This window comes from Sphingomonas sp. 77B (assembly GCF_056497825.1).
In genome coordinates, this window is the sequence record NZ_JBWMBY010000001.1 from 3,351,522 (window position 1) to 3,407,155 (window position 55,634).

Here is a 55,634-nt window from a genome sequence, read left to right on the forward strand (position 1 = left end):
GCCAGGGGGCGAGCATCCTGAGCCAGGTCGTGCCTGATGGCCTAGCGATGCTGCCCGTCACCTTCCGGCGGCGGTTGCAGGTGACCCATCAGGCGCGGATCGAGGATATCGACGCGGTGCGCGCGAAGTACGCCGAGCATGAGATTCCAGCCGAACTCGCCACCTATCTCCCCGACCTGCCCGAACAGCTGGCCTGGGCGCATCTGGTGATCGCGCGCGCCGGGGCCTCGACGCTGGCGGAGCTGACGGTCGCGGGCCGTCCCGCGATCCTGGTGCCGCTGCCTAGTGCGACCGACGATCACCAGACGGCGAACGCGCGCGAGATGACGAAGGCGGGCGGCGCGCGGACCATCGCGCAGGGCGACTTCACGCCGGTCGAACTCGCCAAGCAGATGCAGAAGCTGGGCCTCGATCCGGCGGCGCTGGAGAATGCGGCGGGGCGGGCGCGGAACTGCGGACGGCCGGAGGCGGCGAGCGATCTGGCCGATCTGGTCGAGAGCCTCGATTCCCCTCGCATGGTATTGCCGGTCGGCAAGGCACAAAGGAAAACCAATTTGGCGGGAGCAGGCGCATGAAGGGCGTCGCCACGGATATCGGCACGATCCACTTCGTCGGCATCGGCGGCATCGGCATGTCGGGCATTGCCGAGGTGATGAAGAATCTCGGCTACCGTGTGCAGGGCTCCGACGTGGCCGAGGGCTATGTTGTGCAGGGCCTGCGGGACAAGGGCATTCCGGTCGCGATCGGCCACGCCGCCGACAATCTGGGCGATGCGGCGGTCGTCGTTACCTCGACCGCGATCACCCGGTCGAACCCCGAGGTCGAATCCGCACTCGAACGCCGCATCCCGGTGGTGCGCCGGGCGGAAATGCTGGCCGAGCTGATGCGGCTGAAGTCCACCGTCGCGGTGGCGGGCACGCATGGCAAGACGACGACGACCTCGATGGTCGCGGCGCTGCTGGATGCGGGCGGGGTCGACCCGACCGTCATCAATGGCGGCATCATCAACAGCTACGGCTCGAACGCGCGCCTTGGCGCCTCCGACTGGATGGTCGTGGAGGCTGACGAGAGCGACGGCAGCTTCCTGCGCCTCGACGGTACGATTGCGGTCGTGACCAATATCGACCCCGAGCATCTCGACCATTATGGCTCGTTCGACCGGGTGAAGGACGCGTTCGTCGAATTCGTCGAGAATGTGCCTTTCTACGGCGCGGCGCTGCTCTGCCTCGACCACCCCGAGGTGCAGAACATCCTGCCGCGCGTGCGTGACCGGCGCGTCGTGACCTATGGCTTCTCGGCGCAGGCGGACGTGCGCGGCGTCAACGTCACGCCGATCCCCGGCGGCAATCGTTTCGAGGCGATCATCCGACACCGCGACGGCTCCAGCCGCTCGATCGAGGGGATCGAGCTGCCCATGCCCGGCCGCCACAATGTCCAGAATGCGCTGGCCGCGATCGGCGTCGCGCTGGAGCTGGGTATCGACGACGCGACCATCCAGCAGGGCTTCGGCCAGTTCGGCGGGGTCAAGCGGCGTTTCACCAAGGTCGGCGAGATCGCGGTGGACGGCGGCACGGCGACCGTCATCGATGATTATGGCCATCACCCGGTCGAAATCCGCGCGGTGCTGGCCGCCGCGCGTGAAGGCGCACGCGGTCGCGTGATCGCGGTGGTGCAGCCGCATCGCTTCACCCGGCTCGGCAATTTGATGGAGGAGTTCCAGACCGCCTTCAACGATGCCGATCGCGTGCTGGTGACGCCGGTCTATGCGGCGGGCGAGCAGCCCATCGAGGGCGTCGACGCCTCCGCGCTGGTCGAGGGGCTGAAGCGGCGCGGGCATCGTTCGACTGCGACGGTGGCGGATGCTGATGCACTGGCCGAGGACTTGGCGGGCTCGATCCGCGCGGATGACATGATCGTCTGCCTGGGGGCGGGCGACATCACCAAATGGGCGGCGGGCCTGGCGGACGCCATCGAGGCGCGCCGATGAACCTGCCCGACACCGCTGGCCGACTGACCCCGGCAGCGCCGCTGGCGCCGCTCGTGTGGTTCAAGGCGGGCGGACCGGCCGAATATCTGCTCGAGCCCAAGGACGTCGATGACCTGTCGGCGTTCCTGAAGGCGCTCGGGGGCGAGGTACCGGTCATGGCGCTGGGCCTCGGCTCCAATCTGATCGTGCGCGACGGCGGCGTGCCGGGTGTCGTGATCCGTCTGGGCAAGCCGTTCAGCTATGCGCGGGCAGGGGAGGGGCACCGCATCACCTGCGGTGGCGGCACCTCGGGCATCCTCGTCTCCTCCAACGCGCGCGATGCAGGCATCGGCGGGCTGGAGTTCCTGCGCTCGATCCCCGGCACGGTCGGCGGGTTCGTCCGGATGAATGGCGGGGCCTATGGACGCGAGGTGGCGGACGTGCTGGTCTCCGCCACGGTCGTCCGCCGCGACGGGACGGTCGAGACGCTGGGCGTCGCGGACCTCGAATATACCTATCGTCACTCCAACCTGACCGACGGTACGGTGGTGGTCGAGGCGACGTTCCGCGGCCACGCCGCCGAACCGGCCGACATCCAGGCCGAGATGGACCGCATCGCCGCCGCGCGCGAGGCGTCGCAGCCGCTGCGCTCCAAGACCGGCGGCTCGACCTTCAAGAACCCGGAAGGCCACAAAGCCTGGGCGCTGGTCGATGCGGCGGGCTGTCGCGGGCTGACGCTGGGCGACGCGCAGGTGTCGGACAAGCATTGCAATTTCCTCCTGAACCTCGGCAACGCGACGGCGGCGGAGATCGAGGCGCTGGGCGAGGATGTCCGGGACAAGGTCAAGGCCCAATCGGGTGTGACCCTGGAATGGGAAATCCAGCGCGTCGGGGTGGCGAAATGAGTGTCGCCTTCCCATTCCTCCCCATCTTCGATGGGGAGGGGGACCGCCGCGAAGCGGTGGTGGAGGGGCGAGGGGCTTGCCCCTCCACCACGCTCTGCGAGCGCGGTCCCCCTCCCCAGGCAAGCTTGGGGAGGATTGAAGAAGATTCCACGCCAACAACAAGGATCGCGTGATGCATATCGTCGTACTGATGGGCGGCTGGTCGGCGGAGCGGCCGGTGTCGCTGATGTCGGGCGCGGGCGTTGCCGATGCGCTGGAGCGGAACGGCCACCGCGTGACCCGGATCGACATGGACCGCGATCTGGCCGCGAAACTGGTCGAGGCCCAGCCCGATCTCGTCTTCAACGCGCTGCACGGCTCGCCCGGCGAGGACGGCACGGTGCAGGGGATGCTCGACCTGATGGGCATTCCGTACACCCATTCGGGCCTTGCGACCTCGGTCATCGCGATCGACAAGGTGCTGACCAAGCAGGCGCTGGTCCCGCACGGCATCCCCATGCCCGGCGGCCGGATCGTGAAGTCGGAGGAGCTGTTCGCCGCCGATCCCCTGCCGCGTCCCTATGTGCTGAAGCCGGTCAATGAGGGCTCGTCGGTCGGTGTGGCGATCGTCACCGACACCAGCAACCATGGCCAGCCCATCGCGCGCGACGCCGCCGGTCCCTGGGCCGAGTTCGAGGAATTGCTGGCCGAGCCCTATATCCGGGGCCGCGAGCTGACCACTGCCGTGCTGGGCGGCCGGGCGCTGGGCGTGACCGAGTTGAAGCCCAAGAACGGCTGGTATGATTTCGACGCGAAATACACCGACGGCCTGACCGAGCATGTCTGCCCCGCGCAGATTCCCGACGACATTGCCGAGGCGTGCAAGGCGCTGGCGCTGGAGGCGCACCGGATCCTGGGCTGTCGCGGGGCTTCGCGCTCCGACTTCCGCTGGGACGACGAGCGCGGCGTCGACGGGCTGTTCCTGCTGGAGGTCAACACCCAGCCGGGCATGACCCCGCTCAGCCTGGTGCCCGAACAGGGTCGCCATGTCGGCATGGATTATGACGCCGTGGTCCAGGCGATCGTCGACGAGGCGCTGCAATGGTATAAGGATCAGGCGGGATGAGCCGCACGATCAAGCGCGGCCCGCCGCCGCGCCGTCCGGCCCCGCGTCGCCGACAGCCGGTCAAGCGCGTCACGTTGGCGCAGCGCCTGCTGGCCAAGGTGCCGGTCAGCGAGGAAACGATCAAGAAGGCCGTCACCTGGACGATCCTGGGCGGCGCGGGCGCGGCGGTGTTGGCGGTCGCGACCTATGTCGGCGTGCCGGGCATGATCGGCACCGCGATCGCCGAAGAGGCGGGCCATGCCGGTTTCCGCGTCCAGCAGATCGAGGTCACGGGCCTGAAGCGCATGGACCGGATGACCGTCTATGCCGTCGCGCTCGACCAGCAGAGCCGGGCGATGCCGCTCGTCAATCTGGAGGATGTCCGCGCCAAGCTGCTCCGCTATGGCTGGATCAAGGACGCGCATGTCTCGCGCCGCCTGCCCGATACGTTGCTGGTCGATATCGACGAGCGCAGCCCGGCGGCGGTGTGGCAGGACAATGGCCAGCTGACCCTGATCGACGCGAGCGGCGTGCTGCTGGAGCCGGTGCGCCCCGAGGCGATGCCCGACCTGCCGCTCATCATCGGGCCGGGCGCGAATTTGCAGGAGCCCGCCTATCAGGCGCTGCTGTCCGCCGCCCCCGCCCTGAAGCCGCGCGTGAAGGCGGCGACGTGGATCGGCAATCGGCGCTGGGACATCACCTTCGACAGCGGCGAGACGCTGGCCTTGCCCGAGGACGGGGCGGGCGCGGCGCTGATGAAGTTCGCGGCGATGGACGGCTCGCGGCCGCTGCTCGGGCGCGGCTGGCTGCGCTTCGACATGCGCGACCCCACGAAGCTGGTTGCGCGCAAGCCCGGATTGAATCAGAATCACGCGCTGGCCGAACCGGCGCAGGCCGGGGAAGCCACCGGGCCGGAGGGCAACGCCACAGAGGCGTCCGGCACCGGGGAATCACAGGGGTAGCAGGACCATGGCAAAGATTGCACCCGAGGGGCTGATTACCGCGCTCGACATCGGATCGTCCAAGGTGTCGGCGCTGATCGCGCGCAAGGGCGATGGCGGCGAGTTGATCGTGCTGGGCACCGGCCAGCGCGAGAGCCGGGGCGTCAAGCGCGGCTATATCGCCGATATGGGCGCGACCGAGGCGGCGGTGCGCGAGGCGGTTGAGCAGGCCGAGCGGATCGCAGGGCTGAATATCGAGAATGTCTGGGTCGGCTTTTCGGCCGGGGGCCTGGTGTCCGATGTCGCCGAGGTCGAGTTCGAGCTGGGCGGCCATCAGGTCGAACAGGGCGATATCGACGCATTGCTGGCGGCGGGGCGCAACTCGATCGACCCGCAGGGGCGGATGGTGCTCCACGCCCAGCCCGCGCTCTACACGCTCGACGGGCTGACCGGCGTGAAGAAGCCGCTCGGGCTGCACGCCGACCGGCTGGGTGTGCACATCCATGTCGTTGCCGCCGACGGATCGCCGGTGCGCAACCTCGATCTTTGCGTCCGCTCGGCGCATCTGGAGGTGAAGTCGATCATCGCCGCGCCGGTGGCGACCGGGCTGGCCTGCCTATCCGACGAAGAGCGCGAACTGGGCGTCGCGCTGGTCGAGATGGGGGCGGGGATCACCAATGTCTCGCTGTTCGCGGGCGGCATGCTGGTGGGGCTCTGCTCGCTGCCGATGGGCGCGGCCGATATCACCGACGACGTCGCGTCGGCCTTCGGTACGCGGCGGCAGATGGCCGAGCGGATGAAGTGTTTCCACGGCTCGGCCAATGCCAGCCCGCGCGACAATCACGACATGCTCCAGGTGACGCCGATCTCTGCGGAGGATGGCGGCGACACGATGCAGATCACCAAGGCGCAACTGATCGGCGTGATCCGCCAGCGGCTGGAGCATCAGATGGGCGAGATCCGCAAGGCGCTCCAGCATCTGAAGTTCGAGGGGCCGGTGGGGCGCCAGGTCGTGCTGACCGGCGGCGGCGCGGAGTTGAAGGGCATTGCCGATTATGCGCAGCAGGCGCTGGGCCGCTCGGTTCGGATCGGCCGACCGCGCGGGCTGACCGGCCTGCCCGATGCGCATGGCGGACCCGCTTTCGCGACGCTCGCGGGCCTGGCTTTCTATGCCGCGACCGACCCGATCGACCTGCGCAGCATCCCGGCGGTGAACCAGGCGGTGCACCGGCCCAGCGGCATGGGGCTGTTCCGGCGGCTGATTCAGGCGGCGAAGGCAAATTATTAAGCAAAACTGCGCGACACTGGGCAGTTTTGGGTTGGCACCGGGCCGGTCGCTGGTGCACTAACAGTTATTCAGGGGCCCGGTCTTAGCGTATCGACCGGGAACGGCGGAGTAGAATTGGGATGAGCATCGAATTCATCGCACCCGAGGTCGACGAGCTGACGCCGCGTATCGCGGTCATCGGCGTCGGCGGTGCCGGCGGCAACGCGATCGCGAACATGATGCGCGCCGAGGTGCAGGGCGTGGATTTCCTCGTCGCCAATACCGATGCGCAGGCGCTGAAGCAGTCGATCGCCCCGCGGCGTATCCAGTTGGGTGCCAAGATCACCCAAGGCCTGGGTGCGGGCAGCCGTCCCGAGATCGGCCGTGCGGCGGCCGAAGAGACGATCGACGACCTGTCGAAGCTGCTCGAGGGCAGCCACATGTGCTTCATCGCGGCGGGCATGGGCGGCGGCACCGGCACGGGTGCGGCGCCGGTCATCGCCAAGGCGGCGCGCGACATGGGCATCCTGACGGTCGGCGTCGTGACCAAGCCCTTCGCCTTTGAAGGCAATCGTCGCGCCAAGTCGGCCGATGGCGGCATCGAAGAGCTTCAGAAGTACGTCGATACCCTCATCGTCATCCCGAACCAGAACCTGTTCCTGATCGCCAACGCCAACACGACCTTCAAGGAAGCGTTCGCGATGGCGGACGAGGTGTTGCAGCAGGGCGTGCGCGGCATCACCGACCTGATGGTCATGCCGGGTCTCATCAACCTCGACTTCGCCGACGTCCGCTCGGTGATGCAGGAGATGGGCAAGGCGATGATGGGCACCGGCGAAGCCACCGGCGACAATCGCGCGATCGAGGCGGCGCAGAAGGCGATCGCCAACCCGCTGCTCGACGGCGTGTCGATGCAGGGCGCCAAGGGCGTCATCATCTCGATCACGGGCGGCGACGACATGCGCCTGCTCGAGGTGGACGAGGCGGCGAATCACATCCGCGAGCTGGTCGATCCGGAAGCGAACATCATCTGGGGTTCGGCCTTCAATCCCGAGCTGGAAGGCCGCATCCGCGTGTCGGTCGTCGCGACCGGCATCGACGCCGACGTCAAGGTCGCACCGTCGCCTTCCGAGGCGAACCGCAGCGGCTTCAGCATGGGCGGCATGGCCCGCAAGTCGGACGAGACGTCCAGCTATCGCCCCAGCGAGCCCAGCGCGCCTGCGCCGCAGGCCAGCGCCACTCCGGCGGCCCCCGCCGAGCAGCCGAGTGCGGCTCCGGCCCCTGCGCCCGCGCCGGTCGCGGCCCCCGTCGCGTCGAGCAGCGCGGCGTCGGTTGTCAAGCCTGCGCCCGTTCCGGCTCCCGCGCCGGCGGCCGATGACGAACTGGTGCTGGGTGCGGACACGATCATGCCCGCTCCGGCAACGCCGTCGCACCCCGCCGCCGTCGAGCCCGCGCCCGGCAGCGACGAAGCCCGTCGCCGCTGGCTGGCTCCCGGCAGCGAAGCCGGGGAAGTCCCTGCGCAGCCCGCACCGCGCGTGAAGCTGGGCGGCACGCTGTTCGAGCGTATGTCGAACGCGGCGCGTGGTGCGCAGCGTGACGAGAATGCGCAAGGCGGGGCGGACTCGTCGCTCGACATTCCGCGCTTCCTGCATCGGCAGAACAACCAGTAACTTTCTGCCCGGTGTGCCGGGCAGAGCATCGGAAAGAAGGCCCGGGCGAGGGATCGCGCGGGCCTTTTTTTGTTTGGGCGGCGGCGGCTGATGTTTTTGCGCGTGGCAGGCCCTCCCCCCAACCCCCTCCCGCCTGCGGGAGGGGGAGCGCGCGTTGCGAGGGCAAGGGCTTAAAAACTCCCCTCCCGCAGGCGGGAGGGGCTGGGGGAGGGCACAGCCACAAGGTGCTCAGCTCGGAGATATCTCGCTAGGTCCGCCAACCTCCCCCCTATTGGTCGACCGTGCGGAGCGATCGGGCGCGTGAGGCTCGCCTTAGCCATTGCCGCCGCCCACGAAACACGCTTTATGGGCCATGGTCCCATGACGTTCGCAATTTTTCCCCGCGCTTCGCTCGCGCTCGCGTTGGCCCTCGCCGCCGCGCCCGTGCCCGTTCTCGCACAGGAAGTGGTTCAGCCGCTTCCCGGCACCACCGATGCCGACAAGCTGGGGGACGTGATGCGCCGCGTCGCGCAAAATCCCCGCAATGTCGATGCGCTGGTCGAGGCGGCGGATCTGTCCATCCATCTCGACGACCTGTCGGGTGCCGCCTCGCTGTTGGCGCGCGCCGAAAAGGTCGATCCGCGCGATCCGCGGATCAAGGCGGGCATGGGGGCGATCCTGGTCCGATCGGAACGGCCGGGCGAGGCGCTGCGCTACTTCACCCAGGCCGAAGCCGCAGGCCTGCCGCCCGCGCGCTTCGCGGGCGACCGTGGCCTCGCTTATGACCTGGTCGGCGATCAGGCGCGGGCGCAACGCGATTACCGGCTGGCGCTGGCCAATGCGCCCACCGACGAGATCATACGCCGCTACGCCCTGTCGCTCGGTATTTCCGGGAAGCGGGATCAGGCGCTCGAACAGCTCGATCCGCTGCTGCGCAAGACCGACCGCGCCGCCTGGCGGGCGCGCGCCTTCATCCTGGCGATGGGCGGCGACCTGCCCGAGGCGACGCGGATCGCCTCGACCATGATGCCGCCGCAGCTGGCGCAGGGGCTCCAACCCTTTTTCCAACGGCTGCCGAGCCTGCCCGCCGTCGACCGCGCCTTTGCCGTCCATTTCGGCGAGACCCGCCCGACTCCCGAACGGCTGGCCGATGCGAAGCTGGCCCCGAACCTGCCGCCGTTGACCCCAGAGGCGCCGGTGGCGCTCGCCTCGTCCCCCGTGACCACGCCTGCGCCGCTGGCGACGCGTGAAGTTCGGCGGCGCGGCGGTCGCAATTCGCGTGGGGCAGCAAGTGCGGTGAATACCGCGCCGGTCACTTCCGCACCGACGCAAATGGCGTCGACGATGACCCCGCGCGTCGCCGCCGCCGCAGCGCCGACGGTCCAGCCTTTGCCCCAAACGCAGACGCCCTCCCAGACCCAGCCGCAGCCGGGCTTCACGAGCGCCTTGCCGACGGCATCGGCAGCCCGGGCGCCGGTCGAAATGGCATCGAACACCACACGGCCAGCGATCCAGCCGCTGCCCGCCGCGCCGACGACGACTCCGGCGACATCGGCTCCGACGACGCCCGTCACGACCGCCACCGCGATGGTCCAGCCACTGCCTGCCGCTGCTCCGGCGGCCCCGCCGCTCCAGATGGTGCAGACCGTTCCAGCGCCCGACCCCGTGCCCGTCAAGCCTGCACCCGTCGCCACCGCGATGGTCCAGCCGCTGCCGAGCAAGGCCGAGGATGAGACGCCGTCGAACCGCCCGACGCGGGTCGCCACACGCCGCACGCCGCCGACGCCCGCTCGCTCGGCACGCGAGGATTCGGTGCTGGCGCGGATCGTCGCCAATCTCTCGATCCCGGCCTCCGAACTGGGCGTCGAAGGCCCCGAGCGGCCCGCCGCCATTGCCGCCGCAACGCCGGTGAGCAGCGGTGCGCAACGTGTCGTCGCCGAGGCGCGGAGCAAGGCGGAACGCGACAAGCAAGCGCGCGAAAAGGCCGCCGAGACGGAGGATGTCGCCCCCCGCGCGCCCACCGCCGCCGAGCGCAAGGCCGCCGCCGCCAAAGCCGCGGCCGAGAACAAGGCGCTGGCCGCCAAAAAGGCCGAGGCCGAGAAGAAGGCGCTTGCCGCCAAGGAAGAGGCCGAGGAAAAGAAGCGCGCCCGTGCCAACCCCGAGCGGATCTGGGTCCAGGTTTCAGGCGGGGCGAATGAGGACGATCTGCCCAAGGCCTGGGCCGCGACAAAGGCCAAGGCGCCCGAGTTGTTCGCCGCGCGCAAGGGGTATAAGACGCCGAACCGCGCGACCAACCGCGTCCTGACCGGCCCGTTCAAGACCGATGCGGAGGCGCGCGCCTTCGTCAACCAGCTCGCCAAGAAGGGCGTATCGGCCTTTCCCGTGACGAGCGATGCAGGGCAGGCGGTGACGCGGCTCGACGCCAAGTGAGCCGCTACGCCCCCTGGGCTTCCGATCCCGAACACAGCCGCGGCCGCCGACATGACGAGGCCTCGGGGCTGGCGCGGGGACCGCGCGACGCGTTCCAGCGCGACCGCGACCGGATCATCCATTCGATCAGCTTCCGGCGGCTGCGCCACAAGACGCAGGTCTTCATGGCGCCCGACGGCGACCATTTCCGCGTCCGCCTGACCCACAGCCTGGAGGTCGCGCAGATTGGCCGCACGATCGCACGCACGCTGGGGCTGAACGAGGACCTGACCGAGGCTTTGTGCCTGGCGCACGATATCGGTCATCCGCCCTTCGGCCATGCGGGCGAGGATGCGCTGAAGGCCGCGCTCGCCGATCATGGTGGGTTCGATCATAACGGCCATACGCTGCGCACCCTGACCGAGATCGAGCGACCCTATCCCCGTTGGGAGGGCCTGAACCTCAGCTGGGAGACGCTGGAGGGGCTGGCCAAGCATAATGGCCCGGTGCGCCATCCCGGCTGGGCCTTGCAGGAGGCGGATGCGGGTTTTCCGCTCGACCTGGACAGCCATGCCTCGCTGGAGGCGCAGGTCGCGGCGCTGGCGGACGATATCGCGTACGACAATCACGATATCGACGACGGCCTACGCGCCGGGCTGCTGACGCTCGACCAGTTGCTGGCAGTGCCGCTGGTGGCGCGGGGCTGGGATGCGGCACGGGCGCAGTTTCCCGATGTCACACCCAAAAGGCTGGCGAGCGAACTGATCCGCTCGCAGATCGGGGTGATGGTCAACGACCTGGTCGCCGAAACCCGAACCCGCATCGCCGAAAGCGGGGTAGGGGACGTGGCCGACGTTCGCGCGGCGGGCCGGGCGCTGGTCGGCTTTTCCGATGCGATGCGGATCGAGGAGCGCGACCTGAAGCGTTTCATGTACGCCAATCTCTACCACCATCCGCTCCAGCTGGCGGCGGCCGATGCGGCGCACGGCATCGTGAAGGGCCTGTTCGCGGCCTATCATGCCGATCCGGCGCAGCTGCCCGAGGAATGGCGCGAGCGGTTGCCGGGGGAAGAGCCCGCACGCAGCCGGCATATCGCGGACTTTATCGCCGGGATGACGGATCGTTATGCGGTTCGGTGTTACCGCGAGGTGGTGGGCGACATCGACCTACCGGAGGGGTTCTGACGGCGCCGTTTTGGAAGCTTGTCAATCCGTTGGACAGTCTGGAAGGGCGATGGTCGGAGTTCGCGGGAAATCGCGGCGTGCCATGAACAGGGGCAATTCACTCATGTCGTTCGAGCCCTTTGGCTATCGCATCGATCTATCGTCCCCCTATTCCCTGACGGAGACGCAAGCCCGCCTTCGCGCTGGCCTGAAGCCGTTGCTCGAACCACGGAGCGGCGCGCGGGGTTGGGTGCTCGGGCCGTTGTTTTGCCTTTGGTTCACTGCACTTAGTCGATCGGGCCCGATGGTGTTCGGCATCATCTCCCAACAAGGCGGTCAGACGCGGTTGAGTGGCCGGGCTGGTTCCGATCTGAATGGAATCGCTTTCATGACCCTATGGGCGTGCATGGCCATCGCCGCTCTGCTTGGCGTGATTCGCAAGGAAAACACCGGCTTTGATGATCCGTTGTTGCTTGCTGTCATCCTATTTGGCGGCCTACCGCTTCTATGGTGGACGGCGCATCGCGACCGCCGTCAGGCGGAGCCCATTGTTTGCTATATGCGCGATGCCGTCGCTCTATCGGGCGCATCTTTGCGCGCGCAATCTCGTGCGGTGACGGTCGTGCCGGGCCTTGCCGTGTCAGTAGGCGGTCAAAAGCTCATCGATCCCGTGACGCCCGATCTGCTACACGATCTGCTGATCGGCGTCGGGCCTACAAGCGCGCTCAAGGTCGAGACGGTGACCAGTGCCTATCTGCATGTCACTTTTGGGGGTGGCGACTATGCCATCGCGAAAGCCGAAGCGCATCAGGGCCCACCATTATATGCTGTCCATAAGAGTACAGAAGCGGCTCGACGGGCCATATCGCGCGACGTGTTCACGTTCGAAGAGGCGCGCGAGATCGTGATGTCCTATGCATCGTCGGCACCCGACCCAGCTTTCCTGGAATGGAGCGCGGTCAAACCGCGCTGGTGAGCGGACTTTCCGGAAAACCGACGAAAAAGGCCTGCCCTCCTCTGGAGGACAGGCCTTTTTCTTGGAAACGACGAAGGGATCAGCGAGCGCTGGTCTCGACGCCCGCGCCCATTGCGCCGCGGGCTTCGTCGGTGGTGAAGGCGACCTGGGTGTTGCCGGTCGTGCCGGTGACGCGGTGGCCCTTCACGACGAAGCGGAACGGCTCGCCACCCGGATAGCGATGGCCCTGGATCACCGACTGGCCGTTCGCGTCCGAACGGGTGTAGACATAGGTGCTGCCCTCATGGACGAAGCGCTGCTCGCCCTCGGCGGCAATCGCACCGATGGTGGGGACGGCGGCGGCGACGGAGGCGGCCAGGATCAGAATGGTCTTGCGCATGATCGAAACTCCCGCATTTGCGTTGAGCCGGATCAGGTCCTCTCGCGCTTTGTCAGCGCTTCTACTTTCGCCTTCGAAAATATTGCGATGCAGTATGGGCGGCAACTGCAAAGGCATTCCGCCTGATTGCATCCGGCGCAATCGTTCCATGGGCCGGTAAGCCATGATTTGAAGCGGGCATCCGATTTCGCTAGAGCGCAACGCTTTGCTACCCCGATCGGACGATGTGATGACCCTCTACACCCGCTTTGCCGCGCATATCGATGCGGCGCTGGACACGCTGGTCGCCGCCGGCACGCTGCCCGGCGGGCTGGATCGCCGCAATGTGACGGTCGAGCCGCCGCGTGATGCGTCGCACGGCGATCTCGCCACCAACGCCGCGATGGTGCTGGCCAAGCCCGCAGGCACCAATCCGCGCGCGCTGGCCGAGGCGATCGCCGCGGAGCTGGGCAAGCTGGACGAGGTGGACAGCGTATCCGTCGCGGGGCCGGGCTTCCTCAACATGCGGCTGACCGATGCGGCATGGCGCGACGAGCTGGCCGCGATCCCGGCGGCGGGCGGAGATTATGGCCGTTCGACGCGTGGCAATGGCGTCACCGTCAATATCGAATATGTCTCGGCCAATCCGACCGGGCCGATGCACATGGGCCATTGCCGCGGCGCGGTGGTGGGCGATGCGCTTGCCACGCTGCTGGAGTTTGCGGGCCACAGGGTCATCCGCGAATATTATGTCAACGATGCTGGCGGCCAGGTCGACGTCCTCGCCCGCTCGGCGCATTTGCGCTATCGCGAGGCGCTGGGCGCGACGATCGAAATCCCCGAGGGCCTGTATCCGGGCGAATATCTGAAGCCGATCGGCGCGGAACTCGCGGCCGAATATGGCGACAAATATGTCGACGCGCCCGAGAGCGAATGGCTGGTCCTGTTCCGCACCCGCGCGGTGGCGGCGATGATGGCGATGATCCGCGAGGATCTGGCGCTGCTGGGCATCCATCACAACATCTTCTCGTCCGAGGCTGAGCTGCAGGCGGCGGGCAAGCCCGAGGCGGCCGAGGCCGAGCTGCGCTCGCGCGGACTGGTCTATGACGGCGTGCTGGAGGCTCCCAAGGGCGAGACGCCCGAGGATTGGGAGCCGGTCGAGCTGCCGCTGTTCCGCTCCAGCCAGTTCGGCGACGATCAGGACCGCCCGATCAAGAAGTCGAACGGCGCCTGGACCTATTTCGGCGCCGACCTGGCCTATCACTACCAGAAGGCGGAAGGCGCGGACCAGCTGATCGACATCTGGGGCGCCGATCATGCGGGCACCGTCAAGCGCATCGTCGCGGCGGTCGAGGCGCTGACCGGCGGCAAGACGAAGTTCGACGTGAAGCTGGTGCAGATGGTTCGCCTGCTGCGCGGCGGCGAGCCGGTGAAGATGTCGAAGCGCGCAGGCAACTTCGTGACGCTCGCCGATGTCGTGCGCGAAGTCGGCAAGGACGTGGTGCGCTTCACCATGCTGACTCGCCGTGCCGATGCGCAGATGGACTTCGACTTTGCCAAGGTGGTCGAGGCGTCGAAGGACAATCCGGTCTTCTACGTGCAGTACGCGCATGCCCGTATCGCCTCGCTCAAGCGGCGTGCGGCGGAAGCGGGGATTGAGGGCGGCACCGCCGACCTGTCGCTGCTCGACGCCGAGGATCTGGCGCTGGTCAAGCTGGCCGCGCAGTTCCCGCGCATCGTCGAGACGGCGGCGACCGCGCGCGAGCCGCATCGTGTCGCCTTCTACCTCTATGACCTCGCCGCCGCCTTCCATGCGGCGTGGAATGTCGGCAACGACCGGGTCGATCGCCGCTTCCTGATCGTGGAAGATGCCGAACTGACCCGCGCGCGTCTTTTCCTCAGCGACGGGATCGGGCAGATCATACGCAATGGTCTGGCGCTGATGGGCGTCGAAGCCGTGTCGGAGATGAAGTGATGGCGAACGAGACGGACGGTCGAGCCCTGGATCTGGACGAGACGGATCGCCTGCCCTGGCTGGAAACCGTCGAGGCCGATGAGCCGGAGGGCGTCGGTATCGGCAAGGTCGTGGCGCTGGTCATTCTGGGCCTCGCCATCCTGGCAGCGATCGGCTTCGGCTTCTACAAGTGGCAGGCGAACCGCGCGGCGGCGGACGGCGACGGCGCGGTGATCGCAGCGCCCGAGGGCGACTATAAGGTCCGTCCGGCCGATCCCGGCGGCCTGAAGGTCAAGGGCGAGGGCAACACCGCCATCGCGACCAGCGCGGGCAAGCCCGGCGGCACCGGCGCGATCGACCTGCGCGCCGTGCCCGAGGCACCGATGAACGGCACCCGCGTCGTGCAGAAGCCCGCCGAGCCCAATGGCGGCCGTAACGCGGTGGCGCAGGTGCCGGAATCGGGCGGCAAGCTCGTCGCGCCCGCACCCGTCGCGGCGGCGCGTGCCCCCGCTGCGGCCCCGACCGGCGGGGCGATGGTCCAGCTGGGCGCCTATCCCAGCGAGTCTTCGGCCAACGCCGCCTGGGACCGCTTCTCCAAGCGCTTCTCCTATGTCGCCGCACTGGGCAAGGTGGTCCAGCCGGTCGCGTCGAACGGCAAGACCCTGTATCGCCTGCGCGTCAATGCCGGTTCGGCCAACCAGGCCGCCGACATCTGCGGCCGCCTGCGCGTGGCGGGCGAGAGCTGCTTCGTCGCCAGCTGATCGACCGACCATGATCCCCGTCATTTTCGGCCTGTCCGGCCCGGTCATGACCCCCAACGAGCGGGCGTTCTTCGCTTCGGTCGAACCGGCGGGCTATATCCTGTTCAAGCGCAACATCCTCGACCGGACACAGGTCCGCGCTCTGACCGACAGCTTGCGGGAGTTGGCGGGGCGGGACGATCTGGCGATCCTGATCGATCAGGAAGGCGGCCGTGTCGCGCGCATGGGGCCGCCCGAATGGCCCGCTTTCCCGGCCGGGCCGGTCTTCGCCAAGCTGTACGAGCAGGCGCCGATGTCGGCGATACAGGCGATGCGCGCCAACGGCCAGGCGCTGGGCGTGATGCTGCGCGAGGTCGGGATCACCGTCGACTGCGCGCCGCTGCTCGACGTGGCGCAAGCCGACACGACGGAGGCGATCGCCTGCCGTGCCTATGGCACCGAACCGATGCAGGTCGCCGCATTGGGGCGTGCCATGCTGGAAGGGCTGGCGGCGGCGGGCGTGGTCGGCGTTATCAAGCACATGCCGGGCCATGGCCGGGCGCTGGTCGACTCGCATCACCTGATGCCGACCGTCACGGCCGGTGAAGCGGAACTCGAAGTCGATCTGGAACCCTTCATCACGCTGTCGGATGCCCCGATGGGCATGACCAGCCATATCCTGTTCGAGGCGTGGGACGCCGAGCGCCCCGCCACCCTGTCGCCGGCCGTGATCGAGCGGATCATCCGGGGACGGATCGGTTTCGACGGCCTGTTGATGACCGACGATATCGACATGAAGGCGCTGAGCGGCACGGCGGGCGAGAAGGCTGCGGGTGCTTTGGCGGCAGGATGCGATCTCGTTCTAGATTGCTGGGCGCGCATGGACGAGATGGTTGAGATCGCCGGACGCGTGCCCCCGATCACCGATATCGCCCGTGCCCGTCTCGACCGTGCGATGGCGAGCGTCGGATCGGGCGAGGGCGATTTCGCCGAGCTGATCGCACGCCGCGACGCGCTGCTGGCGCTCGCGTAATAGGTAATGCCCCCATTCCTCCCCAAGCAAGCTTGGGGAGGGGGACCATCGCGCCAGCGATGGTGGAGGGGCGAGACGGAGCGCCCAAGCCCCTCCACCACGCCCTGCGGGCGCGGTCCCCCTCCCCATCGAAGATGGGGAGGAATTGGAAGGAGCCGATCTCTTCTCTCCATCGGTTTGACGCCCGTTACGCGCCGTCTCGCCATCCCGCATCATCGCCGCTAAGCAACGCGGGATGACGGGGGAACAGCTGACGCTTGATCTGGACGGGTGGGAAGGGCCGCTCGATCTATTGCTGTCGCTGGCCCGCTCGCAAAAGGTCGATCTGCGGCAGATTTCGATCCTGGCCCTGGTCGAGCAATATCTGCGCTTCGTCGACAAGGCGGGGCGGATGCAGCTGGAACTGGCCGCCGATTATCTGGTGATGGCCGCCTGGCTCGCCTATCTCAAATCCTCCCTGCTGCTGCCTCGCCCGCCGGAGGAGGAACCGGACCCCGAGGAAATGGCGCTGCGCCTGCAACTCCGGCTCGAACGGCTGGCCGCGATGCGGGAATGCGGTGCGCGGCTGATGGCGCGCGACCGGCTGGGCCGCGACGTGTTCCCGCGGGGTGCGCCTGAAGGACTGGCGGTGCAGCGCAAGGCGATGTGGCAGGCCGAGCTGTACGACCTGATCTCCGCCTATGGCCGGATCAACGCGCGCACCCGCCCGGTCATGCACGTCGTCGCCGACCGGCAGGTAATGACCCTGGAGGCCGCGCTGGAGAGGGTGTCGATGCTGGTCGGCAGCCGGATCGACTGGTCGGCGATCGAGACCTTCCTTCCCGAGGGCAGCGAGCGGTTGCGGCGGTCGGCGCTGGCATCGAGCTTCCTCGCGATTCTCGAACTCGCGCGACAGGGCAAGGTCGAACTTCGCCAGGCCGCTCCCTTTGCGCCGCTGCTGATCCGTCAGCCCGCGCCATGACCGACATCGATCCGACCGTCCGTGCCGTCGAGGCGGTGCTGTTCGCCTCGCCCGATCCGATAAGCGTGGACTCGATCCGCGCGCATGTCGGCGTCGGCAGGGGCGGCGGCGACATTCGCAGCGCGTTGGAGCAACTGGAGGCGCAGTATCGCGGGCGGGGCATCACGCTGGTCCGACGCGGCGACCGCTGGCATTTCCAGACCGCGCCCGATCTCGCCCATCTGCTGCGCCGCGACCGCGAGGAAGCCCGCCGCCTGTCGCGCGCCGCGATCGAGACCCTCGCGATCATCGCCTATCACGAACCCGTCAGCCGCGCCGAGATCGAGGCGATTCGCGGCGTCGCCATCTCGAAGGGGACGCTGGACGTGTTGATGGAGGCCGGGTGGGTGCGCCCCGCCGGGCGGCGCGAGGTGCCGGGCAGGCCGCTCATCTATGCGACGACGCCCGCCTTTCTCCAGCATTTCGGGCTGACCAGCCGCCGTGACCTGCCGGGACTGGAGGATCTGCGCGCCGCCGGGCTGCTCGATCCGGTCGATCTCGCGCTGGAGCGGTTGGGCGACGAGGATATGCCCGATGGTGAAGCGCATTCGGACGGGGAAGACGGCGATTGAGCGCTTTCCTTTGCGTCATGGCCACGTCACAATGCGGGGCCACGGCTTCTGCATCCCCCGATCAGGGGCCATGTCATCGCTCGACCATTGCCGCTGGCCCATTGCCGCTGGCGATGCCAAAGCCTAGATAGATTATAAATTCCAGGAGACGTGCCATGGGCAGCTTTAGCCCGATCCATCTTGTCGTTCTCGCGATCGTCGCGATCCTTCTGCTTGGCGGCGGCCGTTTCTCCAACCTGATGGGCGACGTCGCCAAGGGCGTGAAGAACTTCAAGAAGGGCATGGCCGAGGAAGACGAGACGCCCGCCAAGCCGTCGGCCCGGATCGAGGCGCAGAAGTCGGCCGAGCCCGCCTTCGATCGCGACGGCGAGCGCGTGCGCGACGATCGCTGATCCGGCTCGTTTAGACCCAGCACCGGACTTTCATGTTCAACATCGATTCCAGCGAATTCCTGCTGGTCGCCATCGTCGCGCTGGTCGTGATCGGTCCCAAGGACCTGCCCAAGGCGATGCGTGTCGTCGGCTATTGGGTGGGCAAGGCGCGCGGCGTCACGCGCCAGTTCCGCCAGGGCTTCGACAATATGGTCCGGGAGGCCGAGCTGGAGGAAATGGAAAAGCGCTGGGCCGCCGAGAATGAGCGGATCATGCGCGAACATGCCGCCGATACGCCCCCGCATGTCGACGTCGAAGCGACCCCGGCGGCGGCGACCCCGGCGGCATTGCCCGACGACACCGCATCCGATGCACCCCATCGTGATGCGCACGCACACGACCCCCACGCACACGACCGGGGCGATGCCCATGCGGATCATAGCGATCGGCCGGTGATGGTCGAAAAGCCCGTCGTCGCACCTGCACCCGCCAGCGAGCATCCGTCGCGCGGCACCGAGGGGGCGGCATCGTGAGCGACCATGACGAGATCGACGCCAGCCGCGCGCCCCTGCTGGAGCATCTGATCGAGCTGCGGCGGCGGCTGCTCTACTGCATCATCGCCATCGGCCTGGCCTTTGGCGTGTCGATGTATTTTTCGGAATCGATCTTCGGCTTCCTCGCCAAGCCGCTGCTCCGGGCGGGGCAGGGGACGCTGGTCTATACCCAGATTTTCGAGGCGTTCTTCGTCCAGGTGAAGGTGTCGTTCTTCGCCGCGATGATGATCTCATTTCCGGTGATCGCCAACCAGCTGTGGCAGTTCGTCGCGCCGGGCCTGTACCGCAAGGAAAAGAAGGCGCTATTGCCCTTCCTGCTGGCGACGCCGGTGCTGTTCCTGATGGGGGCGGCGATGGCCTATTATATCGCCATCCCGATGGCGCTGCACTTCCTGCTCGGCTTTGACGGCATGGTCGGTGGTGTGAAGCGAGAGGCGCTGCCCGCGATCGGCAATTACCTGTCCTTCGTCATGCAGTTCCTGTTTGCCTTCGGCTTGGCCTTCCTGCTGCCGGTGCTGCTGATGCTGCTGGAACGGGCGGGGATCGTCACGCGCAAGCAGCTGATCGGTGCGCGGCGCTACGCCATCGTCGCGGCGACCGCGATCGCGGCGGTGCTGACCCCGCCCGACCTGATGTCGCAGGTGCTGCTCGCAGTGCCTCTCATCATTCTGTACGAGTTGGCGATCATCGGCATCTGGTTCACCGAGCGGGCCCGGTCGAAGCAGGCGGCGGTGGAAGAGGATGCCGACGCGGTCGCCTGATCGCGATGCGGTTTTGGATTGGGAAGGGTCTCGGTGGAAGCCGAGGCCCTTTTTTATTGGGTAAAGAAAGGGTGGGGCGTGGCCTTCGACTGCGCTCAGGCTGAACGGCGGTTGGGGTTTAACCCTTGCCCCCAGCTGTGTTCAGCCTGAGCAAGGTCGAACGTGACGGGTAGATTTGTCGCTGCCCGTGGTTATCAGGTCTGCCATGGATGGAAATGTGCAACAGGCTAGTCCCTAAGACTTAGCCTGCTCATCGCGGCCCACTGAACAAAATATATCCCGCCAAAAGCTATTGAAAGCGCACCGATGAATGCGGCGGAACCCAATCCGGTAAAGCCTCGCAGGCCAGCGCAATAAAAACCATGAACTATAGTTTGTGCGATAACCAGGCCGCTAAAAACCCATCGGAAAACATTCCAGAATGCGGGAAGCGCGGCTCTCTGCATAGCATAGAGAAGCACCCCAAACGCGCTGATGACGCTTGCTATGAAGGCTGCAATGTCTAGCCAAGATTGCGACGACCAATCGGCACTGAAGCCAAAGACCGCCAAGCTTGCAACCAACCCCGCAGCGAAGATTGCCCACAACCATCGGGGGGAAAAGCTGGTGCTATCGCGCATCCAGCATTGGATGCCATAAAATCTGTGAAGATAGCAACTTTGCGAAAGCAGATCGTCCGCTTGACGGTCGGAAGAGCTACCCCCCCTGTCTGATGCGACGGTGGTATGAAGATGTTGCGGAAGGGAGCCCGTCCCCCCCGAGGGTCTGGAGCCCGATAGGGAGCAAGGGTCCCTTCCGCGTTGGTCACAACCCTGAACAGTTGCTTGGGACTGCTGATCCCGCACGACATGGACAGGAGCCTATACCATGCCACAAGCCGTTATCGGCTGCGACCTTTCGCGTGCCGTCATCGACATCTGCGAGCTGCCATCGGGCCGGATCGGGCGGATCGCCAATACACCGGATGCCATCGCCGTCTGGCTCGACACGCTCGACCACGACATCCGCCTTGTCTTCGAGGCGACCAGTGGTTGCGACGGTGACCTGATCGCCGCGCTGGCGACACGCGGCCATCCCTTCTCGCGCGTCAATCCGCGTCAGGCCCGCGAGTTCGCCAGAGCCACCGGCACGCTGGCCAAGACTGACCGCGTCGATGCCCGCGTGCTCGCGCAGATGGGCGCAGCGCTGAACCTGCCCGCTACCATCCCGCTCAGCCCTGCCCGTTCACGCCTGGCCGATTTCCTGCGTCGCCGCAGACAGTTGGTCGACATGCGCAAAGCCGAAAAGCTGCATCGCCACAGCGCAGGCCAACCCGAAATCGCACAAGCCATCGAAGCCATGATCGACCTGCTCAGCCAGCAGATCGCCCAGCTCGACCGCCAGATCGCAGGCTTCATCGCCCAGGATCGGGCCCTGTCCGAACAGGCCCAGCTGCTGACGGCTGTTCCCGGCATCGGGCCCACCGTCCTGGCAACCCTGCTCGGTGAACTTCCCGAACTCGGCACGCTGTGCCGTCGAAAGATCGCCTCGCTCGCCGGCCTCGCTCCCCACGCCCGCGAAAGTGGCACATGGCGCGGCGCCAGGCGCATTTGGGGCGGGCGGCGCAAGGTCCGCGAAGCCCTCTACATCGCCGCCCTCAATGCCTCACGGCGCATCCCCGTCCTCACCGCTATGCGCGACAGGATGCGAGCCAAAGGCAAGGCGCCAAAGACCATCCTTATCGCCGTCGCACGCCAACTCCTCGTCATCCTCAACGCCATGATCCGAAAGCGACAGCCTATCGCTCTCTCATGAGCATCACAGTTGCCCCCGCCAAACACGGAAAAGGGCCCCGACGGAAACCCGTCGGAGCCCTTTCGCAATCGTCAGCCGGGTGAAGGCTTACTTGGCGTCGTTCGCCGTCTTGGCGACCGTGTTGCCCGCCGAGCTCACGTCGCGGCCGACGCCCTCGACGGTGTTGCACGCGCTGACCAGCAGCGCACCGGCGACGATCGCCAGACCCATGAGCTTACGCATTCTCTGTCTCCTCGATGAAATCCGTTGCCGATCAATGCGTCACGCCTGCAATCGTTCCGCGTCTGTCACGGACGATGTGGCTGAGGGGAATCGTGGAGAGGAATGGCCCCAAAAAAGATTAAGGCCTGGAAGCGTCACCGGGGGGGGGAGGGTGGACGCTTCCAGGCCTATGGCTTGGACAGCGAGAGCGGGGGGGCATAAGTTCGCTATCCGAAGAGCAGAACACACTGCCAAGGCAGGGGTTCCCGTCTTTTTCGCCGTCGCGAATCTTTTTTGGATTCAGTCGCGTCCGACGATCGGGATGGCGATCTCATAGGCACCGACCAGCGGATCATGGTGCAGCGGCGCACGAAGCTGTCGCGCCAGCCCCTCCATCACCCGGCCATAGCGCTTGCCGATCAGGTGGCGCAGTTCGTCGGTCTCGACCAGCGCGCGGGTGACGACCCGGACGACCGCACGGCCTTCCTGTTCGGCGGGCTTGATCGCGACACGGATCTGCGCCGTGGGATCGCAGTTCATCGCCAGCTCGATCGTCTCGGTGACCAGGAAGGCAACGGCGACCGCCACGTCCTGGTTGACCAGCAGCGGCGCGACGTCGAGCGAGATACCGATGCCCGACACGCTCTCCGGCGCGGTGGCGCGGATATTGGCGGCCAGCTCGCCGATCATCGTGCGCAGGTTCAGACCGCGATTTTCCTCCAGTTCGGCGAAGTGATGCCGATGGACGACCGCCAGCGCGTCGACCCGCCGCTGGATCGAGGAATAGGCGGCCATCGCCTCCGGCCCCGTCGCCCCGCGCGCATGGAAGTTGATAAGGCTGGAGATCACCTGCAGGTTGTTCTTGACCCGGTGGTGGACCTCGCGGGTCAGCTTGGTCTGGCGCACCAGTCCCTCGGCCAGCCCCGCCTCGTGCGTGGCGACGGTCTGGGTGATCGCCTCGAACGTGTCGGCCAGATCGCGAATTTCCTGGGCGGGGGCAGCCTCGACCCCGGAAATATCCAGCACCTCGCCCGGCTGGTAGGTCGCGACGATGGTCCGCAACCGACGCAAGGGGCGGATCAGCAGCCGATCAACGATGAACCAGCCCAGCACCACGGCGGCCAGCCACATCAGCAGCGGCAGCGCGAGCGCGACGATCAGCGACGAGGTGATCGGCGCGCTGGGTGTGGAGGTGCGCAGGACCAGTCCGGCGATACCCAATTCGGTGCGCATCGACTTCATGCGATCCAGCGCGCCCCGATGCGACAGCTGGTGAAGGGGCAGCAACTCGCCATCCAGCTCCAGCACCGACTCAATCGGGCTGGCGGGCGCGTTCTGGTCGGTCAGCGACTGGAGGAAGGGCAAGGGGAAGAAGGCGCGTGCCTGGGCGCGGCCGTCCTGGCTGGCGATCGACAGGACCAGCCCCTTGCCGGGCAATATGTCGGCGCCGATCGGTGACCCTTCGACCGGCACCGGCAGGGCGGCGGGCAGTGGGTCTCCGCACAACGTCTTGCCCGACCGATCGGTGATGAGGAAACGTGCGCCGGTCACCGACTGTTGCGCGAATACGCCCTGGGCGCGGGCGCAGCTCGGCATGTCCATCGGGTCCTGGCCCATCGCGCGTACGGCGACGCGCAGCGCGGTCATGTCGCCCATCAGCTCGGAGGCGATGGCGCGGGCATCCTCGTTGGCGGCTATGCGAAGCCGTCCGCTCGCCTCGCTGTCGGCCAGCCGCGTGGTCTGCAGCGTGGCGAACACCGCGATGGCGGCCAGGATGAACAGGGTGCTGCCCAGCACGAGCACGAGCTTCGCGCCCGTTGCGAGACGGGGCGGGGGAGGGCGGAGGCGTTCGGGAGCCTCGATGTCTTGGGGAGGAGCGCTGGCCATTCAGCCGGACGTTCAGTCCAGCTTGCTGAGAAGGTCAAGCATCTCGTCGGGGATCCGCTCGTCCACGGTCTTCTGATACGCCTGGCGAAGTGCCGAGCCCGCATCTTTCTGACCGCCCTTTTCGGGCGTGGAGGACGGCGTCTTCTTCGTCTTGTTGCCCAAACTCAAAATATCCCCCTGCACGACCCACTAGCGGGGCAACCGACGCAATGGCGGCCATGGGGCACTGCCGATTGGCGTCATGCCTGGGCCATAGTTGATGTGGCGATGAAACCAAATTCGATCTTGTTGGTTCCCGATGCGATACGAAAAATCCGAAGGGTACGTCCATGACGTGTGCCACAAGGGGATTTCGGGAAACGCCATTGAAAACATGCGCGGGGGCCAGCACATCAGGTGTCCGCGAATACCTCAGGGAGTGATTATTACCCATGTCGCTTGGACAGCAGCTTGCGCCCCATCTTCCCTTCCTGCGGCGCTATGGCCGGGCCCTGACCGGCAGCCAGATGCACGGCGACAAATATGTCCGCGCCACGCTGGAGGCGATCGTCGCGGCCCCGGACCAGTTTCCGCGCGACGTCGATCCGCGGCTGGGCCTCTATCGGATGTTCCAGGGCATCTGGTCGTCGGCCAATTATGACGAACTGGACAATGACGGCATCGACGCCGACGGCAATGAAGGGCTGGCCCGTGCGCGTCTCGCCCGGATGACGCCACTGTCGCGGCAGGCACTGCTGCTGACGGCCATGGAGGGCTTCACGCCCGAGGACGCGGCGTATCTGATCGACGTGGAGCCGAGCGAGGTCGAGAATCTCGTCTCCGAGGCGCTGGCCGAGATTGAGAAGCAGACCCGCGCCCGCGTGCTCATCATCGAGGACGAGCCGATCATCGCGATGGATATCGAGACGATCGTGCGCGACCTTGGCCACGAAGTCACCGGCGTCGCCGTGACCCGCGACGAAGCCGTGGCGCTGGCCATGGAGGACCGCCCCGGCCTGGTGCTGGCGGACATCCAGCTGGCCGACGACAGCTCGGGCATCGATGCGGTCAAGGACATCCTGGCCGAGTTCGAGGTTCCGGTGATCTTCATCACCGCCTTCCCCGAGCGTCTGCTGACCGGCGAGCGCCCGGAGCCGACCTTTCTCATCACCAAGCCGTTCCAGCGGTCGACGGTGAAGGCCGCGATCAGCCAGGCGCTGTTCTTCGACCAGAGCACGGTCCCGGCCGAGTAAGAAAGACCTACAGTTACGGACCCAAAACGGTTGAGAGGCGTTGAGGTAGACATGGCTGATTCCAATGAACCCATTCATGTCGCCAAAGAGGACGCTAGGGCAGGGTCGACGCCGCATGTCACGCGGTACGTCCTGCCCATCTCGCTGGTGCTCGTGATCGCGATCTTCGCCTTTCTGGTGCTGCGCTGACACGGGGCTTTGCGATTAGCCTATTGGGACGGCTGGCTATTTCGGAGTCGGCCTCTTATGTTTCGAAACGGTCGTTGGGTCGGCCGTTTCCGATGATCGGATTTTCATGACGCAGCCACTGACGCGGGACGAATTCGAGGACGACGCACCCGATGCGCCCATCGAGCACGTCGCGCTTCCTGATTCGGAGTTCAAGGCGGAACTGGCGCGCGTCATTCCCCATTTGCGCGCCTTTGGACGCTCTCTGTCGGGCAGCCGCGATCTGGCCGATGATCTAGTGCAGGAAACGCTTCTGAAGGCCTGGGCGGCGCGCAAGCGTTTTCAGGCGGGCACGAACATGCGCGCATGGACTTTCATCATCCTGCGCAACCTGTATCTGTCGCAGATGCGTCGCGCGCGCTTCAAGGGTGAGTGGGATGATCTGGTCGCTGACCGCATCCTGGCGGCTCCGGCGAGCCAGGACCGCCATGTCGAGCTTGGCGATATGCAGCGTGCCTTGATGCACCTGCCGCAGCCGCAGCGCGAGGCGCTGATTCTGGTCGGTGCGGGCGGCTTCGCCTATGAGGAAGCGGCCGAAATCTGCAATGTCGCAGTGGGCACGATCAAGAGCCGCGTGGCGCGCGGTCGCGTCGCGCTGGAAGCGATCCTGACCGACGGTTCCCTGCCCTCGCGTCGCGAGCATGAAACCGACAGCAGCAAGACGGCGCTCGACAGCATCATGGGTGATGTCGATCAGTTGAGCGGCGGGCGGTAAACGCTTCTATTTCTTGGCGTTAATAAATAGCCGTCCCGGTTCTGACCGGGGCGGCTTTTTTGTGTCGATAGACACCGGCTTGACAGTGATGCCGTGACCTTATCCGATCCCGTCATGCGCGTGCTGTCCCTGATCCTCGCCTTTCTGCTGACAGCGGCCACGCCGCCGGTCCCGGACGTCCTGAAACCCTATATCAAGGGGGATCGCTTCGATCCGGGCGATTACAAGTGGATGAAGGGGCGCTTTCCGGACGCGACGCCGGAAGAGAGGGCACAAGACAAGCGGGTCAGCGAATGGCTGATCGCCTGCTATGAAGACGACTTGGCGGCGTTCCGAGTTGAGCTTCGGGCTTTGGGTATCGCCGATCCGAAAATGATCAACACCACCAGTCGCAACCTCCTCTGCTCGCAAGTGGCATCGGCGCCGGATGTGCACCACTGGACGAGCTTTGACGCATTTCAGCGCTCGGTCGACAAGGCCGCGCCGATCGCCGACGCCTATCTGATGGCGGTGAAAGTGGCCAAGGCCATGGGCGCAGCCAAGACGCCTAAATTGCATGACATTCTGATCGCCCGTCCCCTCGCCGAGCAGATGCTGCGGGTAGGTGCGGGTTGGGGCGGAGGGAACATGGCGGGCGCGCCCGCTGTTTCCGACGACGTCCAGGCGGTGATCGTATCGCGACTATTGTTGGCCGCGGGCGTCGAGGATCATGATAACACTGAGTGGCTCAAGGCCTTGGTTACGAAGCAGGGTTGGCCGAAGCGCTCCGAGATCGGCGAGGATGCCGCCGAACAGGCTTGGCTGCTGGTGCAACATGCGGATGCCGATTCGGCCTTCCAGCTCTCATCATTACGCTTGATGGAGCCGCTCATGGCGAAGGGGGACGTTGCGAAAGGCGACTATGCCTATCTGTATGACCGCGTGATGCTGAAGATCACGGGCAAGCAGCGTTATGCGACGCAGGCAACGTGTGACAATGGCAAGCGCGTGCCGCAGCCTCTCGAAGATGAAAAGGCCGTCGACCGGCTGCGTGCGGACGTCGGCCTGGCGCCTGTGGCGGGCTATCTAGCCGCGATGGATCAAACCTATGGTCGCTGCCCACCCGGCCAGCCGCGATAGTCCCTCAGGAGTGTGGTGAACGCCGATCCAGCCGTGCCAGCAACCGCACCCAATGATCCGGCAACCGCACCGGCCGGGAATAGGCCGAGCGGAGCGCGCAGCCGATATCGTCTGTGCGCTGCGGCGCGCGGACGATACGGATATCGCTGGTCCCGGATTCGGTGCTCATCATGGCAACATAACTGATCGCGTCTTGACAAGTTGCAAATGATCTGAATTGCTTTTTCTTAACCTGCTGGAAAGAGTTTCTTCTCAGGCTCACTGCAGAGTAGAAGCGGGCTTATGAATAGCCCGTCCCCTTGCGCCCTGTCCGACGCCGTTGCCCGTGCGCGTCGGCATTCGTCCTTCCTGGCGATGCTGCTCGACCGCGAACCGGAGATCGAGGCGGCGGCGCTGGCGGGCGAGTTGCTCGCGCCGCCCGATGTGGCGAAGGAGCTACCCGTCGGCACCCGGTTGCGGCGTGAACGGCGCGCGCTGGCGCTGACCGTGGCGCTGGGCGATCTGGCGGGCCTGTATGACCTGACCGAGGTGACGCACCGGCTCACCGACTTCGCCGACCGATCGCTCGACCGTGCGATCCGCGCCGCGATCGAGGAGCGGACGCCGGGGGCCGAGCCGGTCGGTTTCGCCGCCATCGCGCTGGGCAAGCAGGGCAGTCGCGAACTCAACTATTCGTCCGACATCGATCCGATCCTGATCTTCGATCCGAAGACGCTGCCCCGCCGCCCGCGCGAGGAGCCGGAGGATGCGGCGGTGCGGATCGGCAAGCGGGTGGTCGAACTGCTGCAGGCGCGCGACGGCGATGGCTATGTGCTGCGTGTCGACCTGCGGTTGCGGCCTTCCCCAGAGGCGACGCCGATCGCGATTCCCGTCGAAGGGGCGATCGCCTATTATGAAAGCCAGGCGCTGACCTGGGAGCGGGCGGCCTTTATCCGGGCGCGGGCGGCGGCGGGGGATCTGGCGCTGGGCCAGCGCTTCCTCGACGCGATCCGCCCGTTCGTGTGGCGGCGCGCGCTGGACTTCGGCGCGGTCGGCGAGATTCGCGACCTGACCCGGCGCATTCGCGACCATCATGCGCAGGGACAGGCCATGGGGCCCGGCTATGACCTGAAGCGCGGTCGCGGCGGCATTCGCGAGATCGAGTTCTTCGCGCAGATTCACCAGTTGATCCATGGCGGACGCGATCCCGCACTGCGGGCGCCCGCCACCCGTGACGCGCTGGCGACACTGGCCGAGGCGGGGCGGATCGATGCGGAGCAGGCGGCGGCGCTGACCGATGCCTATATCCTGCTGCGCACGATCGAGCACCGGGTGCAGATGATCGACGACCGTCAGACCCATCAACTGCCATTGGGCGAGGGGCTGGACCGAGTTGCGCAGCTTCACGGGTTGGCGGATGGCGATGCGCTGGTCGGGCTGCTGGCACCCGTCACCGAACGGGTCGGGCGCTTCTACGACGCGCTCGACGCGGACGAACGACCCCGCCTGCCGCATGATCCGGTCCTCCTGAACGAGCGGCTCGCGGCGGCGGGCTTGCGCGACGTCGAGGCGGCGGCGCGGCGGATCGCGGCATGGCGCGGCGGCGACTATGCCGCGCTGCGCAGCCCGGCGGCACGCGAGGCGCTGGACGCGGTGCTGCCCACACTGGTCGAGGCATTGGCCGACGCGCCCGACCCCGATGCCGCCATCCTGAAGCTCGATTCGCTGTTCGAGCGGATGACGAGTGCGATCAACATCTTCCGCCTGCTGGAGGCGCGACCGGGGCTCGCCAGCCTGACCGTGGCGATCCTCAGCCATGCCGCGCCCCTGGCGGCCGAGCTGGCGCGGCGCCCCGCACTGCTCGATGGGCTGATCGACGCCTCTGCCTTCGAGCCGCTGCCCGCCGTCGCATTCCTCGAACGCGCGATGCGCGGCGGTGAGAGCGGGCAGGATTATCAGGACCGGCTCGATCACGTTCGTCGCGTTGTCGGTGAACTGCGCTTTGCCTTGGGCGCGCAGATCGTCGCGGGGCGGGCCGATCCGCTGGAGGTGGCGGGCGGCTATGCCCGCGTCGCCGAAGCGGCGGTCGGCGTGCTGGCGCAGGCGACGGTCGATCAATTCGTCGCGGCGCATGGCCGCGTGCCGGATAGCGAGCTGGTCATCCTGGCGCTGGGGCGGATGGGCGGCGCGGCGCTGACTCATGCCTCCGACCTTGATCTCGTCTATCTGTTCACCGGCGATTTCGCCGCCGAGTCCGATGGGCCCAAGCCGCTGGGGGCGACGCTCTATTACAACCGGCTGGCGCAGCGGGTGACGGCGGCGCTGTCGGTGCCGACCCAGGCGGGGCCGCTCTATCCGGTCGACACGCGGTTGCGACCCTCGGGCACGCAGGGGCCGCTGGTGGTTTCCGTCGAGAGTTTCGCGAGATATCAGCGCGAAGACGCCTGGACCTGGGAACACATGGCATTGACCCGCGCCCGTCCCATCTTCGGCTCGGCGGACGCGCGCGCGGCGGTGGCCGCGATCGTCGCCGATGTGCTGAACGGCAACCGGCCCGCGCGTGACGTGGCGGCCGAGGCGGGCGAGATGCGCGCGGAGATGGCGCGGCACAAGCCGCCGCAGGGGCCGCTCGACGTCAAGCTGCTTCCCGGCGGTCTGGTCGATCTGGAGTTCGCGGTGCACCGCACGCAGTTGGTCCACCGGATCGGCTTCGACCCCGATCTGGGCCGGGCGATCGGCGCGCTGGTGGCCGAGGGGCTGATGCCGTCGACCATGGCGCAGGCGCATGATGTGCTGACCCAGGCGCTCGTGTCCTTCCGCCTGCTGGTGCCCGATGGACAGGAGCCGCCCGAGCCGACCCGCCCGCTGATCGCGCGCGCCATGGGCCTGCCGGACTGGCCGACGGTGGTTGCCACGCTGGAGGCGACGCGGCAGGAGGTAGCCCGAGTCTGGCAAGGAGTGGACGATGCAGCAGGGTGACGCAATTCCGGCGGTGACGGTCACGACCGCCGACGACGAAAAGCTGGCGCTGGGCGATCTGGCCGGGCCCTTGGTCGTCTATTTCTATCCCAAGGACGACACCAGCGGCTGCACGCGCGAGGCGCAGGACTTCACCGCGCTGGCCGGGGATTTCGCGGGTGCGGGCGTGCGGGTGATCGGCATCTCCAAGGACAGTCCGGCCAAGCATCGCAAGTTCAGCGAAAAGCACGCACTGGCGGTCGAACTGGTCAGCGACGAGGACGGCACGGCCTGTGAGGCGTTCGGCGTCTGGGGCGAGAAGAAGCTCTACGGCAAGACCTATATGGGCATCGAGCGCGCGACCTTCCTGTTCGACCGCGACGGCAAGCTCGCGCAGAGCTGGCGCAAGGTGAAGGTGCCCGGCCATGCCGAGGCGGTGCTAGGGGCGGCGCGCGCGCTTTGACCTCCATTGCCCAAGCCTGCGCCGCCGTCCTGCGCGAAAGCGATCCGCTGGCCAAGGTGCGCGCCGCGCGGGCGGTGGCGCGCGGCTGGCGTCGCGGCGAACTGGCGCATGACTTCGACGTCGCGATGCCCGATGCGCCGGGTCGTCCCGATCGGCCCGAGCTGCTGCCGCCCAACCGGATGCCCAAACGTGGGCGCGGGGGCTCCGAAAAGGGGCGGATCGCGCTGCTCCATGCGCTGGCGCATATCGAGTTCGCCGCGATCGACCTGGCCTTCGACGCGGCGGGGCGGTTCGGCGGGCAGTTTCCCCGCACCTTCGTCGACGACTGGATTTCGGTCGGCGCGGACGAGGCGATGCACTTCGCCGTCCTGCATCGCCGGTTGAAGACGCTGGGATCGGGCTATGGCGAACTGCCCGCCCATGCCGGGCTTTGGGAAGCGGCGGAGGAAACCGCGCATGACGCCATGGCGCGGCTGGCCGTCGTGCCGATGGTGCTGGAGGCGAGGGGGCTGGACGTCACGCCGGAGACGGTCGCGCGCTTCCGCGCCGGGGGTGACGAGGCCTCCGCGCGCATCCTCAACCGTATCTATACCGATGAGATTCGGCATGTCGGATTCGGCGCGAAATGGTTCGGGTATCTGGCGGCGGGGCATGACATCGAGCCCGCCGAACACTGGAGAATGCTGGTCCGCCGCCATTTTCGGGGGGTCGTTAAGCCACCGTTCAACGTTTCGGCGCGCGATACAGCCGGTTTGACGCGCGATTTCTATGCGCCTCTTGCGGACGAGGAACCCATAAAGGCACAAGCTGACCGTCTGTAACGCGGTGGGGCTGCGACACAGCATAGGATGAACGAAGCCGGGCTTTTCCGACTGCGGGATCGTTCGGCGACAAGGGTTCGGGGTTCGATGAATCAACTGCTGTTCTCGGGTAAATCGATTGCATCGCACGTACGCTTCGCACTCATTGCTGCCCTGACGATCGGTTCGTCCAGCCAGATGGCGGCGGCCCATTCGGCTCCCGCCACCGCTCCGGCCCATAGCGCCGGCAAGGCGGTCGGGGGCGAGTTCATCCCCGCCAACAGCGCCGAAGCCTCCGCCGACCTTCGCACCGATCAGCAGTTCCGCACCCTGTTCCAGACCTGGAAGAAGATGGACGCCCGCCCGAACGGCGTGATCGCGATCCCCTCGGTCCATCCGGTCGAAAAGCTCCAGTTCACCAGCAATTTCGGTATCCGCTCCGACCCGTTCCGCGGCACCGCCGCGATGCATGCCGGGGTTGATATTCCGGGTCCGGTCGGCACGCCGATCTATGCCACCGCCGACGGTATCGTCGATCACGCCAGCTGGCAGGGTGGCTATGGCAATCTGGTTGAGATCAACCATGGCAAGGGTATCGCGACGCGTTACGGCCATCTGTCCAAGATCCTGGTCGCCGACGGCGCCCGCGTGACGCGCGGCCAGCTGATCGCGTTGATGGGCTCGACCGGCCGTTCGACCGGCCCGCACCTTCATTATGAAGTCCGCATGGACGGCCATGCCGTCAACCCGATCCCCTTCCTGACCACCGGCGACTATCTGACCGCCTCGCAGGATCATGCGATCCACCAGATTCCCGTCTCCTCCGACGGCCCGGCCGCGCAGGACTGACGGTGCATATTCCTCCCCAAGCTGTGCTTGGGGAGGGGGACCATCGCGAAGCGATGGGGGAGGGGCAGTGGCGCTCGCGACCGAAATCATAGCGGCGTCGACACCCCTCCGTCAGGCCTGACGCCCTGACACCTCCCCTTGCAGGGGAGGAATAGCGGAAGCGGGATTGCCCCGTTCGCCCCTCGCGCCTATCTCACTCCCATGGCCACCAGCATTTCCGAAATCGCGCTGACCCCGGCCGCCGCGGCGCGTGTCGCGACGATCGCCGAGCGGCAGAACAAGCCCGCCATCCTGCGCCTGTCGGTCGAAGGCGGCGGCTGTTCGGGCTTCCAGTATAAATTCGGCCTGGCCGATGCGCCCGCCGATGACGATGCGTTGACGGAGACCGATGGCGTCCGCCTGGTCGTCGACAGCATCAGCTTGGACCTCGTTCGCGGCGCGCAGGTCGATTATGTCGAATCGCTTGGCGGCGCGGCGTTTCAGGTGAAGAACCCCAACGCGGCCTCTGGCTGTGGCTGCGGCACCAGTTTCTCGGTCTGACGTGAAGATCACCACGTACAACGTCAACGGGATCAAGGCCCGTCTGCCCCGCCTGCTCGAATATCTGGCCGAGGCGGATGCGGATGTCGTGTGCCTTCAGGAATTGAAGGCCAGCGACGAGACCTTTCCGATCAAGGATATCGAGGCCGCCGGTTACGGCGCGGTCTGGCATGGTCAGAAGAGCTGGAACGGCGTCGCGGTCCTTGCGCGCGGTGCCCAGCCGGTCGAGCGGCAGCGCGGGCTGGCGGGCGAGGATGAGGACGAACATAGCCGTTACCTCGAATGCGAGGTCAACGGCCTGGTCGTCGCCTCGCTCTATCTGCCCAACGGCAATCCACTACCGGGGCCGAAATTCGACTATAAGCTGCGCTGGATGGAGCGGTTGGCGACCCGGGCACGCGAATTGCTGGCGGAGGAAGTGCCCGCCGTGCTGGCCGGAGATTATAACGTCATCCCCAATGACGACGACACCTTCTCGGTCCCCGCCATGGCGAGCGATGCGCTGATGCAGCCGGAAAGCCGTCAGGCCTATCGCCGGTTGCTGGCGCAAGGGTGGACGGACTCGTTGCGCACGCGCGCGCCCAAGGGCGGGGTATGGACCTTCTGGGACTATCAGGCCGGGTCGTGGCAGCGCGATGCGGGGTTCCGTATCGACCACCTGCTGCTCAGCCCGCAGGCCGCCGACCGGCTGGTCGATGCGGGCGTCGACAAGAGTTATCGCGGGCGCGAAAAGGCCAGCGACCACGCCCCGACTTGGGTAAAGTTGCGGGACCTGTAATTCCTCCCCGGCACGGGGAGGGGGACCATCCGAAGGATGGTGGAGGGGGGCTACGGCGAAGGGTGACCTGCGTGGAAGCCCCCCTCCGTCAGGCCTATGGCCTGCCACCTCCCCGTGCCGGGGAGGATTTTTCTCTAATCCGAGTACGCCCAATGCGCCGTGCCGTTTCCCTTTGGCTGCTGACCCTTGCCCTCACCGCCTGCAACCAGCGGAGCAATGCGGACACGCGTCTTGCCGATGCCGACGCGCAGGAGCGGGCGCGGCAAGAGAAGGTCGCCAAGGACATGGTGTCCCAGACCGAGGATCAGGTGCGGGTGAAAATGCTGGAACAGCGCGTGGCGGCGCTGGAGGCGCAGGTGGCGGCGATGCAGGGGGATCGCAAGCTGCTGGATGCGCAACTGGTCGAGCAGCGGCTGAACCAGATCGAGGCGGGCCGTGTCGATACGCCCAGTCCGTTACCATCGGCGACGCCGACGCCGACGCTTTCCCGGCCAAAGGATCGTGCATCGTCTGCGGCCCCAAAACCGGCCGCGACACCGCCCGCGCGCAAGCCGCTGGTCCTGGACCTGCGTTAATCGGCAGCGCGGGCGGGGAGGGGCGCGCCCCGGCATGGTCGCCGGGACGCGAGCAGGACTTACTTCTTCAGGTGCGCCGAGATGAACTTGTTCATCTCGAACATGGTGCACTTGTCCTTGCCGAACACCTTCTTCAGCTTGTCGTCGGCCAGGATTTCCCGCTTGTTCTCGGGGTTCTGCAGGTTGTTGGCCTTGATATAGTCCCACACCTTGCTGATGACCTGGCTGCGCGGCAGCTTCTCGTTGCCGACGATCGCGCCCAGTTCCTCGGACGGCTGGACCGGTGCGTGGATGCCGGTGCCCGTGGTTGCGGTGGCCATGTTATTCCTTCCCTTAATCCTTCTGCGCCCCGGCCGTTCGGCGGGTCGCGCGTGAATCACGCTTTCTTCAGCGCGTCCGCCTTGTGCGCCGCCTTTCCGCCGTTGTCACTCTCTACTATGTATTGCGGCTCGTCCTTCGACGCACGGACGGTGTGGCCCTTGATCTCGGTATCGCTGGTCTGTTTCTTGACGACCTTGCCCTCGGCGGTGCCGCCATGGCTGTTCCATTCGACATGGTCGCCTTTTTTGAACTCGGTCATCGTCGCTCTCCTGGGGTTGTTGTCGGCATCAATCGCTCGGGGCTTTCGTTGGTTGCACCGGCGCGCGCCACGGGGCATCAGGGCGGCCAGCCCAGGAGACAGGACCCATGAAGACCCGCGCCGCCGTCGCCTTCGAAGCCAAGAAGCCGCTCGAAATCGTCGAACTCGATCTGGAAGGCCCCAAGGCCGGTGAGGTCCTGGTCGAGATCATGGCGACCGGCATCTGCCACACCGATGCCTATACGCTCGACGGTTTCGACAGCGAGGGTATCTTCCCCAGCGTGCTGGGGCATGAAGGCTGCGGCATCGTGCGTGAGGTCGGCGCGGGCGTGACCAGCGTGGTGCCGGGCGATCACGTCATCCCGCTCTACACCCCCGAATGCCGCCAGTGTAAGTCGTGCCTGTCGGGCAAGACGAACCTGTGCACCGCGATCCGTGCGACGCAAGGCAAGGGCCTGATGCCCGACGGTACGACCCGCTTCAGCTATAAGGGGCAGCCGATCTTCCATTATATGGGCTGCTCGACCTTCTCGAACTTCACCGTTCTCCCCGAGATCGCGGTCGCCAAGATCCGCGAAGACGCGCCGTTCGACACCAGCTGCTATATCGGTTGCGGCGTGACGACGGGCGTGGGCGCGGTGGTCAATACCGCCAAGGTCCAGCCGGGCGAGAATATCGTCGTTTTCGGCCTGGGCGGCATCGGCCTGAACGTCATCCAGGGCGCCAAGCTGGCGGGCGCGGGCCGGATCATCGGCGTCGACATCAACCCCGACCGTGAGGAATGGGGCCGCCGCTTCGGCATGACCCACTTCCTCAACTCCAAGGGGCTGAGCCGCGAGGAGACGATCGCCAAGCTGCTGGAACTCACCGATGGCGGCGCGGACTATAGTTTCGACGCGACGGGCAATACCGAGGTGATGCGCACCGCACTGGAATCCTGCCACCGCGGCTGGGGCACCAGCATCATCATCGGCGTGGCCGAGGCGGGCAAGGAGATCAGCACGCGGCCCTTCCAGCTGGTGACGGGCCGCAACTGGCGCGGCACCGCGTTCGGCGGCGCGCGCGGGCGCACCGACACGCCCAAGATCGTCGACTGGTATATGAACGGCATGATCGAGATCGACCCGATGATTACCCACCGGCTGACACTGGAGGAGATCAACAAGGGCTTCGACCTGATGCATGCGGGCGAGAGCATCCGCAGCGTGGTGATCTTCTGATGTTCAGCCATGTCATGTTGGGGGCCGACGACATCGCCGCGGCCAAGCGCTTCTACGACGCGACGCTGGGCGTGCTGGGCGCGCCGGAAGGCGTGGTCGATGCGGCTGGGCGGCTGGTCTATAGCCATAACGGCGCGCGCTTCCTGATCTCCAAGCCGATCAATGGCGAACCCGCCACCTACGCCAATGGCGCTACTCTGGGCTTCGCGATGGAATCGCCCGAACAGGCCGATGCCTGGTACGCGGCGGGCCTGGCGCACGGCGGCACCGCGATCGAGGACCCGCCCGGCATCCGCAACGTGCCTGTCGGCAAGGTCTATCTGGCGTATTTGCGCGATCCGACCGGCAACAAGCTGTGCGCACGGCATCTGGTGGAGGCGAACTGATGTATACCCATGTCATGGTCGGATCGAACGATCTCGCGCGGTCCAAGGCGTTCTACGACGCGCTGTTCGGTGCACTGGGCGGCGAGCCCGGGATGCAGATGGGCGAGCGCCTTCTGTATCGCCACAAGGGCGCGGCCTTCATGGTGACACGGCCGATCGACGGCGAGGCGGCGACCTTCGCCAATGGCGGGACGATCGGGCTGGGCGCGGCCGATCCGGCGCAGCTCGACGCCGCCCATGCGGCGGCCGTGGCACATGGCGGGACCGCGATCGAGGCGCCGGTGGGCGAGCGTCAGACGCCGATGGGTCCGGCCTATCTTGGCTATCTGCGCGACCCGGACGGCAACAAGCTGTGCCTGGGTTGCCGCCTGTCGAAGGCGTGAGCCACGACTATATCCTGACGCTGGCGTGCCAGGACCGGGTCGGCATCGTCGCCGCCGTGTCTGGCGCGCTGGCGGGGATCGACGGGTTCATCCTCGACAGCCAGCAATATGCCGATCTGGAGACGGGACGCTTCTTTCTGCGCATCGTCTTCACCGGGCAGGGGGCACGGTTCCCGGCCTCTGTCGAGGGCGTGCGGGCGGCGCTCGCGGAACCGGCGTCACGCTTCGGCTTCGACTGGCATGTCGCCCCCGCCACCGAGCGGCCCCGGATGCTGATCGCGGTGTCGAAGGGCTCGCACTGCCTGAACGACCTGCTCCATCGCTGGCGGACCAACACGCTGCCGGTCGAGATCGTCGGGGTCGTCTCCAACCATGACGGCCTGCGGCCGTTGGTCGAATGGCATGGCCTGCCCTGGCATCACCTGCCCGTCGACAATAGCAACCGCGCCGAACAGGAAGCGGCGATGCTCGGTCTGATGGAGAGCACGAAGGCCGATTACCTGGTCCTCGCCCGCTATATGCAGGTGCTGGGCGAGCGGCTGGTTGCGGCCTTGCCGGGGCGGTGCATCAATATCCATCACAGCTTCCTGCCCGGCTTCAAGGGCGCGCAGCCCTATCACCGGGCGCACGCACGCGGGGTGAAGCTGATCGGTGCGACCGCGCATTTCGTGACCGCCGACCTGGATGAGGGGCCGATCATCGAACAGGCGGTCGAGCGGGTCGATCACCGCGCCAGCGTCGACGACCTGATCCGCATCGGCCGCGATATCGAGGCGCAGGTGCTGGCCCGTGCGGTCGCCTGGGTGGGCGAGCGGCGGGTGTTCCTCAATGACAACCGGACGGTGGTGTTCCGATGACGATCGAGACGATTTCGACCTCCAAGGCGCATGGCGGCGTGCAGGGCGTCTATGCCCATCAGAGCGGCGCGACCGGCACCCGCATGACCTTCTCGGTCTTCGTGCCCGCGCATGAGGAGGGCGAAAAGCTCCCCGTCCTCTGGTATCTGTCGGGCCTGACTTGCACCCATGCCAATGTCACCGACAAGGGCGAGTATCGTGGGCCCTGCGCCGAGCACCGGGTGATCTTCATCGCCCCCGACACCTCGCCGCGCGGGGAGGGCGTGGCCAATGACGACGCGTACGACATGGGGCAGGGAGCGGGCTTCTATGTCGATGCCACGCAGGAGCCCTGGGCGAAGCATTTCCAGATGCAGACCTATATCGAGCAGGAACTGCCCGCGCTGATCGCCGAGCATTTCCCCATGGCCGATATGGGCGCGCAAGCGATCACCGGCCATTCAATGGGCGGCCACGGGGCATTGACCATCGGGCTTCGCAATCCGGATCGGTTCCGCAGCGTGTCGGCCTTCGCGCCGATCGTCGCGCCCTCTCAGGTACCGTGGGGCGAGAAGGCGCTGGGCGGCTATCTGGGGCAGGACCGGGCGGCATGGCGGCAGGCCGACGCCGTCGCGCTGATCGAGGACGGTGCGCGGGTGCCCGACCTGCTGGTCGACCAGGGCGATGCCGACCAGTTCCTGACCGAGCAACTCCGCCCCGAATTGCTGGCCGAGGCTTGTGATAAGGCGGGGATTGCCCTGACCCTGCGGATGCAGCCGGGTTACGACCACAGCTACAATTTCATCTCCACCTTCATGGCCGATCATTTGGCGTGGGCGGCGGAGCGGCTGCGGCGCTGAGCATCAGTCCCATCCAAGGCTTCGCTCAGGCTAAACGGGGCGGTTGCGAGGGCGGGGGCGTGGGCCGGAACGCAAAGAAGCACTGAACCCAAAATCGTGATGTGGGTTAAGGTGTTGCCCGTTTTGCACCCCGGCAATCGATACGCTATCGCACCGGCTTTGTAGTGAAGGACATGATATGAGCTGCGCGCATGGCGATCCGGAGGATGGCGACCTGATGGGCGCGGATGGCAAGATCGCCGTGCCCGATCATGTCGCCGAAGCCATTCGCACCCTCATCGCCTGGGCGGGGGACGATCCCACGCGTGAAGGGCTGGTCGATACGCCGAAGCGCGTCGCGCGCGCATGGCGCGAATATTGCGCAGGCTATGGCGACGATCCCGCCGTCCACCTGTCGCGGGTGTTCGAGGAGGTCGGCGGCTATGACGAGATCGTGCTGCTGAAGGACATTCCGTTCCAGTCGCATTGCGAACATCACATGGCGCCGATCATCGGCCGTGCGCATATCGCCTATCTGCCGCGCAACCATGTCGTCGGCATCTCGAAGCTCGCCCGCGTGCTGCATGGTTTTGCCCGCCGCTTGCAGGTGCAGGAGCGGCTGACCGCCGAGGTCGCCGACTGTATCTGGGAAAATTTGAAGCCGCTGGGCGTTGCGGTGGTGATCGAGGCGACGCATGGCTGCATGACCTCGCGCGGGGTGCGCACGCCGGGTGTGTCGATGGTGACCAGCCGGATGATGGGCACCTTCCGCGGCGACGAGCGCAGCCGCAAGGAAGTGCTGTCGCTGATGGGCCTGCGCGGATGATCCGCCGCACCGTGCTGGTGACCGGCGCGGCCAAAAGGCTGGGCGCGAGCATCGCCCGGCGGCTGGCGGCGGACGGGCATCGGCCGGTGATCCATTATAATGGCTCGGGCGAGGACGCGGCGGCGTTGGCGAAGGAGCTGGGCGCGCCGATGGTGCAGGGCGACCTGTCGCGGATCGACGAGATTGACACGCTGTTCGCTCGCGTGCGTGCCGCAGCGGGCGGGCCGATTGACGGGCTGGTGAGCAGCGCCTCGTCCTTCGAGTATGATCGCCCCCCGCAAACGGATGCGGGGTTGATGGCCAGGCTCTATGCGATCAACGCCGCCGCGCCCGCCTTGCTCGCCTCGGCGCTGGCGCGGCAGGACGATGTGGCGGACGGCGCGGTGGTCGATATTCTCGACCAGAAGCTGGCGAACCCCAATCCTGATTTCTTCGCCTATAGCTGCGCCAAGTTCGCGCTGGCGGGAGCGAATAGGATGCTGGCGCAGGGACTGGGGCCGCGCATCGCCGTCAATGCGGTGGCGCCGGGCCTGACCCTGCAAAGCGGCGATCAGAGCGACGAAGAGTTCTCGGCGGCATCGGTCAAGAACCTGCTAGGCCGCCCGATCGGCGCAGAGGCGGTAGCGGAGGCTGTATCCTTCCTGCTCACCGCGCGCGGGATCAGGGGGCAGACGCTTTATGTCGATTGCGGCCAGCGCTTCTGCCGCCGCGACGGCGATGTGATGTTCGAGGGACGAGGATGAGCGCGACCTATACCATCCTGCTCGACGATATGAGCGTGGCGATGCGGCTGGGCATCCACCCGCACGAAACCGAGCCCCAGCCGGTCAGCCTGTCGGTGGCGATGACCGTCACCTATCCGTCGGCTCCCCGCGCCGATCGCATCGAGGAAGTGCTCGATTATGACTTCCTGCGCGAAGGGATATTGGCGATGGCGCGCGGCCCCGGCTTCGCGCTTCAGGAAAGCCTGTGCGAAGCGGTGGCGGCGCTGTGCCTGGCCGATGCGCGGGTGGTATCGGTGAAGGTGCGCTCGACCAAGACCGGCATCTATCCCGACGCGCGGGTGGGGTGCGAGATCGATCGGATGCGCTGACGATAACGGCGGTGTCACAGGAATATCACGTCACTGTCATCATTCTGTTGCGAAAGGGGCCGGACCCGTCCTAAGCCGCCGCAAACAGGGCGGAACAGCATGGCGATCAAGTCGAAATCCCAGCGAGCCGGTGTCGGGATCGCCACCGCGATCGTGCTGGCAAGCTGCCCGGCACCCGCGGCTGCCCAGACCGTACAGGAACTGCAGCGGCAGATCGATGAACTCAAGGCGCAGATCAAGGCGCTGACCGATGCCCAGAAGGCGGCGGTCGTCCCCGCAAGCCCGTCGCCCGTTGCGGCGGCACCAACGCCAGCGCCGCAGGTCGCGGCTTCGACGCCTGCGCCATCGCCCAACCCGGCGCCAGCGCTGCCGCAGCGGGTCGCGGTCGTCGCCAAGCCAGCCTCGGCTCGCGCCCCCTGGTATGAGCGGTTTCGCCTGCGCGGCTATACGCAGCTTCGCTACAATGCGATCCTGGACGATCACGAGCCTCTGTCCGATACCGGGTCGCGGCTGCGCTCGGTGCATGACAGCTCGATCAACGACGATGGCGGCTTCCTGCTGCGCCGCGTGCGGCTGGTATTGCAGGGGGATATCACCGACCGGCTGCAACTCTATTTCCAGCATGATTTCGGCGCGGCGGTGAACAACCAGTCGAGCACCGAGCGGCGCGAGAATTTCGGCCAGTTGCGCGACGTCTATGTCGACTGGTTCCTCGACCCCGAACGCCGCCTGCGCCTGCGCTTCGGCCAGTCCAAGTTGCCGTTCGGCTGGGAGAATCTGCAAAGCTCATCCAACCGCCTGCCGCTCGACCGATCCGATGCGATCAACAGCGGCGTCCCCGGCGAACGCGATGTCGGGATGAACGTCTATTACACCCCTGACCATGTCCAGGCGATCTGGGACCGGCTGACCAAGAACAAGCAGAAGCTGTTCGGCAATTACGGTGCGTTCGGTCTGGCGGTCTATAACGGGCAGGGTACCAACCGAACCGAGCGCAATGACAGCCTGATGAAGGTCGCCATGGCCACCTGGCCCTTCGCGCTCGACGGGCTGGAGCCGTTGTTCGAGGGGCAGGTGCTGGAGCTGGGCGGATCGGCGATCTTCAACCGCTATCGCCCTGAATTGCGCAGCGGGATCAGTCCCGTCGAATATCGCGACGACCGGGTCGGCTTCCACGCGATCCTCTATCCGCAGCCCTTCGGCATCCAGACCGAATGGACGACCGGCTGGGGCCCGCAATATGACATGGCCCTGCGCTCGGTGCGCAGCCAGCGGCTCGGCGGTGGCTATGTTCAGCTGATGACCGATCTGGGCAAGACCCCGATCGGCCGGGCCATCCCCTATGTCCGGTGGCAGCGTTATCGCGGCGGGTGGAAAGCCAATGTCGACGCCCCCCGGCTGGAAACCGACGAATGGGAGCTGGGCGCCGAAATCCAGCTGGTAGAGGCGCTGGAACTCACGCTCGCCTATGCCCGGATGGAGCGGCGCGAGGCGGACTCCCGGCGAACCGGCCGGGCGACGGGCGACCTGATCCGGACCCAGCTGCAATTCACCTATTAGACCATGATGACGTTGCATCCGATCAACGCGAGCCCCTCCCCTTCAGGGGAGGGGTTGGGGTGGGGCATCGCCACGAAGGTCACGCTTGCGGCAGCGCCCCACCCCCGGCCCCTCCCCTGAAGGGGAGGGGTGGGTTCATCTCATGGCATCCTGCTATAAACCTCAGTTGCCACCTCTGGTGGTGGTGAAGTCGATCCGAATACGGACCCATTCGCCGATCATCTCCTTGCCGTTGATGCGCGGCGCACGGATGCGGAATTGCCATGCGGCCTCGCGCATCGCGCGACCCAGGCCGGAGCCTAGCGGGGATTCGCCCAGCACCTGGCAATTCTCCACGCGATAGTCCGGGATAGTGCGGCACGCGATCAGGGCCCAGCCGCCATCGGGCGGCGGGCCGCGCAGATAGCCGTTCAGTTCGGCATTGCTCGGACGGCGCGGGAACCATTCGGCATTATAGAGCCGCCGCCCGCCCGGGCCTTCGCCGGGGCCATAGGCCGATGCGCTGTCCTCGCCCCGGTCGTCGCCCTTGCTCGACCCGACGCCCTTGCCTTCGCCCTTGGGGAGGGCCCCGATATCGCCCGCCGCGAACAGCGACTTGTCGCCCCATTGCCACGGGGTGGGCGCGGAGGTGTCGGCCTTTTTCTCGGTCGGCGGGGTGGGGGTGTCGGGGCGCTTTTCCGTAACCGGCGCCTTGGAGCCGCCCGCCGAAGCGGGCTTGCGCGTCGCGGTTCGGGTCTTGGGCACCGGGGCACCCGCCTCCTTGTCGTCGGGTGATACGGAAAAGGTGTTGAGCGACGAGGATTTCTCCGGGTCGATCAGCTTGGGCGCCAGATGGAAGAGCAGCCATGCCAGCAGCAGATGCGCCAGCACGGTGAGCGTGATCGACGCACCGCGCTCCCGCAGCTTTTCGCGGTAGCGTTCGGGGATGAACGCCCAGCGAGACGGAGGGGCGGCGACGCTCATGACGCGGCCACTCCTTCGTCAGACCTACGGCCCGCGACCTCGCCCTTCAGGTCAGGAAGAAACGACGCTCCGATGGCCCGCATGGCGCGTCGTCTTAGCCGAGAAGGGCGGGGCGCATCACGCCCGGTTGGCGGCGGAGAGTACCGCCCTGACGCTGGCGGTGGCGATATCGGTGTCGAGCCCGACACCAAATACGACGCGGCCATCGGGGGTGCGCGCCTCGACATAGGCGGCGGCCTGCGCGTCGGCGCCGTGGCCGATGGCATGCTCGTTATAGTCGATAACTTCCAGGTTGGGCCCGGTCGTATCGGCCAGCGCGGCGATCACGCTGGAGATCAGGCCGTTGCCACGCCCCGAGATCGAACGCTCCTCGCCATCCACCAGCACGCGGCCGATAAAGGTCCGCTGGCCGGTCGAGCCGCTTTCCTCATAGTCGCGCAGCACGAAGCGGTCGCCGTCGCGCGGCAGATAGGTCGCCTCGAACCCGCCCCAGATGTCGGCGGCATTCAGCTCGCGGCTGGTGGCGTCGGCCATCGCCTGGACATGGCGGCTGAAATCGGCCTGGAGCCGCTTGGGCAGCTTCAGCCCCTTGTCCTGTTCGATCACCCAGGCGACGCCGCCCTTGCCGGACTGCGAATTGACGCGAATGACCGCTTCATAGCTGCGGCCCAGATCGGCGGGGTCGATGGGCAGGTAGGGGACTTCCCACAAATCGTCGTTGCGCGCGCTTTGTGCGGCAAAACCCTTCTTGATCGCGTCTTGATGGCTGCCCGAAAAGGCGGTGAAGACCAGATCGCCCGCATAGGGCGTGCGCGGATGGACGGGCAGGTTGGTGCAATAGTTGACCGTGTTCACCACCTCGTCGATGTCCGACAGGTCGAGCTTTGGGTCGACGCCTTGCGTGTACATGTTGAGCGCGACGGTCACGAGATCGCAATTGCCGGTTCGCTCGCCATTGCCGAGCAGACAGCCCTCGACCCGGTCGGCACCCGCCATCACGCCCAACTCGGCCGCCGCGACGCCGGTGCCCCGGTCGTTATGCGTGTGGAGCGAGATGACCACGCAATCGCGGTTCGGAATGTTGCGCCCGAACCATTCGATCTGGTCGGCATAGACATTGGGCGTCGCGCATTCGACGGTCGCGGGCAGGTTCAGGATCAGCGGATGGTCGGGCGTCGGCTTCAGCACGTCCATGACGGCGGCGCAGACTTCGACCGAGAAGTCCAGCTCGGCGGTCGAGAAGGTTTCGGGGCTGTATTCGAAGAACCAGTCGGTGCTGGGGCGCTTGGCCGCTTCGTCGCGCAGGATCTTGGCGCCCTCAATGGCGATCTGGCGCACCTCGTCGCGGGTCATGCCGAAGACGATCTTGCGCCAGGACGGGCTGACCGCGTTATAGAGGTGGACGATGGCGGTGCGCGCACCCTCCAGGCTTTCGAAGCTGCGCTCGATCAGGTCGCGGCGCGATTGCGTCAGGACCTGGATCGTCACGTCGTCTGGGATGCGGTCCTCGCGGATCAGACCGGAGATGAAGTCGAACTCGGTCGCGCCCGCGGAGGGAAAGCCGACCTCGATCTCCTTCAGCCCGACCTTGACCAGCAGGTCGAACATCCGCGTCTTCTTTTCCGCGTCCATCGGGTCGATCAGCGCCTGGTTGCCGTCGCGCAGATCGGTCGACAGCCAGCGGGGCGCGCTCGTGATCGTACGGTTCGGCCATTGCCGATCGGGCAGGGCGATGGTCGGGAAGGGGCGGTATTTGGTCGAGGGATCGCGCAGCATGATCGTCGGGTCTTCCAATATTCTCGGCCGCGTCTGGCCTTTTACGCGGCGGGGACAGGCTTATCGGTTCATTCAGCCCTTAGGGAAGTCGCGCATGGCCACGCCGATCCTCCCCTAAGGGCGGATAAGTCGAAGCGAACGAAGCAGCAGCGCGGCGATCATGGTGGACGGGTTCATGCCGCGTCGGGGCGGCCTTGTCTATATCGCGATTGATGACGGGCGCCTGACACCATCCGTCATTGCGAGCGGAGCGAAGCAATCCAGTGCGTCTTGCCCGTGGCTCTGGATTGCTTCGCTCCGCTCGCAATGACGTACGAAAAGGCGGGGCCGCAGACGTGCGACCCCGCCTTCTATATGGGGATGAAAAGGAATTACTGCGCGGTGAAGGCGGCGTTGATGGTCAGGTCGACCTCGTCACCCACGACCGGCACATAGGCGCCGACGCCAAAGTCCGAACGCTTGATCTTGGCGGTCGCGCGGAAGCCGATGTTCAGCTTCTTCGACATCGGGTTGATGCCCGCGCCGACGAAGGTCGCGTTCAGCGTGACCGGCTTGGTCTGATCCTTGATGGTCAGGTTGCCGGTGATGACCGCCTTGGTGCCCATGACCTTCACGCCGGTCGAGACGAAGCGCGCGGTCGGATAGGTCGCGGCGTCGAAGAAGTCCTTCGACTTCAGATGATTGGCGAAGGGGGCGGCGGTCACCGACAGATCGTTGATGTTGAAGGTCACGTCGACCTTGGCGGCCTGGGGACGGGCCGGGTCGATGGTCAGCGAGCCACCCGACGCGCCGAACTGCCCCTCGAGCATCGAGAAGCCCATGTGGTTCACCGACCAGGTGACCTGGGTATGGGCGGGGTCGACGGCATAGGTGCCCGCGACGACGCGAGAGGCGACGGGCGCGCCCGGCTGGGTCTGGGCGATGGCGGCGGGGGCGGCGATGGTGGCGAGCGCCAGGGCGGCGGGGACGACGAAACGCATGGGTGATACTCCCTGTTGGACTGGGGCCTTTGTGGGCCGTGCGGTGAACGCACGTCAAAGGCCAGAGTCGCAACGATGCGTTTCCGCGTTGAGATGGGGAGGTCTCTACGAGGCTCCGCTGCCCTCCCCCATCCCCTCCCGTTTACGGGAGGGGAGCGTTACTTGGCAGTCATTACGCGCCCCCGAAGCCTATCAAATGGTTGAAAGGTCAGTTGGGGAACGTGTCATAGCTTCTGGGCTCACCCCTCCCGCAAGCGGGAGGGGATGGGGGAGGGCAACGGTGTCTCACCGAGCCCCACCCCCGGCGAACAATCAGTTCTTCGCCTTGTCCACCAGCTTGTTCGCGCCGATCCACGGCATCATTGCGCGCAGTTCGCTGCCGACCTGTTCGATCGGGTGGCGCTTGGCGGCGATGCGGCTGGCCTTCAGCTCGGGCTGGCCTGCGCGGTTGTCGAGGACGAAGTCCTTCACGAAGCGGCCCGACTGGATGTCGGCCAGGACGCGCTTCATTTCCTTCTTGGTCTCTTCGGTGATGATGCGCGGGCCGGTCTTGATGTCGCCGTACTCGGCGGTGTTCGAGATCGAGTAGCGCATGTTGGCGATGCCGCCCTCATACATCAGGTCGACGATCAGCTTCAGTTCGTGCAGGCACTCGAAATAGGCCATTTCGGGGGCGTAGCCCGCCTCGACCAGCGTCTCGAAGCCCGCCTGGACCAGCGCGGTCGCGCCGCCGCACAGCACGGCCTGCTCGCCGAACAGATCGGTTTCACACTCTTCGCGGAAGTTGGTCTCGATGATGCCCGAGCGACCGCCGCCGACGCCGCTGGCATAGGCCAGCGCCACGTCATGCGCATTGCCGCTGGCGTCCTGGTGGATCGCGATCAGGCAGGGCACGCCGCCGCCGCGCACATATTCGCTGCGCACGGTGTGGCCGGGACCCTTCGGCGCGATCATGATGACGTCGATGTCTGCGGGCGGCTCGATCAGGCCGAAATGGACGTTCAGGCCGTGCGCGAAGGCGAGCGCGGCGCCGGGCTTCATATTGCCCTTCAGATCGGCGTCATAGATCGCGGCCTGATGCTCGTCGGGGGCCAGGATCATCAGGATGTCGGCCCAGCCAGCGGCTTCCTTGTTCGACAGGACCTTGAAACCCGCCGCTTCCGCCTTGGCGGCCGAGGCCGAACCGGGGCGCAGCGCGATCGCGACATTCTTGACGCCCGAATCGCGCAGGTTCTGCGCATGGGCATGGCCTTGGCTACCGTAACCCAGGATGGCGATGTTCTTCTCGGAGATCAGGTTCAGATCGGCGTCGCGATCGTAATAGACACGCATTTTAACTTCCTTTTCGAAATGTCCGGGCCGCTTTGGGCCGCTTGATAGTCGGAAAATGTGAGTGGGTCAGGCCGCCTCGGCCCCACGCGAGATCGCGGCGATGCCGGTGCGGGCGACCTCGACCAGGCCGACTTCGCCCATCAGCTCGACGAACTTGTCGATCTTGGCGATGCCCCCGGTGACCTCGAACACGAAGCTGGAGATCGTCGCGTCGACCACGCGGGCGCGATAGACCTCGGCCAGGCGCAGCGCCTCGATCCGGCGGTCGCCGGTGCCCGATACCTTCACCAGCGCCAGCTCGCGTTCGACATGGTCGCCCAGCACGGTCAGGTCGGTGACCTTGTGGACGGGGACCAGCCGGTCGAGCTGGGCGATGATCTGCTCCATCACCGGCGGCGAGGCGCTGGTGACGATGGTGATGCGGCTGACGGCCTTGTCGGCGGTGATCTCCGACACGGTCAGGCTCTCGATGTTATAGCCGCGCGCGGTGAACAGCCCCGCGATCCGGGCGAGGATGCCCGGTTCGTTGTCGACGATCACCGCCAGCGTGTGGCGTTCCACCTGTTCGGTCTTGATGTGCATTTCGTAATTCCTCCCCGGAACGGGGAGGGGGACCGCTCGCGCAGCGAGTGGTGGAGGGGGCTCTCCACCAGCGCTGACCCATGCGGCAATCCCCCTCCACCGTGCCGCTTCGCGTCACGGTCCCCCTCCCCGCGGGCGGGGAGGAGCTAAGAGTTACACCAGCGCCTTGGCCTCGTCGTCCATGGTGCCCGATACCTCATTGGCCTGCAGGATCATGTCGGTATGGGCCGCGCCGCTCGGGATCATCGGGAAGCAATTGGCGAGCTTGGCGACGCGGCAGTCGACGATCACCGGCCCGTCATGGTCCAGCATCGCCGCGATGCCGTCCTCCAGCTGGTCGCGATGCTCGATCAGGATACCCTTCCAGCCATAGGCCTCGCCCAGCTTCACGAAGTCGGGCAAGCTGTCCGAATAGCTTTCGGCATAGCGGCTCTCATAGGTCAGTTCCTGCCACTGGCGGACCATGCCCATATATTTGTTGTTCAGGATGAAGATCTTGACCGGCAGGCGGTACTGGGTCGCCGTCGCCAGCTCCTGGATGTTCATCTGGATCGAGGCTTCGCCCGCGATATCGATCACCAGCGCCCCCGGATTGCCGAGCTGCGCACCGATCGCGGCGGGCAGGCCGTAACCCATGGTGCCCAGGCCGCCGGAGGTCAGCCACTTGTTAGGCTTTTCGAAGCCGAAATGCTGGGCGGCCCACATCTGGTGCTGGCCGACCTCGGTGGTGATGATCGGCTGGCGCGCCTTGGTCGCGTCGTATAGCGCGCGGATCGCGCGCTGCGGCATGATCGCGTCGCCCGCTTCCGGAAACGAGAGACAGCCGACCGCGCGCCACCCTGCGATGCGGCTCTGCCACTCGGTGGTGTCGGGCTTGGGATGCTGGCGCGACTTCCAGATGCGCACCGCATCCTCCAGCGCGTGGCCGACATCGGCGATGATGGCCAGGTCGACGCGAACATTCTTGTTCACGCTCGATCGGTCGATATCGACATGGACCTTCCGGCTATTGGGGCTGAACGCATCCAGACGCCCCGTCACGCGGTCGTCGAAGCGGCTGCCCAAAGCGACCACGAGGTCGGCCTGGTTCATCGCCATATTGGCTTCGTAGGTGCCGTGCATCCCCAGCATCCCCAACCATTGCGGGTCGCTGGCCGGGAAGGCGCCCAGGCCCATCAGGGTCGAGGTGACGGGCGCGCCGGTGATGCGGGCCAGTTCGCGCAGCAGCTGCGACGCGGCCGGACCCGAATTGATGATGCCGCCGCCGGTATAGAGGATCGGCCGCTCGGCCGCCGCCAGCATGTCGACCAGCTGCTCGATTTGGGCTTGGTCGGCCTTCACCTGCGGGCGATAGGTCTTGTGACGGATCGGCCCCGGCTTCTGATAGCGGGCGGTGGCGACCTGCACGTCCTTGGGGATGTCGATCACGACCGGCCCGGGGCGGCCCGAGGTCGCGATGTGGAACGCTTCATGCACCACCTCGCCCAGGCGCGCGGGGTCCTTCACCAGATAATTATGCTTGGAGCAGTGGCGCGTGATGCCGACCGTATCGGCTTCCTGGAACGCGTCGGTGCCGATCAGCGCGGTCGGCACCTGGCCGGTGATGACCACCATGGGGATCGAATCGAGCAGCGCGTCGGTGATGCCGGTAACCGCATTGGTCGCGCCCGGCCCGGAGGTGACGAGCACCACGCCGGGCTTGCCGGTCGAGCGGGCATAGCCCTCCGCCGCATGGGTCGCCGCCTGTTCGTGGCGGACGAGGATATGGCGGATGCGCTTCGATCGAAACATGGCGTCATAGATCGGCAGCACTGCGCCACCCGGATAGCCGAAGACGACCTCCACGCCGAGATCGCACAGCGCCTCGACCAGGATATCGGCTCCGCTTTTCTCGGTCATCGTCTTCGTCCTTCTGCGTCCGTGCCCACTGACGGGGCGTGTCGGGAATGGCGCGGCTACAAGTTTAAAAAGTGCGCGTCAACCGTCAATTGCGCAATAAAGTTTCTATTATGTTGCGTCGCACATCGGGCGCGGTGTCGGGAATCACTGTCCAGCCCGGGCCGGGCTGGTGCCGGAACCAGGTGAATTGCCTTTTGGCATAACGCCTTGTCGCCAGTGCGCCCGCCGCCTGCGCTTCGGCGCGGGTCATGGTGCCCGCCAGCAGCGCGGCGGCCTCGGGCACGCCGATCGCGCGGCGGATGGGGGCGTCGGCGGGCAGGTCGGGGCGGGCGAGCAGGGCGGCAGCTTCGTCCAGCCCTTCGTCCAGCATTTCGCCGAAACGCCGGTCGATGCGCGCGTTCAGCCAGTCGCGATCGGGCAGCAGGATGACGGCGGAAAGGGCGATGCGGTCGCCGATGCCGCCTTCCTTGCGCGCCTGCCATTCGTGCAGCGCGCGGCCGGTCGAGCGCACCACCTCCAGCGCGCGGGCGACGCGGGTGGTGTCGGCCGGGTTCAGCCGGGCGGCGGCGGTGGCGTCTTCGCGCGACAGGGCGGCATGTGCCTCGGCGACGGGCAAGGCGCGGACCTCTGCGCGAATATCGGCATCGATCTCGGGCACCGGCGCGATGCCGTCGAGCAGGGTGCGCATATAAAGGCCGGTGCCGCCGACCAGGATCGGTAGCGATCCCGCCGCCACGCTGTCGTCGATCGCGGCGCGCGCCTCCGCCGCCCAGCGCGCCGCCGAATAGCCGGTGTCCGCGCCGTTGACATGGCCGAACAGCCGATGCGGAGCCTGCGCCTCTTCCTCGAGGGAGGGGCGGGCGGTCAGGATCGACAGGTCCCGGTACACCTGCGCCGAATCGGCATTGATGATCGTGCCGCCGGTCGCCTTCGCCAGATCGAGCGCCAATGCGGACTTGCCGCTGGCGGTCGGCCCTGCGATGAGCGCGACCCTGGGTCGGTCAGAGGAGTTCGCCATGTTCATCGCCACGCTGATAGCAGCCAAGGGCCGGCTGGCCGATGCCGATTTGACGACCGCGCAGGCAAAATTGGCGGCGGCGGGCTGCACCGTTGCCGATACCCGCTGGATCGATACGGGTATCGCGGCCGACCTCGACTTCACTGGCGATCCGCTGGTGGCGCGTGAGGCGCTGGAGGGGCGGTTCGACGCGACCGATGTCATCGTACAGGCGGCGGCGCACCGTGAGAAGCGGCTGCTGGTCGCCGACATGGACTCCACCATGATTACCGTCGAGTGCATCGACGAACTGGCCGATTATGCCGGGATCAAGGAGCAGGTCGCCGAGGTCACCGAACGCGCGATGCGCGGCGAACTCGACTTCGCCGCCGCGCTCGACGCGCGCGTCGCGCTGCTCGAAGGGCTGGACGAGCGCGTCATCGAACAATGCCTGGCCGAGCGGGTGACGCTGATGGCTGGAGCCCGCGCGCTGATCCGCACGATGAAGGCGCGCGGCGGTCACGCCATTCTTGTGTCGGGCGGCTTTACCCGCTTCGCCGAGCCGGTCGCCGCCGAAATCGGCTTCGACCGTGCCATCGCCAATTACCTCGAGATCGCGCACGGCAAGCTGACCGGCACGGTGCGCAAGCCCATCGTCGGTTCGGACACCAAGGAAAAGACGCTGCTCGCCGCGCTCGACGAACTGGGCATCGGCGCGGCGGAGAGCATGGCGGTGGGCGACGGCGCCAACGACCTGGCGATGATCCGCCGGGCCGGGCTGGGCATCGCGTACCGGGCCAAGCCGATCGTCGCGGGCGCGGCGGCGGCGCGGGTCGATCATGGCGACCTGACCGCGCTCCTCTATGCGCAGGGCATTCCCAGTGCGGAGTGGGTGGTCGGTTAAGGGCAGGCCGAACATTCCTCCCCTGCCAGGGGAGGAATAGGGCATTACGGCGCGACCACCACGCAGGGCTGGCCCGAGCGGCTGCACGCCGCCTGTGCCGCGCTACGATTGCCATAGCCGCCCGCCTGCAGCCGGGTGACGCTGCCCACCGTGACGAAGAAGGGCTTCGCACCGCCCAGGCGACCGCGCACCCTTTGCCACAACTGATCGGCATTTCCGCGATCGCGGAACGCGCCGAGCTGGATCCGCCAGGCACCGCCGCTGGCATGCGTCGCCGGAGCTGGTTTCGCCGCGCGGGGCCTGGGGGCGGGCGGCGGCGCGGCGGCGTTGCGCTGGCCGACCAGATCGGAGGCCTCTTCGCGAACGGCGGGGGCGCCCGGCACTGGATAGCTGGCGCCGTAGGCCGAGGTGGTGGGGCGTGACGGGGCGACCGGCACCGGCTGTACCCGCGATGGCGAAGGGGCGGGCGGGCTGGCGGCAGGAGTGCTGCTGGCGGCGGTCTGGCCAGTGGCGGGATTGGGACCCACCATCACCCGCTTCGGCCCGTTCGCGACGGGTGCGGGCGTGGGCAGCGCGGCGAGCTGCGCACGGTAGCGCTGGGCCAGCTCGACGCCGTGCTGGCGGTCGGGCGGGGTGATATACTGGTCCATCTGCGCCAGCGTCTGCGACGCGGCCTGCACGCCCGCCTGCGACGCCAGCGTCATCAGCGCATAGGCGCGCGGATAGTCGCGGGGAACGCCGTCGCCGTTGAACAGCATCGTGCCCAGCACCAGCTGCGCGCGCGGTTCGCCATGCGCGACCGACTTTTCCAGCCATGGCGCGGCCTCGGCCTTCTTGCCCGCCTGGAACAGCGCGAGGCCGTAATTGTCGGCCGCCTGGACATGGCCCTGGACCGCAGCCTTGCGGAACCAGCTTTCGGCAAGCGCGGGGTCGAGCGGCACGCCACGCCCCAGCTTATAGGCCTGGGCCAGGTTGAACTGCGCATCGGCATCGCCCGCGACGGCGGGTCCGCGCCATTCGTCGACGGCCTTGCGATAATCGCCCTGCGCCCAGGCCTCGACCCCGGCCTTGACGTCGGGCACGGCCAAGGCGGGAACTGCCATCAAGAGGGCGACGGGCGCGACCATGCCGCCGATCGGGAATCTGCGCATCATCCTTCGTCCTTACACCCTTGTTGCACGCGCCATCCATGCCCCGCCAGGGGCGGCGGGTAAAGCTGGCAGTGAGGGGTTAACCGTTCCTTATGGGCTTTGGGGCTAGCACGGCGTCCGATCGGGGAATGGGGTCATGCTCCGGGCGTCTCGCACGTCCCTGGCACGGCGTATCGGCCGCCTTCCCCTGGGCTGAACCGGATGACCGATATGACCACGTTCCGCACTCTTCTGTCCTGCAGCGTCGGCGTGTTGATACTGGGCGGCTGCACCGCGACGAGCCCCCGCTCGGCGAGACTGGACGCGCAGGCCGGCCCGGCCAAGGCGACCGCCGCACTCGCCGACCATACCCGTCGGATATTGGCGCAACGCGATGGCGAGGCGGCCGTGGCCTCGGCCGAGCGACTGGTTTCCGCCGAACCGAGGAACGCGACCTATCGTTCGCTTTTGGGACAAAGCTATCTTCAGGCCGGGCGTTTCGCCTCGGCGCGACAGGCCTTTGCGGACGCCTTGCAGCTTGACCCGGGCGATGGCCGCGCCGCGCTGAACCTGGCGCTGGCGTTGATCGCGGGCGGCAATGGCGAGGGGGCGCGGGCGTTGCTCGACGAACATGCCGCCGTCATTCCATCCGCCGATCTGGGGCTCGCCCTGGCGCTGGCGGGAGCACCGGGCCAAGGCGTCCGCCTGCTGACCGCCGCCGCGCGCGAACCGGGGGCGAGCGTCAAGACCCGGCAGAACCTGGCGCTGGCGCTGGCGCTGTCCGGCCAGTGGGAAATGGCACGCATGGCGGCGTCGGCCGACATGGCGCCTGCCGATGTCGAGGTCCGTATGCGCGAATGGGCCGACTTCGCCGCCAATGCCAGCCCGGCCGACCGGGTCTCCTCGCTGCTCGGCATCAGACAGGCGGTCGACACCGGCCAGCCCATCACGCTGGCGCTGAACGCCGCGCCCTCGGTGGCGGTCGTGCAGGAGATGGTGCAGGCCCTGCCTGAGCCACGGCCTGAGGCTGCGAACGCAGGTCCGGCCGACCCCGCCCCGGTCGTCGCCGATCCGGCAGCGGCCCGGATCGCCTTTGCGGCGCGTCGCGAGATCGTCCAGGCGCTGCCCATGACCCGCGAGCGCCCGGCCTTGCATGTCGCCGCTCCGGCTTCATCGAACCCGATGATGGCGCGGCGTGACGATGACGCGGCGCCCGCCACCATGCTCGCACGGGCCGAGCGCATGGCGCCGGGCCTGGTCACCACGCCCGCCCTGCTTCGTCGCGCCGAGGAACGGCGTGTCGTCGCGCGGCGCGGCGGCGACTGGAATGTTCAGATCGGGGCCTTCGGCAAGGCGGACGGCGCGCAAAAGGCCTGGGCGCAACTCACCCGGCGCTATGGTGGCTTGGCGGGCTATGCCCCACAAAGCGGGACCGTACGTCTGTCGGGGGGGCAGCTGTACCGATTGTCGGTCGGCGGGCTGAACCGCGCGGATGCCGACTCATTCTGCCGTCGCTATCGTGTGGCGGGAGGCTCGTGTTTCGTCCGCCGTCAGGCTGGCGACCACATGGCGCAATGGGCACGGCCCGGTATCGGCGTCGCCTGAGCCACAGGCGGGAAGGTCAGACGGCCTCGCCCGCCGCGCGGCCGCTCGCCCAGGCCCATTGGAAGTTATAGCCGCCCAGCCAGCCGGTGACGTCCACCGCCTCGCCGACGAAGTGAAGGCCCGGCACCGCCTTGGCCTCCATGGTGCGGGAGGACAGCCCGGCGGTCGAGACGCCGCCGACCGTCACCTCGGCCTTGGCATAGCCCTCGCTGCCATTGGGGTGGAAAGTCCAGTCGGCCAGGCGGCCCTGTGCCGCCGCCAGTACCTTGTCGGTCGCGGCCCCCAGTTCGCCGGGCAATGCCAGCCGTTCCGCCAGCGTCTCGGCCAGCCGGTCGGGCAGATGCTGGCCGAGTGCGCGGCGCGGACTGGCGCGCGGGGCGCTGCGCTTCAGGGCGAGCAGCCAGTCGGGCGCACAATCGGGCAGGAAATCGATCCCTATGGCCTCGCCATGCCGCCAATAGGACGACACCTGCAGGATCGCGGGACCCGACAGCCCGCGATGGGTGAACAGCGCGGCCTCACGAAACCGCGTCTTGCCCGCGCGTGCGACGACCTCCGACGCGACGCCGGAAAGCGAGCGAAACAGCGTCTCTTCGCCACCCAGCGTCAGCGGCACGAGGGCCGGGCGCGGCTCGACCACCTTCAACCCGAATTGGCGCGCCAGGTCATAGGCGTAACTGGTCGCGCCCATCTTGGGGATGCTCGGCCCGCCGGTCGCGACGATCAGGCGGGGGGCGGTTGCGGTCTTGCCGCCGTGGGTCACGCGGAACTGCGCTCCGTCATGCGTGACGCTTTCGACCGGCTGTCCCAAGGCGACGTCGACGCCGCCGCCGGATCGCGCGGCTCGGTCGCATTCGTCGAGCAGCATGTCGACGATCTGTCGTGCCGACCCGTCGCAGAACAGTTGCCCGAGCGTCTTTTCATGCCAGGCGATGCCGTGCGCCTCGACCAGGGCCAGGACGTCGGCGGGGGTGTAGCGGCCCAGCGCCGACTTGGCGAAATGCGGATTGGCCGACAGGAAGCGGTCGGGCGCGGTGCCGATATTGGTGAAATTGCACCGCCCGCCGCCGGAGATCAGGATCTTCTTGCCCGGTGCATCGGCATGATCGACGACCAGCACCCGCCGCCCCCGCTGCCCGGCGGTCGCCGCCGCCATGAGCCCCGCCGCCCCTGCGCCGAGGATGATCGCGTCATAGTGTTGCATGGGCGCGGTTTAGTCGTTCTGCAGCAGAAGCGATAGATTACTCGGTTTGCGGCTTGGCACGCCCCTCCCGCAGGCGGGAGGGGATGGGGGAGGGTAGGCCTCAAGCGATGGTCTCGGTGAGACACCTTTCCCTCCCCTCGGTCCCCTCCCGCCTGCGGGAGGGGATGCAGAAGTGGAAGGTCGGGGAGACTAGCTTACCTCCACCACCTCGATCGCATCCGCTTTCCCCCCGAACGCAACCGTCTCCCCCGCCATCGCGCCCATCAGTGCGCGCGCCAGCGGCGCGGCATAGGCGATGCGGTCATGGGCCGGGTCGGCTTCGTCATGGCCGACGATGGTCAGCGTCTTCGTCTGACCATTCAGCCGGATCGTCACCGTACTGCCGATCCCGACCTCGTCCTCGGCGGGGGTGGGGGCCAGTTCGGCGGTGGCGGCGCGAGTGTTCCAGTAACGGAGTTCGCGCTGAAGCCGGGTACGCTTCTCATCATCCGTCGCGGAAGCGACCGCGGCTTCGACTTCGGCGACCTTGGCGCGGGTCAGTTCCAGCCCCCTGGGCGTGACCAGATTGGGGCCGGGTGGGATCGGCAGCTCGAATTTGGGTTCGAGATGTTCCTCATCGGATTCGCGGCGAAAGGCGACACTCATCGGGTATCAACGCATGGGCTCATGGCGCGGCTCCATGGCGGGCCATTCGGTTCGCCGCAAGCGCGGCTTGAGT

58 protein-coding genes (1 of these 58 only partly in view) are annotated in these 55,634 nt (G+C 66.9%); 41 read left to right on the forward strand and 17 right to left on the reverse strand.

Features of this window, described 5'->3' with window-relative positions; genetic code table 11:
• The 10 genes from murG to AC1GI4_RS15805 form a co-directional block, all read left to right on the forward strand.
• On the forward strand, positions 1-575 hold the end of the coding sequence (murG, locus tag AC1GI4_RS15760; RefSeq protein WP_479630130.1) for an undecaprenyldiphospho-muramoylpentapeptide beta-N-acetylglucosaminyltransferase. The gene continues 577 nt to the left of window position 1, outside the view; only the last 575 of its 1,152 coding nucleotides appear in the window; its start codon lies off the left edge, out of view; its stop codon occupies positions 573-575.
• Positions 572-1,987 carry a UDP-N-acetylmuramate--L-alanine ligase gene (murC, locus tag AC1GI4_RS15765; RefSeq protein ID WP_479630131.1) on the forward strand — a complete coding sequence of 472 codons (1,416 nt, stop codon included), beginning with the start codon at positions 572-574 and terminating at the stop codon, positions 1,985-1,987. The genes murG and murC overlap by 4 nt, the downstream gene beginning before the upstream one ends.
• The gene (murB, locus tag AC1GI4_RS15770) at positions 1,984-2,871 is read left to right on the forward strand and encodes a UDP-N-acetylmuramate dehydrogenase (protein ID WP_479630132.1); all 888 of its coding nucleotides are present in this window, start codon (positions 1,984-1,986) and stop codon (positions 2,869-2,871) included. Before murC ends, murB begins: the two co-directional genes overlap by 4 nt.
• Positions 2,872-3,043: 172 nt before the next feature.
• Positions 3,044-3,976, forward strand: coding sequence for a D-alanine--D-alanine ligase (locus AC1GI4_RS15775; protein WP_479630133.1), 933 nt, complete (start codon positions 3,044-3,046; stop codon positions 3,974-3,976).
• Positions 3,973-4,917 (forward strand): cell division protein FtsQ/DivIB, encoded by a 945-nt coding sequence (locus tag AC1GI4_RS15780; protein ID WP_479630134.1) that lies wholly within the window; start codon positions 3,973-3,975, stop codon positions 4,915-4,917. The genes AC1GI4_RS15775 and AC1GI4_RS15780 overlap by 4 nt, the downstream gene beginning before the upstream one ends.
• A 7-nt stretch (positions 4,918-4,924) precedes the next feature.
• Complete coding sequence (ftsA, locus tag AC1GI4_RS15785; RefSeq protein ID WP_294274930.1) at positions 4,925-6,184, forward strand: cell division protein FtsA; 1,260 nt, start codon at positions 4,925-4,927, stop codon at positions 6,182-6,184.
• A 119-nt stretch (positions 6,185-6,303) separates the two neighbouring features.
• Positions 6,304-7,833 (forward strand): cell division protein FtsZ, encoded by a 1,530-nt coding sequence (gene ftsZ / locus AC1GI4_RS15790; RefSeq protein WP_479630135.1) that lies wholly within the window; start codon positions 6,304-6,306, stop codon positions 7,831-7,833.
• A gap of 360 nt (positions 7,834-8,193) precedes the next feature.
• Positions 8,194-10,242 (forward strand): tetratricopeptide repeat protein, encoded by a 2,049-nt coding sequence (locus AC1GI4_RS15795; protein ID WP_479630136.1) that lies wholly within the window; start codon positions 8,194-8,196, stop codon positions 10,240-10,242.
• Positions 10,239-11,405, forward strand: coding sequence for a deoxyguanosinetriphosphate triphosphohydrolase (locus AC1GI4_RS15800; protein WP_479630137.1), 1,167 nt, complete (start codon positions 10,239-10,241; stop codon positions 11,403-11,405). The genes AC1GI4_RS15795 and AC1GI4_RS15800 overlap by 4 nt, the downstream gene beginning before the upstream one ends.
• A gap of 103 nt (positions 11,406-11,508) precedes the next feature.
• On the forward strand, positions 11,509-12,360 hold the full coding sequence (locus AC1GI4_RS15805; RefSeq protein WP_479630138.1) for a hypothetical protein: 852 nt from the start codon (positions 11,509-11,511) through the stop codon (positions 12,358-12,360).
• A 79-nt stretch (positions 12,361-12,439) separates the two neighbouring features.
• Here AC1GI4_RS15805 and AC1GI4_RS15810 read toward each other — a convergent pair whose 3' ends face one another.
• On the reverse strand, positions 12,440-12,739 hold the full coding sequence (locus AC1GI4_RS15810) for a hypothetical protein (protein WP_479630139.1): 300 nt from the start codon (positions 12,737-12,739) through the stop codon (positions 12,440-12,442).
• Positions 12,740-12,968: 229 nt separating this feature from the next.
• Between AC1GI4_RS15810 and argS the strand changes: the two genes are divergently transcribed.
• The 9 genes from argS to AC1GI4_RS15855 all read left to right on the forward strand — a co-directional run bounded on the left by argS (position 12,969) and on the right by AC1GI4_RS15855 (position 21,497).
• Complete coding sequence (gene argS, locus AC1GI4_RS15815) at positions 12,969-14,693, forward strand: arginine--tRNA ligase (protein ID WP_479630140.1); 1,725 nt, start codon at positions 12,969-12,971, stop codon at positions 14,691-14,693.
• Entirely contained in the window at positions 14,693-15,433 is a 741-nt protein-coding gene (locus tag AC1GI4_RS15820; protein ID WP_433910093.1) for an SPOR domain-containing protein, read from the forward strand. The genes argS and AC1GI4_RS15820 overlap by 1 nt, the downstream gene beginning before the upstream one ends.
• A 10-nt stretch (positions 15,434-15,443) precedes the next feature.
• Positions 15,444-16,445, forward strand: a complete 1,002-nt coding sequence (locus AC1GI4_RS15825) for a glycoside hydrolase family 3 N-terminal domain-containing protein (protein ID WP_479630141.1) — start codon at positions 15,444-15,446, stop codon at positions 16,443-16,445.
• A 235-nt stretch (positions 16,446-16,680) separates the two neighbouring features.
• Positions 16,681-17,406, forward strand: a complete 726-nt coding sequence (locus AC1GI4_RS15830) for a segregation and condensation protein A (protein WP_294274939.1) — start codon at positions 16,681-16,683, stop codon at positions 17,404-17,406.
• Entirely contained in the window at positions 17,403-18,017 is a 615-nt protein-coding gene (scpB, locus tag AC1GI4_RS15835) for an SMC-Scp complex subunit ScpB (protein WP_479630142.1), read from the forward strand. The genes AC1GI4_RS15830 and scpB overlap by 4 nt, the downstream gene beginning before the upstream one ends.
• Positions 18,018-18,172: 155 nt before the next feature.
• A complete protein-coding gene (locus AC1GI4_RS15840; RefSeq protein WP_479630143.1) occupies positions 18,173-18,409 on the forward strand; it encodes a Sec-independent protein translocase subunit TatA in 237 nt (78 codons plus the stop codon).
• Positions 18,410-18,441: 32 nt separating this feature from the next.
• A complete protein-coding gene (gene tatB / locus AC1GI4_RS15845; protein WP_479630144.1) occupies positions 18,442-18,921 on the forward strand; it encodes a Sec-independent protein translocase protein TatB in 480 nt (159 codons plus the stop codon).
• Positions 18,918-19,703 carry a twin-arginine translocase subunit TatC gene (tatC, locus tag AC1GI4_RS15850; RefSeq protein WP_294274943.1) on the forward strand — a complete coding sequence of 262 codons (786 nt, stop codon included), beginning with the start codon at positions 18,918-18,920 and terminating at the stop codon, positions 19,701-19,703. Before tatB ends, tatC begins: the two co-directional genes overlap by 4 nt.
• 867 nt (positions 19,704-20,570) lie before the next feature.
• Positions 20,571-21,497 carry an IS110 family transposase gene (locus AC1GI4_RS15855; RefSeq protein ID WP_479628293.1) on the forward strand — a complete coding sequence of 309 codons (927 nt, stop codon included), beginning with the start codon at positions 20,571-20,573 and terminating at the stop codon, positions 21,495-21,497.
• 87 nt (positions 21,498-21,584) lie between these two features.
• On the opposite strand, the gene AC1GI4_RS15860 is transcribed toward AC1GI4_RS15855, so the two are convergent.
• From AC1GI4_RS15860 to AC1GI4_RS15870, 3 genes are all read right to left on the reverse strand, one after another.
• On the reverse strand, positions 21,585-21,719 hold the full coding sequence (locus tag AC1GI4_RS15860; protein WP_056434194.1) for an entericidin A/B family lipoprotein: 135 nt from the start codon (positions 21,717-21,719) through the stop codon (positions 21,585-21,587).
• Between the two features lie 279 nt (positions 21,720-21,998).
• Positions 21,999-23,585, reverse strand: a complete 1,587-nt coding sequence (locus AC1GI4_RS15865) for a sensor histidine kinase (protein ID WP_479630145.1) — start codon at positions 23,583-23,585, stop codon at positions 21,999-22,001.
• Between the two features lie 12 nt (positions 23,586-23,597).
• A complete protein-coding gene (locus tag AC1GI4_RS15870) occupies positions 23,598-23,768 on the reverse strand; it encodes a NepR family anti-sigma factor (RefSeq protein WP_257575631.1) in 171 nt (56 codons plus the stop codon).
• Positions 23,769-24,016: 248 nt separating this feature from the next.
• On the opposite strand from AC1GI4_RS15870, the gene AC1GI4_RS15875 reads away from it, so the two are divergent.
• The 4 genes from AC1GI4_RS15875 (at position 24,017) to AC1GI4_RS15890 (ending at position 26,879) form a co-directional block, all read left to right on the forward strand.
• Complete coding sequence (locus AC1GI4_RS15875; protein ID WP_042489968.1) at positions 24,017-24,817, forward strand: response regulator; 801 nt, start codon at positions 24,017-24,019, stop codon at positions 24,815-24,817.
• Positions 24,818-24,868: 51 nt separating this feature from the next.
• Positions 24,869-25,006 (forward strand): hypothetical protein, encoded by a 138-nt coding sequence (locus tag AC1GI4_RS15880; RefSeq protein WP_167345411.1) that lies wholly within the window; start codon positions 24,869-24,871, stop codon positions 25,004-25,006.
• Positions 25,007-25,112: 106 nt separating this feature from the next.
• Entirely contained in the window at positions 25,113-25,760 is a 648-nt protein-coding gene (locus tag AC1GI4_RS15885; protein WP_294268827.1) for a sigma-70 family RNA polymerase sigma factor, read from the forward strand.
• Positions 25,761-25,874: 114 nt separating this feature from the next.
• The gene (locus AC1GI4_RS15890; protein WP_479630146.1) at positions 25,875-26,879 is read left to right on the forward strand and encodes a DUF6624 domain-containing protein; all 1,005 of its coding nucleotides are present in this window, start codon (positions 25,875-25,877) and stop codon (positions 26,877-26,879) included.
• 4 nt (positions 26,880-26,883) lie between these two features.
• Here the strand turns inward: AC1GI4_RS15890 and AC1GI4_RS15895 are convergent, their stop codons facing one another.
• Entirely contained in the window at positions 26,884-27,048 is a 165-nt protein-coding gene (locus tag AC1GI4_RS15895) for a hypothetical protein (RefSeq protein WP_294268821.1), read from the reverse strand.
• Between the two features lie 113 nt (positions 27,049-27,161).
• On the opposite strand from AC1GI4_RS15895, the gene AC1GI4_RS15900 reads away from it, so the two are divergent.
• From AC1GI4_RS15900 to AC1GI4_RS15930, 7 genes are all read left to right on the forward strand, one after another.
• Positions 27,162-29,837, forward strand: coding sequence for a bifunctional [glutamine synthetase] adenylyltransferase/[glutamine synthetase]-adenylyl-L-tyrosine phosphorylase (locus AC1GI4_RS15900; RefSeq protein ID WP_479630147.1), 2,676 nt, complete (start codon positions 27,162-27,164; stop codon positions 29,835-29,837).
• The gene (locus AC1GI4_RS15905; protein WP_294268818.1) at positions 29,824-30,279 is read left to right on the forward strand and encodes a peroxiredoxin; all 456 of its coding nucleotides are present in this window, start codon (positions 29,824-29,826) and stop codon (positions 30,277-30,279) included. Before AC1GI4_RS15900 ends, AC1GI4_RS15905 begins: the two co-directional genes overlap by 14 nt.
• Positions 30,276-31,100, forward strand: a complete 825-nt coding sequence (locus AC1GI4_RS15910; protein WP_294268815.1) for a ferritin-like domain-containing protein — start codon at positions 30,276-30,278, stop codon at positions 31,098-31,100. Before AC1GI4_RS15905 ends, AC1GI4_RS15910 begins: the two co-directional genes overlap by 4 nt.
• Positions 31,101-31,187: 87 nt before the next feature.
• Positions 31,188-31,928, forward strand: a complete 741-nt coding sequence (locus AC1GI4_RS15915) for a M23 family metallopeptidase (RefSeq protein ID WP_479630148.1) — start codon at positions 31,188-31,190, stop codon at positions 31,926-31,928.
• A 201-nt stretch (positions 31,929-32,129) separates the two neighbouring features.
• The gene (gene erpA / locus AC1GI4_RS15920) at positions 32,130-32,468 is read left to right on the forward strand and encodes an iron-sulfur cluster insertion protein ErpA (RefSeq protein ID WP_433910102.1); all 339 of its coding nucleotides are present in this window, start codon (positions 32,130-32,132) and stop codon (positions 32,466-32,468) included.
• A 1-nt stretch (position 32,469) separates the two neighbouring features.
• Complete coding sequence (xth, locus tag AC1GI4_RS15925; protein ID WP_479630149.1) at positions 32,470-33,246, forward strand: exodeoxyribonuclease III; 777 nt, start codon at positions 32,470-32,472, stop codon at positions 33,244-33,246.
• A 152-nt stretch (positions 33,247-33,398) separates the two neighbouring features.
• Positions 33,399-33,821 carry a hypothetical protein gene (locus AC1GI4_RS15930; RefSeq protein WP_479630150.1) on the forward strand — a complete coding sequence of 141 codons (423 nt, stop codon included), beginning with the start codon at positions 33,399-33,401 and terminating at the stop codon, positions 33,819-33,821.
• 59 nt (positions 33,822-33,880) lie between these two features.
• On the opposite strand, the gene AC1GI4_RS15935 is transcribed toward AC1GI4_RS15930, so the two are convergent.
• On the reverse strand, positions 33,881-34,141 hold the full coding sequence (locus AC1GI4_RS15935; RefSeq protein WP_007405135.1) for an SWIB/MDM2 domain-containing protein: 261 nt from the start codon (positions 34,139-34,141) through the stop codon (positions 33,881-33,883).
• Between the two features lie 56 nt (positions 34,142-34,197).
• Entirely contained in the window at positions 34,198-34,401 is a 204-nt protein-coding gene (locus AC1GI4_RS15940; protein ID WP_058744903.1) for a hypervirulence associated TUDOR domain-containing protein, read from the reverse strand.
• A 107-nt stretch (positions 34,402-34,508) separates the two neighbouring features.
• On the opposite strand from AC1GI4_RS15940, the gene AC1GI4_RS15945 reads away from it, so the two are divergent.
• From AC1GI4_RS15945 to AC1GI4_RS15985, 9 genes are all read left to right on the forward strand, one after another.
• Complete coding sequence (locus tag AC1GI4_RS15945) at positions 34,509-35,621, forward strand: S-(hydroxymethyl)glutathione dehydrogenase/class III alcohol dehydrogenase (protein ID WP_479630151.1); 1,113 nt, start codon at positions 34,509-34,511, stop codon at positions 35,619-35,621.
• Entirely contained in the window at positions 35,621-36,007 is a 387-nt protein-coding gene (locus AC1GI4_RS15950; protein WP_294268806.1) for a VOC family protein, read from the forward strand. The genes AC1GI4_RS15945 and AC1GI4_RS15950 overlap by 1 nt, the downstream gene beginning before the upstream one ends.
• Complete coding sequence (locus AC1GI4_RS15955; RefSeq protein ID WP_294268804.1) at positions 36,007-36,390, forward strand: VOC family protein; 384 nt, start codon at positions 36,007-36,009, stop codon at positions 36,388-36,390. Before AC1GI4_RS15950 ends, AC1GI4_RS15955 begins: the two co-directional genes overlap by 1 nt.
• Complete coding sequence (purU, locus tag AC1GI4_RS15960; RefSeq protein ID WP_479630152.1) at positions 36,387-37,247, forward strand: formyltetrahydrofolate deformylase; 861 nt, start codon at positions 36,387-36,389, stop codon at positions 37,245-37,247. Before AC1GI4_RS15955 ends, purU begins: the two co-directional genes overlap by 4 nt.
• On the forward strand, positions 37,244-38,086 hold the full coding sequence (fghA, locus tag AC1GI4_RS15965; RefSeq protein ID WP_479630153.1) for an S-formylglutathione hydrolase: 843 nt from the start codon (positions 37,244-37,246) through the stop codon (positions 38,084-38,086). The genes purU and fghA overlap by 4 nt, the downstream gene beginning before the upstream one ends.
• Before the next feature lie 178 nt (positions 38,087-38,264).
• Positions 38,265-38,891: a GTP cyclohydrolase I FolE gene (gene folE, locus AC1GI4_RS15970; protein ID WP_479630154.1), complete on the forward strand. Its 627-nt coding sequence runs from the start codon at positions 38,265-38,267 to the stop codon at positions 38,889-38,891.
• Positions 38,888-39,634 (forward strand): SDR family oxidoreductase, encoded by a 747-nt coding sequence (locus AC1GI4_RS15975; protein WP_479630155.1) that lies wholly within the window; start codon positions 38,888-38,890, stop codon positions 39,632-39,634. The genes folE and AC1GI4_RS15975 overlap by 4 nt, the downstream gene beginning before the upstream one ends.
• Complete coding sequence (locus tag AC1GI4_RS15980; protein WP_479630156.1) at positions 39,631-39,984, forward strand: dihydroneopterin aldolase; 354 nt, start codon at positions 39,631-39,633, stop codon at positions 39,982-39,984. Before AC1GI4_RS15975 ends, AC1GI4_RS15980 begins: the two co-directional genes overlap by 4 nt.
• A 99-nt stretch (positions 39,985-40,083) precedes the next feature.
• Positions 40,084-41,544, forward strand: coding sequence for a porin (locus tag AC1GI4_RS15985; RefSeq protein WP_479630157.1), 1,461 nt, complete (start codon positions 40,084-40,086; stop codon positions 41,542-41,544).
• A gap of 162 nt (positions 41,545-41,706) precedes the next feature.
• Here AC1GI4_RS15985 and AC1GI4_RS15990 read toward each other — a convergent pair whose 3' ends face one another.
• From AC1GI4_RS15990 to miaA, 7 genes are all read right to left on the reverse strand, one after another.
• Positions 41,707-42,507: a hypothetical protein gene (locus AC1GI4_RS15990; protein WP_433910113.1), complete on the reverse strand. Its 801-nt coding sequence runs from the start codon at positions 42,505-42,507 to the stop codon at positions 41,707-41,709.
• Between the two features lie 117 nt (positions 42,508-42,624).
• Positions 42,625-44,283: a 2-isopropylmalate synthase gene (leuA, locus tag AC1GI4_RS15995; RefSeq protein WP_479630158.1), complete on the reverse strand. Its 1,659-nt coding sequence runs from the start codon at positions 44,281-44,283 to the stop codon at positions 42,625-42,627.
• A 371-nt stretch (positions 44,284-44,654) separates the two neighbouring features.
• On the reverse strand, positions 44,655-45,263 hold the full coding sequence (locus tag AC1GI4_RS16000; RefSeq protein ID WP_433910115.1) for a YceI family protein: 609 nt from the start codon (positions 45,261-45,263) through the stop codon (positions 44,655-44,657).
• Positions 45,264-45,575: 312 nt separating this feature from the next.
• Positions 45,576-46,652 (reverse strand): ketol-acid reductoisomerase, encoded by a 1,077-nt coding sequence (gene ilvC / locus AC1GI4_RS16005; RefSeq protein WP_479630437.1) that lies wholly within the window; start codon positions 46,650-46,652, stop codon positions 45,576-45,578.
• Positions 46,653-46,661: 9 nt separating this feature from the next.
• Positions 46,662-47,177, reverse strand: a complete 516-nt coding sequence (ilvN, locus tag AC1GI4_RS16010) for an acetolactate synthase small subunit (RefSeq protein ID WP_076709953.1) — start codon at positions 47,175-47,177, stop codon at positions 46,662-46,664.
• A gap of 153 nt (positions 47,178-47,330) precedes the next feature.
• Complete coding sequence (locus tag AC1GI4_RS16015; protein WP_479630159.1) at positions 47,331-49,076, reverse strand: acetolactate synthase 3 large subunit; 1,746 nt, start codon at positions 49,074-49,076, stop codon at positions 47,331-47,333.
• A gap of 85 nt (positions 49,077-49,161) precedes the next feature.
• Complete coding sequence (miaA, locus tag AC1GI4_RS16020) at positions 49,162-50,094, reverse strand: tRNA (adenosine(37)-N6)-dimethylallyltransferase MiaA (protein WP_479630438.1); 933 nt, start codon at positions 50,092-50,094, stop codon at positions 49,162-49,164.
• On the opposite strand from miaA, the gene serB reads away from it, so the two are divergent.
• A complete protein-coding gene (serB, locus tag AC1GI4_RS16025; RefSeq protein ID WP_479630160.1) occupies positions 50,093-50,977 on the forward strand; it encodes a phosphoserine phosphatase SerB in 885 nt (294 codons plus the stop codon). The two genes, miaA and serB, sit on opposite strands and share 2 nt — an antisense overlap.
• A 44-nt stretch (positions 50,978-51,021) precedes the next feature.
• On the opposite strand, the gene AC1GI4_RS16030 is transcribed toward serB, so the two are convergent.
• On the reverse strand, positions 51,022-52,131 hold the full coding sequence (locus AC1GI4_RS16030) for an SPOR domain-containing protein (RefSeq protein ID WP_479630161.1): 1,110 nt from the start codon (positions 52,129-52,131) through the stop codon (positions 51,022-51,024).
• Positions 52,132-52,329: 198 nt separating this feature from the next.
• On the opposite strand from AC1GI4_RS16030, the gene AC1GI4_RS16035 reads away from it, so the two are divergent.
• Positions 52,330-53,712, forward strand: a complete 1,383-nt coding sequence (locus AC1GI4_RS16035; RefSeq protein ID WP_479630162.1) for an SPOR domain-containing protein — start codon at positions 52,330-52,332, stop codon at positions 53,710-53,712.
• A 16-nt stretch (positions 53,713-53,728) separates the two neighbouring features.
• On the opposite strand, the gene AC1GI4_RS16040 is transcribed toward AC1GI4_RS16035, so the two are convergent.
• Together AC1GI4_RS16040 and AC1GI4_RS16045 are read right to left on the reverse strand one after the other, a co-directional pair.
• A complete protein-coding gene (locus AC1GI4_RS16040; RefSeq protein ID WP_479630163.1) occupies positions 53,729-54,916 on the reverse strand; it encodes a BaiN/RdsA family NAD(P)/FAD-dependent oxidoreductase in 1,188 nt (395 codons plus the stop codon).
• Positions 54,917-55,105: 189 nt separating this feature from the next.
• Positions 55,106-55,561, reverse strand: a complete 456-nt coding sequence (locus tag AC1GI4_RS16045) for a GreA/GreB family elongation factor (RefSeq protein ID WP_479630164.1) — start codon at positions 55,559-55,561, stop codon at positions 55,106-55,108.
• Between the last annotated feature and the right edge of the window lie 73 nt (positions 55,562-55,634).

Coding starts and splice junctions, on each gene's coding strand:
- murC (WP_479630131.1), top strand. CDS start 572: ATGAAGGGCGTCGCCACGGATATCGGCACGATCCACTTCGTCGGCATC.
- murB (WP_479630132.1), top strand. CDS start 1,984: ATGAACCTGCCCGACACCGCTGGCCGACTGACCCCGGCAGCGCCGCTG.
- AC1GI4_RS15775 (WP_479630133.1), top strand. CDS start 3,044: ATGCATATCGTCGTACTGATGGGCGGCTGGTCGGCGGAGCGGCCGGTG.
- AC1GI4_RS15780 (WP_479630134.1), top strand. CDS start 3,973: ATGAGCCGCACGATCAAGCGCGGCCCGCCGCCGCGCCGTCCGGCCCCG.
- ftsA (WP_294274930.1), top strand. CDS start 4,925: ATGGCAAAGATTGCACCCGAGGGGCTGATTACCGCGCTCGACATCGGA.
- ftsZ (WP_479630135.1), top strand. CDS start 6,304: ATGAGCATCGAATTCATCGCACCCGAGGTCGACGAGCTGACGCCGCGT.
- AC1GI4_RS15795 (WP_479630136.1), top strand. CDS start 8,194: ATGACGTTCGCAATTTTTCCCCGCGCTTCGCTCGCGCTCGCGTTGGCC.
- AC1GI4_RS15805 (WP_479630138.1), top strand. CDS start 11,509: ATGTCGTTCGAGCCCTTTGGCTATCGCATCGATCTATCGTCCCCCTAT.
- AC1GI4_RS15810 (WP_479630139.1), bottom strand. CDS start 12,739: ATGCGCAAGACCATTCTGATCCTGGCCGCCTCCGTCGCCGCCGCCGTC.
- argS (WP_479630140.1), top strand. CDS start 12,969: ATGACCCTCTACACCCGCTTTGCCGCGCATATCGATGCGGCGCTGGAC.
- AC1GI4_RS15820 (WP_433910093.1), top strand. CDS start 14,693: ATGGCGAACGAGACGGACGGTCGAGCCCTGGATCTGGACGAGACGGAT.
- AC1GI4_RS15825 (WP_479630141.1), top strand. CDS start 15,444: ATGATCCCCGTCATTTTCGGCCTGTCCGGCCCGGTCATGACCCCCAAC.
- AC1GI4_RS15830 (WP_294274939.1), top strand. CDS start 16,681: ATGACGGGGGAACAGCTGACGCTTGATCTGGACGGGTGGGAAGGGCCG.
- scpB (WP_479630142.1), top strand. CDS start 17,403: ATGACCGACATCGATCCGACCGTCCGTGCCGTCGAGGCGGTGCTGTTC.
- AC1GI4_RS15840 (WP_479630143.1), top strand. CDS start 18,173: ATGGGCAGCTTTAGCCCGATCCATCTTGTCGTTCTCGCGATCGTCGCG.
- tatB (WP_479630144.1), top strand. CDS start 18,442: ATGTTCAACATCGATTCCAGCGAATTCCTGCTGGTCGCCATCGTCGCG.
- AC1GI4_RS15855 (WP_479628293.1), top strand. CDS start 20,571: ATGCCACAAGCCGTTATCGGCTGCGACCTTTCGCGTGCCGTCATCGAC.
- AC1GI4_RS15860 (WP_056434194.1), bottom strand. CDS start 21,719: ATGCGTAAGCTCATGGGTCTGGCGATCGTCGCCGGTGCGCTGCTGGTC.
- AC1GI4_RS15865 (WP_479630145.1), bottom strand. CDS start 23,585: ATGGCCAGCGCTCCTCCCCAAGACATCGAGGCTCCCGAACGCCTCCGC.
- AC1GI4_RS15875 (WP_042489968.1), top strand. CDS start 24,017: ATGTCGCTTGGACAGCAGCTTGCGCCCCATCTTCCCTTCCTGCGGCGC.
- AC1GI4_RS15880 (WP_167345411.1), top strand. CDS start 24,869: ATGGCTGATTCCAATGAACCCATTCATGTCGCCAAAGAGGACGCTAGG.
- AC1GI4_RS15885 (WP_294268827.1), top strand. CDS start 25,113: ATGACGCAGCCACTGACGCGGGACGAATTCGAGGACGACGCACCCGAT.
- AC1GI4_RS15890 (WP_479630146.1), top strand. CDS start 25,875: ATGCGCGTGCTGTCCCTGATCCTCGCCTTTCTGCTGACAGCGGCCACG.
- AC1GI4_RS15895 (WP_294268821.1), bottom strand. CDS start 27,048: ATGAGCACCGAATCCGGGACCAGCGATATCCGTATCGTCCGCGCGCCG.
- AC1GI4_RS15900 (WP_479630147.1), top strand. CDS start 27,162: ATGAATAGCCCGTCCCCTTGCGCCCTGTCCGACGCCGTTGCCCGTGCG.
- AC1GI4_RS15905 (WP_294268818.1), top strand. CDS start 29,824: ATGCAGCAGGGTGACGCAATTCCGGCGGTGACGGTCACGACCGCCGAC.
- AC1GI4_RS15915 (WP_479630148.1), top strand. CDS start 31,188: ATGAATCAACTGCTGTTCTCGGGTAAATCGATTGCATCGCACGTACGC.
- erpA (WP_433910102.1), top strand. CDS start 32,130: ATGGCCACCAGCATTTCCGAAATCGCGCTGACCCCGGCCGCCGCGGCG.
- AC1GI4_RS15930 (WP_479630150.1), top strand. CDS start 33,399: ATGCGCCGTGCCGTTTCCCTTTGGCTGCTGACCCTTGCCCTCACCGCC.
- AC1GI4_RS15935 (WP_007405135.1), bottom strand. CDS start 34,141: ATGGCCACCGCAACCACGGGCACCGGCATCCACGCACCGGTCCAGCCG.
- AC1GI4_RS15940 (WP_058744903.1), bottom strand. CDS start 34,401: ATGACCGAGTTCAAAAAAGGCGACCATGTCGAATGGAACAGCCATGGC.
- AC1GI4_RS15945 (WP_479630151.1), top strand. CDS start 34,509: ATGAAGACCCGCGCCGCCGTCGCCTTCGAAGCCAAGAAGCCGCTCGAA.
- AC1GI4_RS15950 (WP_294268806.1), top strand. CDS start 35,621: ATGTTCAGCCATGTCATGTTGGGGGCCGACGACATCGCCGCGGCCAAG.
- AC1GI4_RS15955 (WP_294268804.1), top strand. CDS start 36,007: ATGTATACCCATGTCATGGTCGGATCGAACGATCTCGCGCGGTCCAAG.
- fghA (WP_479630153.1), top strand. CDS start 37,244: ATGACGATCGAGACGATTTCGACCTCCAAGGCGCATGGCGGCGTGCAG.
- folE (WP_479630154.1), top strand. CDS start 38,265: ATGAGCTGCGCGCATGGCGATCCGGAGGATGGCGACCTGATGGGCGCG.
- AC1GI4_RS15975 (WP_479630155.1), top strand. CDS start 38,888: ATGATCCGCCGCACCGTGCTGGTGACCGGCGCGGCCAAAAGGCTGGGC.
- AC1GI4_RS15980 (WP_479630156.1), top strand. CDS start 39,631: ATGAGCGCGACCTATACCATCCTGCTCGACGATATGAGCGTGGCGATG.
- AC1GI4_RS15985 (WP_479630157.1), top strand. CDS start 40,084: ATGGCGATCAAGTCGAAATCCCAGCGAGCCGGTGTCGGGATCGCCACC.
- AC1GI4_RS15990 (WP_433910113.1), bottom strand. CDS start 42,507: ATGAGCGTCGCCGCCCCTCCGTCTCGCTGGGCGTTCATCCCCGAACGC.
- leuA (WP_479630158.1), bottom strand. CDS start 44,283: ATGCTGCGCGATCCCTCGACCAAATACCGCCCCTTCCCGACCATCGCC.
- AC1GI4_RS16000 (WP_433910115.1), bottom strand. CDS start 45,263: ATGCGTTTCGTCGTCCCCGCCGCCCTGGCGCTCGCCACCATCGCCGCC.
- ilvN (WP_076709953.1), bottom strand. CDS start 47,177: ATGCACATCAAGACCGAACAGGTGGAACGCCACACGCTGGCGGTGATC.
- AC1GI4_RS16015 (WP_479630159.1), bottom strand. CDS start 49,076: ATGACCGAGAAAAGCGGAGCCGATATCCTGGTCGAGGCGCTGTGCGAT.
- serB (WP_479630160.1), top strand. CDS start 50,093: ATGTTCATCGCCACGCTGATAGCAGCCAAGGGCCGGCTGGCCGATGCC.
- miaA (WP_479630438.1), bottom strand. CDS start 50,094: ATGGCGAACTCCTCTGACCGACCCAGGGTCGCGCTCATCGCAGGGCCG.
- AC1GI4_RS16030 (WP_479630161.1), bottom strand. CDS start 52,131: ATGATGCGCAGATTCCCGATCGGCGGCATGGTCGCGCCCGTCGCCCTC.
- AC1GI4_RS16035 (WP_479630162.1), top strand. CDS start 52,330: ATGACCGATATGACCACGTTCCGCACTCTTCTGTCCTGCAGCGTCGGC.
- AC1GI4_RS16040 (WP_479630163.1), bottom strand. CDS start 54,916: ATGCAACACTATGACGCGATCATCCTCGGCGCAGGGGCGGCGGGGCTC.
- AC1GI4_RS16045 (WP_479630164.1), bottom strand. CDS start 55,561: ATGAGTGTCGCCTTTCGCCGCGAATCCGATGAGGAACATCTCGAACCC.